Source organism: Paenibacillus sp. LHD-117, assembly GCF_030929555.1.
GTDB lineage: Bacteria > Bacillota > Bacilli > Paenibacillales > Paenibacillaceae > Pristimantibacillus.
The window spans coordinates 1-57,671 of record NZ_JAVFVT010000005.1 but is presented as its reverse complement, the minus strand read 5'-3'; the positions used below and the strand labels follow the sequence as shown (position 1 = coordinate 57,671).

The 57,671-nt window shown below is 56.6% G+C and carries 46 protein-coding genes (1 of these 46 running past the window's edge); 26 read left to right on the top strand and 20 right to left on the bottom strand.

Annotated features, from left to right (window positions below; all coding sequences use genetic code 11):
• Window positions 1-300: the end of an NAD(P)/FAD-dependent oxidoreductase gene (locus RB620_RS04940; protein WP_308092439.1), read on the top strand. The gene continues 609 nt to the left of window position 1, outside the view; only the last 300 of its 909 coding nucleotides appear in the window; its start codon lies off the left edge, out of view; the stop codon is at window positions 298-300.
• Between the two features lie 72 nt (window positions 301-372).
• Here the strand turns inward: RB620_RS04940 and RB620_RS04935 are convergent, their stop codons facing one another.
• Window positions 373-4,929 carry an endo-1,4-beta-xylanase gene (locus RB620_RS04935; protein WP_308092438.1) on the bottom strand — a complete coding sequence of 1,519 codons (4,557 nt, stop codon included), beginning with the start codon at window positions 4,927-4,929 and terminating at the stop codon, window positions 373-375.
• Between the two features lie 160 nt (window positions 4,930-5,089).
• Window positions 5,090-5,959, bottom strand: coding sequence for a helix-turn-helix domain-containing protein (locus RB620_RS04930; protein ID WP_308092436.1), 870 nt, complete (start codon window positions 5,957-5,959; stop codon window positions 5,090-5,092).
• 146 nt (window positions 5,960-6,105) lie between these two features.
• Between RB620_RS04930 and RB620_RS04925 the strand changes: the two genes are divergently transcribed.
• Complete coding sequence (locus tag RB620_RS04925) at window positions 6,106-8,700, top strand: GH116 family glycosyl-hydrolase (protein WP_308092435.1); 2,595 nt, start codon at window positions 6,106-6,108, stop codon at window positions 8,698-8,700.
• Between the two features lie 86 nt (window positions 8,701-8,786).
• On the opposite strand, the gene RB620_RS04920 is transcribed toward RB620_RS04925, so the two are convergent.
• Together RB620_RS04920 and RB620_RS04915 are read right to left on the bottom strand one after the other, a co-directional pair.
• Entirely contained in the window at window positions 8,787-9,782 is a 996-nt protein-coding gene (locus RB620_RS04920; RefSeq protein ID WP_308092434.1) for an N-acetylglucosamine kinase, read from the bottom strand.
• A gap of 16 nt (window positions 9,783-9,798) precedes the next feature.
• Window positions 9,799-11,088, bottom strand: a complete 1,290-nt coding sequence (locus tag RB620_RS04915; RefSeq protein ID WP_308092433.1) for a 6-phospho-beta-glucosidase — start codon at window positions 11,086-11,088, stop codon at window positions 9,799-9,801.
• A 510-nt stretch (window positions 11,089-11,598) separates the two neighbouring features.
• On the opposite strand from RB620_RS04915, the gene RB620_RS04910 reads away from it, so the two are divergent.
• The 10 genes from RB620_RS04910 (at window position 11,599) to RB620_RS04865 (ending at window position 23,464) form a co-directional block, all read left to right on the top strand.
• Window positions 11,599-12,462 carry a MurR/RpiR family transcriptional regulator gene (locus tag RB620_RS04910; protein WP_308092431.1) on the top strand — a complete coding sequence of 288 codons (864 nt, stop codon included), beginning with the start codon at window positions 11,599-11,601 and terminating at the stop codon, window positions 12,460-12,462.
• Between the two features lie 863 nt (window positions 12,463-13,325).
• A complete protein-coding gene (murQ, locus tag RB620_RS04905; protein WP_308092430.1) occupies window positions 13,326-14,240 on the top strand; it encodes an N-acetylmuramic acid 6-phosphate etherase in 915 nt (304 codons plus the stop codon).
• Window positions 14,241-14,395: 155 nt separating this feature from the next.
• The gene (locus RB620_RS04900) at window positions 14,396-15,847 is read left to right on the top strand and encodes an ABC transporter substrate-binding protein (RefSeq protein ID WP_308092428.1); all 1,452 of its coding nucleotides are present in this window, start codon (window positions 14,396-14,398) and stop codon (window positions 15,845-15,847) included.
• Between the two features lie 97 nt (window positions 15,848-15,944).
• Window positions 15,945-16,847 (top strand): carbohydrate ABC transporter permease, encoded by a 903-nt coding sequence (locus RB620_RS04895; RefSeq protein WP_308092427.1) that lies wholly within the window; start codon window positions 15,945-15,947, stop codon window positions 16,845-16,847.
• Window positions 16,848-16,865: 18 nt separating this feature from the next.
• Window positions 16,866-17,726 (top strand): carbohydrate ABC transporter permease, encoded by an 861-nt coding sequence (locus RB620_RS04890; RefSeq protein ID WP_308092426.1) that lies wholly within the window; start codon window positions 16,866-16,868, stop codon window positions 17,724-17,726.
• A 26-nt stretch (window positions 17,727-17,752) separates the two neighbouring features.
• Complete coding sequence (locus RB620_RS04885) at window positions 17,753-18,724, top strand: GNAT family N-acetyltransferase (RefSeq protein WP_308092425.1); 972 nt, start codon at window positions 17,753-17,755, stop codon at window positions 18,722-18,724.
• Complete coding sequence (locus tag RB620_RS04880) at window positions 18,721-19,428, top strand: PIG-L deacetylase family protein (protein WP_308092424.1); 708 nt, start codon at window positions 18,721-18,723, stop codon at window positions 19,426-19,428. Before RB620_RS04885 ends, RB620_RS04880 begins: the two co-directional genes overlap by 4 nt.
• A gap of 3 nt (window positions 19,429-19,431) precedes the next feature.
• Window positions 19,432-20,583 (top strand): exo-beta-N-acetylmuramidase NamZ family protein, encoded by a 1,152-nt coding sequence (locus RB620_RS04875; protein WP_308092423.1) that lies wholly within the window; start codon window positions 19,432-19,434, stop codon window positions 20,581-20,583.
• A 259-nt stretch (window positions 20,584-20,842) separates the two neighbouring features.
• Window positions 20,843-21,769, top strand: a complete 927-nt coding sequence (locus tag RB620_RS04870; protein ID WP_308092640.1) for an N-acetylglucosamine kinase — start codon at window positions 20,843-20,845, stop codon at window positions 21,767-21,769.
• Between the two features lie 507 nt (window positions 21,770-22,276).
• Window positions 22,277-23,464: an anhydro-N-acetylmuramic acid kinase gene (locus tag RB620_RS04865; protein ID WP_308092422.1), complete on the top strand. Its 1,188-nt coding sequence runs from the start codon at window positions 22,277-22,279 to the stop codon at window positions 23,462-23,464.
• Window positions 23,465-23,618: 154 nt separating this feature from the next.
• Here the strand turns inward: RB620_RS04865 and RB620_RS04860 are convergent, their stop codons facing one another.
• From RB620_RS04860 to RB620_RS04835, 6 genes are all read right to left on the bottom strand, one after another.
• Window positions 23,619-23,813 (bottom strand): hypothetical protein, encoded by a 195-nt coding sequence (locus tag RB620_RS04860; RefSeq protein WP_308092421.1) that lies wholly within the window; start codon window positions 23,811-23,813, stop codon window positions 23,619-23,621.
• A 319-nt stretch (window positions 23,814-24,132) separates the two neighbouring features.
• Window positions 24,133-25,221 carry an IS200/IS605 family element RNA-guided endonuclease TnpB gene (gene tnpB / locus RB620_RS04855; protein WP_308092638.1) on the bottom strand — a complete coding sequence of 363 codons (1,089 nt, stop codon included), beginning with the start codon at window positions 25,219-25,221 and terminating at the stop codon, window positions 24,133-24,135.
• Between the two features lie 96 nt (window positions 25,222-25,317).
• Window positions 25,318-25,695: a hypothetical protein gene (locus RB620_RS04850; protein WP_308092420.1), complete on the bottom strand. Its 378-nt coding sequence runs from the start codon at window positions 25,693-25,695 to the stop codon at window positions 25,318-25,320.
• A 1-nt stretch (window position 25,696) separates the two neighbouring features.
• Window positions 25,697-26,152, bottom strand: coding sequence for a hypothetical protein (locus RB620_RS04845; RefSeq protein WP_308092419.1), 456 nt, complete (start codon window positions 26,150-26,152; stop codon window positions 25,697-25,699).
• A gap of 185 nt (window positions 26,153-26,337) precedes the next feature.
• Window positions 26,338-27,192 (bottom strand): lipase family protein, encoded by an 855-nt coding sequence (locus tag RB620_RS04840; protein ID WP_308092417.1) that lies wholly within the window; start codon window positions 27,190-27,192, stop codon window positions 26,338-26,340.
• 180 nt (window positions 27,193-27,372) lie between these two features.
• The gene (locus RB620_RS04835; protein WP_308092416.1) at window positions 27,373-27,960 is read right to left on the bottom strand and encodes a beta-class carbonic anhydrase; all 588 of its coding nucleotides are present in this window, start codon (window positions 27,958-27,960) and stop codon (window positions 27,373-27,375) included.
• A gap of 291 nt (window positions 27,961-28,251) precedes the next feature.
• Between RB620_RS04835 and RB620_RS04830 the strand changes: the two genes are divergently transcribed.
• A complete protein-coding gene (locus RB620_RS04830) occupies window positions 28,252-28,680 on the top strand; it encodes an SRPBCC family protein (RefSeq protein ID WP_308092415.1) in 429 nt (142 codons plus the stop codon).
• 5 nt (window positions 28,681-28,685) lie between these two features.
• Window positions 28,686-29,042: an ArsR/SmtB family transcription factor gene (locus tag RB620_RS04825; RefSeq protein ID WP_308092414.1), complete on the top strand. Its 357-nt coding sequence runs from the start codon at window positions 28,686-28,688 to the stop codon at window positions 29,040-29,042.
• A gap of 480 nt (window positions 29,043-29,522) precedes the next feature.
• Here RB620_RS04825 and RB620_RS04820 read toward each other — a convergent pair whose 3' ends face one another.
• The 6 genes from RB620_RS04820 to RB620_RS04795 form a co-directional block, all read right to left on the bottom strand.
• A complete protein-coding gene (locus tag RB620_RS04820) occupies window positions 29,523-30,491 on the bottom strand; it encodes a 1,4-dihydroxy-6-naphtoate synthase (protein ID WP_308092413.1) in 969 nt (322 codons plus the stop codon).
• Window positions 30,492-30,558: 67 nt separating this feature from the next.
• The gene (locus tag RB620_RS04815; protein WP_308092412.1) at window positions 30,559-31,314 is read right to left on the bottom strand and encodes a futalosine hydrolase; all 756 of its coding nucleotides are present in this window, start codon (window positions 31,312-31,314) and stop codon (window positions 30,559-30,561) included.
• 5 nt (window positions 31,315-31,319) lie between these two features.
• A complete protein-coding gene (locus RB620_RS04810) occupies window positions 31,320-33,629 on the bottom strand; it encodes an ATP-binding protein (RefSeq protein ID WP_308092411.1) in 2,310 nt (769 codons plus the stop codon).
• 63 nt (window positions 33,630-33,692) lie between these two features.
• Window positions 33,693-34,193 carry a hypothetical protein gene (locus RB620_RS04805; protein ID WP_308092410.1) on the bottom strand — a complete coding sequence of 167 codons (501 nt, stop codon included), beginning with the start codon at window positions 34,191-34,193 and terminating at the stop codon, window positions 33,693-33,695.
• A 22-nt stretch (window positions 34,194-34,215) separates the two neighbouring features.
• On the bottom strand, window positions 34,216-34,725 hold the full coding sequence (locus RB620_RS04800; protein ID WP_308092409.1) for a hypothetical protein: 510 nt from the start codon (window positions 34,723-34,725) through the stop codon (window positions 34,216-34,218).
• A 72-nt stretch (window positions 34,726-34,797) separates the two neighbouring features.
• Window positions 34,798-36,939: a multicopper oxidase family protein gene (locus RB620_RS04795; protein WP_308092408.1), complete on the bottom strand. Its 2,142-nt coding sequence runs from the start codon at window positions 36,937-36,939 to the stop codon at window positions 34,798-34,800.
• A 227-nt stretch (window positions 36,940-37,166) separates the two neighbouring features.
• Between RB620_RS04795 and RB620_RS04790 the strand changes: the two genes are divergently transcribed.
• The 4 genes from RB620_RS04790 (at window position 37,167) to RB620_RS04775 (ending at window position 40,917) form a co-directional block, all read left to right on the top strand.
• On the top strand, window positions 37,167-37,400 hold the full coding sequence (locus RB620_RS04790) for a hypothetical protein (RefSeq protein WP_308092407.1): 234 nt from the start codon (window positions 37,167-37,169) through the stop codon (window positions 37,398-37,400).
• Between the two features lie 428 nt (window positions 37,401-37,828).
• On the top strand, window positions 37,829-38,362 hold the full coding sequence (locus tag RB620_RS04785; RefSeq protein WP_308092406.1) for a YceI family protein: 534 nt from the start codon (window positions 37,829-37,831) through the stop codon (window positions 38,360-38,362).
• A gap of 186 nt (window positions 38,363-38,548) precedes the next feature.
• On the top strand, window positions 38,549-40,636 hold the full coding sequence (locus RB620_RS04780; protein ID WP_308092405.1) for a GTP-binding protein: 2,088 nt from the start codon (window positions 38,549-38,551) through the stop codon (window positions 40,634-40,636).
• A gap of 20 nt (window positions 40,637-40,656) precedes the next feature.
• A complete protein-coding gene (locus RB620_RS04775) occupies window positions 40,657-40,917 on the top strand; it encodes a DUF2164 domain-containing protein (protein ID WP_308092404.1) in 261 nt (86 codons plus the stop codon).
• A gap of 473 nt (window positions 40,918-41,390) precedes the next feature.
• Here RB620_RS04775 and RB620_RS04770 read toward each other — a convergent pair whose 3' ends face one another.
• The 3 genes from RB620_RS04770 to RB620_RS04760 form a co-directional block, all read right to left on the bottom strand.
• Window positions 41,391-41,942 (bottom strand): NADPH-dependent FMN reductase, encoded by a 552-nt coding sequence (locus tag RB620_RS04770; protein WP_308092403.1) that lies wholly within the window; start codon window positions 41,940-41,942, stop codon window positions 41,391-41,393.
• Between the two features lie 139 nt (window positions 41,943-42,081).
• On the bottom strand, window positions 42,082-42,762 hold the full coding sequence (locus tag RB620_RS04765; RefSeq protein WP_308092402.1) for a response regulator transcription factor: 681 nt from the start codon (window positions 42,760-42,762) through the stop codon (window positions 42,082-42,084).
• Entirely contained in the window at window positions 42,759-44,456 is a 1,698-nt protein-coding gene (locus RB620_RS04760; RefSeq protein ID WP_308092401.1) for a sensor histidine kinase, read from the bottom strand. The genes RB620_RS04765 and RB620_RS04760 overlap by 4 nt, the downstream gene beginning before the upstream one ends.
• A 535-nt stretch (window positions 44,457-44,991) precedes the next feature.
• On the opposite strand from RB620_RS04760, the gene serS reads away from it, so the two are divergent.
• Window positions 44,992-46,278, top strand: a complete 1,287-nt coding sequence (gene serS / locus RB620_RS04755; RefSeq protein WP_308092399.1) for a serine--tRNA ligase — start codon at window positions 44,992-44,994, stop codon at window positions 46,276-46,278.
• A 175-nt stretch (window positions 46,279-46,453) separates the two neighbouring features.
• On the opposite strand, the gene RB620_RS04750 is transcribed toward serS, so the two are convergent.
• Window positions 46,454-48,772 (bottom strand): helix-turn-helix domain-containing protein, encoded by a 2,319-nt coding sequence (locus tag RB620_RS04750; protein WP_308092398.1) that lies wholly within the window; start codon window positions 48,770-48,772, stop codon window positions 46,454-46,456.
• A 147-nt stretch (window positions 48,773-48,919) separates the two neighbouring features.
• Here RB620_RS04750 and RB620_RS04745 point away from each other — a divergent pair, with 147 nt between their 5' ends.
• The 7 genes from RB620_RS04745 to RB620_RS04715 all read left to right on the top strand — a co-directional run.
• Window positions 48,920-50,443, top strand: a complete 1,524-nt coding sequence (locus tag RB620_RS04745; RefSeq protein ID WP_308092396.1) for an extracellular solute-binding protein — start codon at window positions 48,920-48,922, stop codon at window positions 50,441-50,443.
• A gap of 228 nt (window positions 50,444-50,671) precedes the next feature.
• Window positions 50,672-52,219: an extracellular solute-binding protein gene (locus RB620_RS04740; protein WP_308092395.1), complete on the top strand. Its 1,548-nt coding sequence runs from the start codon at window positions 50,672-50,674 to the stop codon at window positions 52,217-52,219.
• A 132-nt stretch (window positions 52,220-52,351) separates the two neighbouring features.
• On the top strand, window positions 52,352-53,308 hold the full coding sequence (locus RB620_RS04735; protein WP_308092394.1) for an ABC transporter permease: 957 nt from the start codon (window positions 52,352-52,354) through the stop codon (window positions 53,306-53,308).
• A 23-nt stretch (window positions 53,309-53,331) separates the two neighbouring features.
• Window positions 53,332-54,207, top strand: coding sequence for a carbohydrate ABC transporter permease (locus RB620_RS04730; protein WP_308092393.1), 876 nt, complete (start codon window positions 53,332-53,334; stop codon window positions 54,205-54,207).
• Between the two features lie 18 nt (window positions 54,208-54,225).
• Entirely contained in the window at window positions 54,226-55,341 is a 1,116-nt protein-coding gene (locus RB620_RS04725; RefSeq protein ID WP_308092392.1) for a hypothetical protein, read from the top strand.
• A 36-nt stretch (window positions 55,342-55,377) separates the two neighbouring features.
• Window positions 55,378-56,475: a glycoside hydrolase family 88/105 protein gene (locus RB620_RS04720; RefSeq protein WP_374121359.1), complete on the top strand. Its 1,098-nt coding sequence runs from the start codon at window positions 55,378-55,380 to the stop codon at window positions 56,473-56,475.
• Window positions 56,476-56,808: 333 nt separating this feature from the next.
• Window positions 56,809-57,671, top strand: an 863-nt coding sequence (locus RB620_RS04715) for an IS1182 family transposase (RefSeq protein WP_308092389.1), incomplete at its 3' end; no start/stop codon positions are given.

Genomic DNA, 57,671 nt, shown 5'->3' with positions numbered 1-57,671 from the left:
GGCGAGAACGGGCAGCTTCGCGCCGTCCGGTTCGAGAACGGAGCCGAATCGAGCCGCGTCGGCGGCTTCGTCTCCCCATATTGGCGGCAAGCGTCACCATTCGGGGAGCAATTGGGCTGCGCGATGAACCATCAGGGCGGCATCCAGACCGACGGCTTGGGCCGAACGAGCGTGCATGGCGTCTATGCGGCGGGCGACTCCTCCATCATCGCGCCCGCCCAGACGGCCATTGCCGCGGGAGAGGGAAGCCGGGCCGCGATCGGCATGAACTCGGATTTGATCCGTGAAGATTTTGCATAAGTAAAAAAATGAAAGGACCCGGCCATCGTTACGATGGTCCGGCTCCTTCGATATTAACCCCTAGTTAGCAGATTACAAGCTCCAGATGCGGTACAGTATGACGGCCGCTTCGGCGCGGGTAAGCGAATCGTTAGGCGCAAGCTTGCCGTTCTTGCCGTTCACGATGCCGGACTCCGATAAACTTGCAGCGCTGTCGACCGCGTATTCGGAAACGGTTGCCGCGTCTGAATAAGCGTCCAAAGATCCGCCGCCTTCAAGCGACATGCCGGCTGCAGCCAGCGCTCTTGCCGCGAGCACCATCATATCTTGCCGGGAGATCGCGTTATCCGGTCTGAAAGTACCGTCTCCGAAGCCGGAAACGATTCCGAGCTCTACCGCGATCGCCAGCTCGTCATAATAATAATCGGTTGCAAGGACGTCGCTGAACATCTCCTCGATCTCGACCGAGCCTTGCAGCTCCAGCGCTCTTACAAGAAGAGCGATGAAGTCTGCCCGCTTGATGGAGTCGGATGGCGAGAAGGTATCCTCGGAGATGCCTTTAATGATGCCGCGCGCAGCCATGGCCTCGATCGCTTGCATCGCCCATGGCACGTTCGACAAGTCCCCGAAGCTCTTGACGACGGAGGCTACCGCATACGTACTGAAATGTGTCGTTTGGAAGACCACCGTTCCGGTTGCAACATCGTACCGGCCGTTCGGAATCGCCGTCACGACTCCGTTGCTGTCGATGTACCAGACGACGATCGAATCCGGATTGGCGAGCTCATCCGCCGTCGGCGCATACGGAACCGAAATCGTGACGGGAGCGCTTGGGTTGTTCCATTCCATGGTTTCGTTTCCGACGATGACGCTTAAATCGAGAACCGGACGGTTGCCGATGCTCTCGAGCGTTGCCGCATCGAGGTTTTCCGTTGAAGCTTTCGCTACGCGAATGGTTATCGGAACCGCGTTCTCCGCCGTATCCGACAGCATGTCGCTCGGAATCGCGAGCGTTGCCAATTCGGTCTGCATCCTCAGCTCGAAGTTTTGTTCGCCGTTCAAACTTTGAGCCGGCAATTGAACTTCATAGGCGTTCGCGCCTCCTTGCTTCGGCACTTCGATGAAGATTTGTTTGTTGCCATCGGCCGCGGGAGAGGCCAGCTCCAGCGCTTTTTTCAAATTGTCATCGGACACTTGGCCGGTTACGCGATTCCCTTCGGTTTTCGTTACAGGCGTGATGACAATCCCGTCGACCGTCTCCTCCACTTTGCCTGCGGAAGGGATAAAGATGCCGCCGGTCGAATCGCTTGGATTCGCAGATTTGCCGATCAGCGTCAGCTCGCCGTAAACGGATGTGTCTTGATAGCCTTGGCCTGTCGTATCGTTCCATGACGCGACGCTTTGACGATCGCCGGCTTTGCCGTCATTGATCTGTACGTCGAAACCTAGCTTCGTATCGTTTGCCGGCGTTACCTTCGACAAAGGGATCTTCACTTCAACCGTGTAGTTGGTGCCGGATACCTTGGTGGCCGATACGAAGCCTGCCGCGATGCTCGCAGGGTTGAAGGAAGTCTCGTTGTCATAGTTCACGCGATATTGTCCGTCATCGGCTTGATAGGAGAAGCTTTTCTCGTTGTTCTGGTCCAGGAACACTTCGACGGAATCTTGTTTATACGCGTCCGTGCTTGATTTGTCCAGCTCGGCGTTGTTCACCTGGAACAGCACGTACAGGAAGCTGTCATCCCATAGCGCTTTCGCCGTTCCGCTTGCTCCCTGCCAAGCCATCTGGAATCGATTGATCGGAATTTCGGTTGTCTGGCTCCAAATGCCGTCTATCGTCCCGTCGATGACCGGCGTGCCGTATTTGGCGGTGGATTGATTAATGGTGATATCCGCAGGAGGATTTTCCTCGATAAACGTATCCGGATCAATGACGCCGTAGTAAGCCGGTTTCGCTTGCAGGTCCTTGTCGAACAGCAGCGGGCTCTGCGAGGCTCTCCAGCTCGTCGCGTCATTTAATCCCCAGAAGGTCACTCGCGCGATGTTAGCCGCGTATTTCTTGTAAATGTTCATGAGCTGCGAGTACAGATAACCTTGCGCCTTTGCTTCCTTTTCCGTTTGGACGGAATTGCTGCCAGCCGTAAGGTCGATCTCGGTTACGCTGACCTCTACATCAAGGTCGATGAACCGCTTCAATGACATTTCTACGTTTTCCGGCTTCGTGTTGAGATTATAGTGCGCCTGCATGCCGACGCCGTCGATGAGCAGTTTGCCGGGATGCGTTAGGGCATATTTGTCATTGAGCTCCTTCACCATATTTGCGATAGCGGTCGCTTTATTCTGGTTGTCGTCGTTGTAGTCGTTGTAGTACAGCTTAATGTTCCAGTTCGGATGCTCGTCAAGCACTTCTCTTGCGATCAGGAAGGACTGCTCGACGTAATCTTCTCCAAGGGCGGCTTTCCATGGGGAGTTACGCAGCGAGGCTTTCCAGTTCGCCGGATTGGAAGGATTGTCGTTCATCGCTTCGTTGACGACGTCCCATGAAATCACATCATCGCCGAAATGCTCCATTACCGTTTCGATATGGGTGCGCAAATTGGCGAGAGCCGTTTCTCGGCTCAATGGCGTGCCGTCTGCCGCCGTGCTCAGCCAGGTCGGCATCTGCTGATGCCAGACGAGCACGTGTCCGTGCAGCAGGAGGTTATGCTCTTTGATCTTGGCTACTAGCGCATCCTCGGCCGTAAAGTCGAACTCCCTGCTTGTGTTATAAACATAGTCCGGCTTCATGGCATTCTCCGCCGTCACGACGTTGTGGTGTTTCTTCAGCAGTTCCAGACGGGTACCGTCGAATTCCGCGTCGCCAACCGCAGTTCCGATCAGGAAATCGTCAGCGTAGACGTCCTTGATCGGCGTCAGGTTCTGGATCGGCTTAGGTGCCGCTACGGCTCCGAGATGGGTGATTTTGAAATCATCCATGTAGAAAGTTACAGGCGCGGCAGGCGTTTGCGCCGTTTCTACATAAGCATTCAATACCGATGGAGTAGTTGCCACGGTATACTCGCCCGACAGCTCTACCCATTGCCCATCCATTGCCGTCAAATTGGCGGATACGTTCGTGTAGGTGCTGTCTCCGCTCTGGACGCTGATGCGAAGCGAAGTCGCCGCCTGGCCGGGAGCCATCTTCACCCATGCCGACAAACGATACTTATGTCCTCGGTGCATTTTGCCCATGACATCAAGGATCGGACCGTTATATTGCGTCGAAACGGTTACTTTCAGGCTATTGGCACCGCTTGGAGTGTGGTTGTCGGCAACCGTTCCTTCAACGCTGCCGCCTCCGCTGTTGCTTCGGATTTTCCAAGCGCCAATGCCGTTCTCGAAGTCGGCGTTAATGCCCGACTGGTCCGCTGGCTTCGTAATCAGGATGTCCCCGATATAGAAGGGAACCGATTTGCCGGTTTCGTTCGATTGCACGCGCAGGGCCGTATCTTTGCTCGTGTCGACGGTTATATCCTTGGTCATCGTGAAGGCGGAACCGGCGATGAAGTCCGCACCAGCATGCCATTTGTAGCTGTTTACGGTTTGGAGAAACGTTTGCCCGCCGGATGGCACGACCGCGTCTGCATCGACGAAGCCTTTAACGGTTACCGTATAGGTTTCTCCATTCGCGAGGCCGACGTCGGCGAATTTGAAGTCGGCCGCGTCCCATGTATTCGAGCGGTTGCTGACATACAAAGCCGCTCCGTCATCGTTGCCGGCAAAAACTTTCCCGGTGACGGGAGTCAAAGATGCGCCGCCGGATTGGAAGGCAAGTCCTTTGCCGCCTGAAAAGGTTTCGTGATACACCGTAATCGTATCCGCTTGTTCCGTAGGAGCAGGTCCGCCAACCATTGTTGCGAATTGGCTTAAGGTCGTGTTTCTCTTCATGTAGTGACGCCCCATCGCATAATCGCCTTGGTTCGGATAACCGACCTTGAAGGCGTACTTGATGCCATTCTCTTCGGCGGCAGCCTCAGCATTAGCATTGTAGGCGCCGTAAGGGTAAGCAAGCAGTACGGGCTGCTTGCCTGTTATGCCATGCAGATACGTATTCGTCGCCGCAATCTCGCCAACTGCTTGCTCTTTGGTGATCTGGCTCGTCCAAACTTCGCCAGCCGCGGAGTCGTTGGTTCCGTTATGCGTCTTGGAATGATTCTGGAGGCTGACGCTGCTCTCGTCCGTAAGTGCTTCCAATTGCTCGGTCGACATGCTATAGCCGCCGCCGATCCAATCGCTGATGACGAATTGAACGGATTTCATGCCATATTGCTTCAAAACCGGAAGCGCATGGGTGATGAAATCGGGCGTGGCGTCGTCGAAGGTAAGCAGAATCGGCTTATCCGGAGCCTGCTCCGTTCCTTCAAGAATGTTTACGTACTGTTCCGCGGACAACGTGTCATAGCCATTGTCGTTCAAATATTTCATCTGCTTTTTAAAATCGTCTAAGCTGGTATGAGTCCAATCATCCGTCGCGTTGTCGACAACCCGATGATACAGGATAACTGGTATTTCCGGTGCAGACGCTTCCGCCGCCGGCGCGAGCCAGCCTGATGGCAGCAGCAAAGCAGCCGCGAGAAGAAGCGAGAGGATCGGCCGTAGCTTTCGATTCATTTGGATACATTCCCCCTTAAAAATGTAGTAAAGCGCTAATCAAAAATGAAAGCACTTACATTTTAAAACGCCTTGGCGCGGCGAACTACCCAAGAGATCATAGATGTTATTGAAAAAACTATACTTGTTTTTTGTCGAAAAGACATTCCGGGCTACGCCTTCAAAAAAGGCAGTCCCGGTTTCTCTTGTAATACCCCGGATTTACGCCGGTCGCGGATTTGAACGTCTTGGAGAAATGGTGGACATCCGAAAAGCCGCAGTATTCGCTCGCCTGTTGAAGGGAGAGTCCGTCTCTAAGCAATTCCTGGGCATATTCGATTCTAAGCTTCAACAAGTATTGGTAGGGAGTCATCTTGAAATGCTGCTTGAAGACGACGGAGAATCGGGAGGGCGAAAGCCCGGCTTTTTTTGCCATATCGCCGACGCTGATCGGTTCGGAGATATGAAACGCGAAATAGGCCGTGATCCAGTTCAAGAACGGTTGTTGGGAAAGCGAGTCTTGCTGGGGCTTCATATATTGTTTGAGCAGCGCGGCGATCCATTCGTGCGCAAGCTGATTGGCTTCCATAATCCCCGCGTAAGTTTGTTCTTGCCAGCAATCGATCATTTTGAACAATAGATCCCGCATCTTGTTCGGATGGACGAATTCCAGCTTGAACGGTATCCGTACGGCCTCGCAGTCATGGAGCCTGGGCTGCATATAGGAGGCGTAGGGGGTCATGTCCAATTGGCCGGGATAGGTGACGAAGCTGCGCTCACGGAGCGGATTATAGAAAAAATCGAGGTGAACGTACGGATTATTCGTATCCGTAATCCCTTTGATCGTATGGATGTCGCCGGGCTGAAGCAGGCAGAAGTCGCCTTCCTTCAGCGTATGGGTACGGCCATCCAGCCGTATTTCGAACACGCCTTCTTTGACGAAAAAAAGGATGTAGTCCAGCAAGCTGCGTTCGCCCAGAAAAAACGGGGGACGGATCGCGTAGCCCGCGATGCGAGTATAGGGGGCGATGACTTGTTTCTCAAGGATCATGGCATGTCCACTTCTTTCACGGTTGGATTTCAATCGTTTTTTACATAAAAAAAGCGGTTTATTGACAAAGGCGCGCGAGCGCCTATTCGTTATGATTAAGAAAATATCCGTTGTTAGTATACCATGAACGGAAAGAGGTTGAATGTGTGGAAAACGTATACAAAGGCGCAAAAACAAGAGAAATCAGCTTCCCTCTAGGAGGGATAGGAAGCGGGAGCATCGGCTTGGCGGGCAACGGCAGGCTTGTCGATTGGGAAATATTCAACCGTCCGAACAAAAGGAGCTTCAACGGTTTTAGCCACTTTGCCGTCAAAGCGGAACGGAATGGCAAGCTGCTTGATGCGCGGATTTTGAACGGAGACGTGCAGGCTCCATATATGGGGGAGCCTATCCGCGGCGCCAATCTGCATAGCGGGTATGGCTTTGGTCCGGAATCCCAGACGATGGCGGGCATGCCCCACTTCCGGGAGGTCGCGTTCAAGGGGGAATTTCCGGTAGCGGAGATGACGTTCGAAGAACCGGCGTTCCCGGGGCGCGTCGCTTTGACGGCATTCAACCCGTTCATTCCGTTGCAAGAGGACGATTCGAGTCTTCCGGCGGCATTCTTCGAATGGGAGATCGAGAATACGAACGACGAGCCAACAACCTATATGATCTGCCTCTCCGCGGGCAACCCGATTCCGACGAAGAAGGTCTATCACCGATACAGCGTCAGCGAAGGCGATCGCGGCCAAGCCATTCACATGATTCAGTTAGGCTCTGCCCAATTCGCCGACGATCACGTGTCCTTCGGCGATATGACCCTCGCGACAGACGCGGAGGAGGTCAGCTACCAGGAATTCTGGTATCGCGGCGGCTGGTGCGACAATCTGGAGATGTTCTGGCACGACTTCGCGCGGCCCGGCAGGCTGACCAACCGGCAATACCCCGAAGACAAGCCCCCCATGGCCAGGAAAGATACAGCATCGCTTGCCGCGCATGTCGAGCTCGGACCGGGCGAGAAGAAGAAGGTCCGATTCGCGATCAGCTGGCATTTCCCGAACGTGGAGAATCATTGGAACCCAAATCCGGCAGGCCCGAACGGCTGGCGGAATTATTACGCGACGTTGTTCGAGGATTCCGCGGCGGTCGCGAACTATGCGTTCGACCATTGGGACCGCCTTCTCGGGGATACGCTCAAATTCAAAGAGGCTTTGTTCTCGTCCACAGTGCCGGATGTCGTCAAGGACGCGGTGTCCGCAAACTTGTCGGTGCTGAAATCCCCGACGGTTTTGCGCCTAACCGACGGCACATTCTACGGCTTTGAAGGATGTATCGAGAATATCGGCTGCTGCGAAGGCTCTTGCACGCATGTTTGGAACTACGCCTACGCGCTCCCGTTCTTGTTTCCTCGCTTGGAACGCGGCATGCGGGACGCGGACTTCGCCTACAACAAACGCGCCGACGGCAGAATGTCTTTCCGTCTGATGCTTCCGCTCGGGCGAGAAAGAATGGATGCCCGCGCCTGCGCCGACGGCCAGTTCGGCGGGGTCGTCAAAGCGTACCGCGATTGGAAAATTTCCGGGGATACGGATTGGCTTCGATCGAACTGGCCGGCGATCAAACAGTCCATTACGTATGCTTGGGCCGAGAGCAACGAGGACAAATGGGATCCGGGCAAGACGGGCGTACTCACGGGCAGGCAGCATCACACTTTGGACATGGAGCTGTATGGCCCGAATTCCTGGTTAAGCGGATTTTATTTGGCCGCCCTGAAGGCGGGGAGCGAAATGGCGGCATTTTTGGGCGAGCAGTCGACCGCGGACGAATTCGAAACCATTTTCCGCAAGGGCAAGCAGTGGGTCGACGAGCATCTGTTTAATGGAGAGTACTACGTTCAACGCATCGCCTTATCTGATAAATTATTGCTCGATCCGTTCGGCGACGAAGCCGTGAATTCGTATTGGAACAAAGAGCGGGACGAAATCAAATACCAGATTGCGGAAGGCTGCGCGATCGATCAAGTGGTTGCCCAGTGGCACGCCAATCTTTGCGGGTTAGGCGAAATATTCGATAAGAACCAAACGCGCAGGGCGCTGGAATCGTTGTACCGGCATAATTTCAAAACCAGCATGCGGCATGAAGCCAATACGTGGCGGCTCTACTCGCTGAATGACGAGGGAGGACTCGTGATTTGCGCATGGCCGAAGGGGGTAAGCAAACCGGCTATACCGCTCACCTACAACACGGAGACCATGACGGGTTTCGAATACCAGGCGGCATCGCATATGATCCAAGAGGGTTTCGTCGAGGAAGGTCTTTCGATCGTTCAAGCCATTCGCGACCGTTACGACGGCGAGAAACGCAATCCGTGGAACGAGATCGAATGCGGCAGCAATTATGCCAGATCCATGGCCAGCTACTCCTTGCTGCAGGCTTTCAGCGGATTCGAATACGATATGGTCGAAGGAATGATCGGCTTCAAACCCTTGTATACGGAGAGCGGCAGCTTCAGCGTCATTTGGTCGCTCGACATGGGCTGGGGCACGTACGGGCAAACAGACGGGCGGATCGACATTCATGTGCTGGGAGGGAAGCTGGAGCTGAAGGCCGTTCGCCTGCCGAAGGAGCGAATCGAAACGATCGTCCGCATCGAATCCGGAGACTCTGCGGCGGCTTTCTTCGCCGAGGGAGACGAAATCCGGTTCGTCGAGCCGGTCACGCTAAATGCGGAGCGTCCGCTAGTGATCGTGTGTGCTTAGGCCATAAGCCGAAATATTGTTGATACGGTTAAAAAAGGGACTGCTCCGCGAAGGAGCAATCCCTTTTTGCCGTTGGATCCGTTCGATTAGCTTACCGCGTCGATTACTTTCGCGCGAAGCTCCGCGCCGACGGGACCGCCCAGCGCCAGCTCCAGCGCCCACAGAACGGCGCCAGCGGCCGGCGGCTCTTGCAGTAGGATGAAGCGGCACTCGCGGCCCGTCAGCTCCGCGACGAGGAGCTTATAGCGCTCGCGCATGACCGGCGATGCCGCCTTCGACCAGACGGAGCCGGCCATGACGATGTCGACGGGCTCGCCGTCGTCGAAGTCGAGATGGCTCATGCAGCCGACGGTGGAGTAGGCCAGCTGGCGAGCGGAGTGGTCGACGATGCCGGACGCGACCGGGTCGCCTTGCTCCGCGGCTTCTAGCAGCGTCGTGACGATCGCCGTATACGGCAGGCTGCGGGCGACCATTCCTTCCAGGGCGCGGTCCATGAACGTTTCCTTGCCAGCCGCCCCGATCAGTTCCATCACGCGGGGGGTCATGCTCGTCTCGGGCCCGAGGCGGTAGAAGCCGTCGTAGATCGCGCGCAGCACGCGGCGCGTCAAGTAGAAGCCACCGCCTTCATCGCCGGCGAGCTCGCTGCCGACGCCGCCGACCTGGAGGCGCCTCCCGCTAGGCGAGATGCCGCCGGTACAGACGCCGGAGCCGTTGATCGAGCAGATGCCGTAGCCTTTGGCGGAGCCGGCTTTGATGCCGAGGAAAGAGTCGTTGTCCATCGCGAAGCGGGCGAAGCCGATCCGCTCGATGACGGCGTTCAGCTGCTCTTTCTGCGAAGGAATATCCGCCCCCGCGAGTCCGAACGCTCCCGCCGCGACATCCTCCATCGTCAGGCCGTTCCGAGCCAGCAGCTCCGTAATCTGCTCGTTCATGACCTGATAAGCTTTGGCGTAGCCCTCCGGGAATTGCTCGTGGCTGCAGGTGCCGGAGCGGATATGGTCCTTCCGTCGGCCTTCAAGATCAAATAAATAATAGTCCGTTTTGCTATTGCCGCCGTCGACGCCAATGACGTAGTTGCCCATGGCAGGTTCCAGCTCCTTACGCGTTATTGAATTGAGGCAAGTAAGCCCGATGCGCTTCCTTCAGCTCGCGGAAACAGGCCAGCGCCTTGTCGTAATCGACGACGAGCGGATTCATCATGAGCGCCCGCATCGCCGCTTCCTCGCTGCCTTCGACGGCCGCCGCGACGGTCTCGCGCTCGTAGGCTTTCACCATCCGCATGTAGTCGACGATGTGGCGGTTAGCGAAGTCAGCGATGCGAATCGGCTTCGCGCCGTCCTTGCCGATGACGGCCGCGACCTCGACCGCGTCTCGCGCTTCCATGAAATCAAGCGCTCCGCCGTTCAGCAGATTGACGACATGGACCTCTTGCTTGTCGTTGTAGATCGCGTCGACCAGGCTGATCGCGACTTCGGAGTAATTGGCTCCGCCTCGGGAAGCCAGCAGCTCGGGCTTCTCGTGCAGCTCCGCGTTGGAATAAATGCCGAGCAGCTCCTCTTCGATGTCCATACATTTTTCGCCGCGGGATTGTTTGCTTTCCTTGAGCAGCTTTAATTTCTTGTCCTTAAAATAGTAATATTCCATATAGGAGGACGGGATCGCGCCGACCAGCTGGACGAGCTCCTTGCTGAAGCCGCTCGACGGGATGTTCTTCATCGTTTCGCTGTTCAGGCCCATCTCCAGCGCGTCCTTCAAGTAGTTCTTGCCGTCCTGCTCGATCGCCGTAATCCAGCTCAGATGGTTGAGGCCGACGTACGTCAGCTCGGCGTTCGGGAGCTCCATCGTCTCGTGAATGCTCTTGTACATATTGTAAGGAACGTTGCAGAGACCGAGCATCTTGACGTTCGTATGGTTCAGAATCGCTTCCGTAATGATGCCGGCCGGGTTGGAGAAGTTGATCAGCCAAGCGTCCGGGCACAGCTGCTCCATGCGCTTCGCGATGTCCAGCATGACGGGGATGGTGCGCATCGCCTTGAAGAAGCCGCCAATGCCGCAGGTCTCCTGGCCGATGAGATCGTATTTGAGCGGAATTTGTTCGTCCAACACGCGTGCCGGCAGCTTGCCCACGCGAATCTGTCCGAGCACGAAGTCCGCGCCGGTCAGCGCCTCGTCCAGCTCCATCGTCTTGACGACCTTGCAGTTCATATCCGCGGCTTGCACCATGCGTTCGCAAAGCCCGCCCACGATTCCGAGCTTGCGCTCGTCGATGTCCATCAGCGCCAGCTCGACCAGCGGGAGCGCGTTTTTGCGCTTAATGATGCCTTCCATCAGCTCGGGCGTATAGGTGCTGCCCGCACCGATAATGGCGATTTTGAGTCCTTTGTCCATGTCACTCATCCTTTGCGCGTTTATCAAGGCGAAACGGCTATCGCCGACCTTTGGCGAAGTAGCGCGTTGGAAAACACATGTCGATTTGAGGCCATTATAGCATAGGGTGAGTTTTTGCGACAATAATAGTTGCAATTTTAGTATCAAAATGATAATAATATTTTGAAATAATATTTTAGATTATTGGCGTTTCCATGAAGCGTTTGCTTGCTCGGCAAGAAGATGGCGGCGCCCCTCTGCACGGAACCGGACAATCGTCCGTGAAAAAGTCCACATCTCCGATGCAAACACTTGTAATTTGGCAGGAATCCGTATACTATTTAACCACATAAGAATGCGAAACTCCCGGCCCATACTAACCAGAAAACATTCTTTAAATATAAGAAAGTATAAGTTTCACCTATACTGGGCTTATATTTCTCGGAATGAAACGCGCTGCGCCGCCAAAAGAAGGCGCCAGCCGTTTCACCTTGGCGTCGATAAAACCTACGAAACGGCAGGTAACGTCATATGGCGATTAACGATAACGTATTGATCAAGATCCGGGACAGGAAGGACAGCCTGACGCCGGTCGAGCGGCTCGTAGCGGAGTATATTCTGGCGAACAAAGAGGAGATACCCCATCTGTCCATCAAGAGCCTCGCGCAAGGCAGCAAAACAAGCGACGCTTCCGTGCTGCGCTTCTGCAAGACGATGGGTTATAACGGCTATCGCAGCTTTATCGTAAGCATATCAGCCTCGCTCGGTTCCATGGACGAGGAGGCGGGCGAACAATATACCGATATTCAGCCGGGCGACGATCTCGGGACGATCATCGCGAACATTGGCCGGAACAATATGCGGTCCATCGAGGACACGATGAGCGTCCTGGACCGGGCGTCGGTCGCCCGCGCGATCAAGGCGCTTCAGACGAGCAAGCGGCTCATGTTCTTCGGCATCGGCGCTTCGGGCCTCGTCGCCCAGGACGCGGAGCAGAAGTTCACGCGCATCAACAAAATTTGCCATGCCTTCACCGACGGGCACAGCCAGTTGACGGCGGCATCCCTTCTGACAAAGGAGGACGTTGCGATCTTCATCTCCAATTCCGGCGATACGGTGGAGATTCTCGATTCGCTGGACATCGCGAAGAAGAACGGCGCGCATATCGTGGCCATTACGAAGTACAGCAAGAGCGAGCTGTCTGAGAAAGCGGACTCCCTCCTCAGCATCTCGACGCCGGAGATTTCGATCCGAAGCGGCGCCATGGGCTCGCGCATCGCGATGCTCACTATCATCGACATGTTGTTCGCCGGCGTGGCGAGCGCCGATTACCAGCAGGTGAAGAAGTACCTGTCGAAGAGCCGCAACATTATTTCGAACAAGCGCAGGAGGTAGGCGGGCTTGCGGCCGAATGACGGCAATAGTTTTATAGGTACAAAACAGGGCACTCCTACCGGCAGGTACGGAGTGCTTCTCTTTGCTGCGACTGCAATTACGGCCCAGCCCGGTTTGCGGCGGATCGCCGTGGCAGGGTAGGCCAAACCGTCTTTACATCGCCGCGCCGCCGTAATCCGTACAAGAGGAGCCTTCATTCGGTAGGCGCGTCGCCGTTGAGGCAATTTGAGCTTGCGTGGCCACCGGTTCGAGGCGTCTATCTAGTCAAAGACTGAGGAATTGATGCAACTGTACATCAATTTTCTCCAATAATGTCGCGAGATAGGGAAGTTGATGCGAATGTGCATCATTTTCTGCTCCGTAAGGGCGCGTAGGCGCTGATCAGCAGAAAAATGATGCATTTTAGCAGGAATTTCGTCTGTGAGTAACGGATGGCGAGTAAATAATGTACTTTTGCAGGAATTTCAGGTGACAGGTGACGACTAACTGTTCCTACCGTCAAGACTTAATCGCAATGATTTTTTACTCCAAAGCCCGAAAAGCTCAAACGAGTCTATCGTTTTGCAACCGTAATCACTGGAAATTTTAACGTGCGGACCATGAATACGCTTACCTGCGAAAACGCCGTAAACCCGCGCCGCTGCTGGTTCGACAGTGTTTGTGCAAACCGCACAAATTGTGATATAAAATGCCAATGATTTATTCCACACTAAAAATTTATTTCAAAATCTATTGACGTCCCTGAAATAAATTCTTAATATAGAGCTATGCTAAACATCATCAAGAACAACACGAACAGCATGAAGGAAATCGATCACATGGGACGTTTCATTCCCAAACATGATCACGTTAGGGGAATCACGATGAATGACTATCTTGCAAGCTTGACGACGGAGGGGATTAATCCCGAAACGGCGATGATCGATGAGATGTCCACGGAGCAGATGCTCGCGCTTATGAATCAGGAGGACGCGAAGGTGCCGGCAGCGGTCGGCGCGGAAATTCCCCAGATCGCGCGTGCTGTGGAAGCGCTTTATCGGGCATTGTCCACCGGCGGGAGAATGTTCTACATCGGAGCGGGAACATCGGGCAGGCTCGGCGTGCTCGACGCTTCGGAGTGCTTGCCGACGTTCGGCGTCGACCCGTCGCTCGTTCAAGGGTATATCGCCGGCGGAGATTCGGCGCTGCGGGTGCCCGTTGAAGGCTGCGAGGACGATGGCGAGGAAGGCAGAGCGCTTATCGATCGCATCGGCGTGACGAACAAGGATGCCGTCATCGGCATTTCCGCAAGCGGAAGCGCGGCATTCGTCATCGAAGCGCTTCGCAGAGCCGGAGAGGTCGGCGCGGTTACGATCGGCGTCGTGAACAACAAGGACACGAAGCTGGAAGAAGCGGCGAGCATTTGCATCGCACCGGTCGTCGGACCGGAGGTCATCGCCGGCTCCACGAGGCTGAAAGCCGGAACGGCGCAGAAGCTGGTGCTCAACATGTTGACGACGAGCACGATGGTGAAGCTCGGCAAAACGTACAACAATCTGATGGTCGACCTCAAAGCCAGCAACAAGAAGCTGTTCGACCGCTCCTTGCGCATCATCAAGACGGCAACTGGCGTGGACGAAGCGACGGCGGAGAAATACTTGCAGGAATCGTCTCTCGATTGCAAGCTCGCGATCATGATGATCAAGTCCGGGCTGAACGCCGGCGAGGCGAAGAGGGTGCTGACGGAATGCGGCGGCAACCTGAAGAAGGCTATACGCGTCTGCTCCAAAGTCATATAAGGTTGCTTGAAATAGAAGTAAGGTATAAGTTTATAGGGATACCTTACTCATATTTCTCGGAACGAGCCGCGCTGAGCCGCCGACTATGGCCGTCAGCCGGATCATTTTGGGCAGGATCGTATATATAGAATTTCATTAAAGGGAGGATCTTAGCAATGAAACAGAAAACAAGATTTGCTACAACCCTGCTTGCTCTCACGTTATCCGTAGGCGCGTTATCCGCTTGCTCCGGCAACGGCAACAACGCCCCGGGCAATTCGCCAAGCAACTCGCCGGGCACAAGCCCTAGCGCTTCCAGCGAAGCGCCGGCGGCGAAAGACACGATCACGGCCTTGCTTCCGCCGGTGTCGCCGAAGTACCAAGAAAACTTCAAGCAAATGGAAGCGGATTTCAACAAGCTTTATCCGAACCTGACTTTGAAAATCGAGCCTGCAAGCTGGGAAGACATGACCCAGAAGCTGGACACGCAAGTTAACGCGGGCAGCCCTCCGGATCTCGCCTTCACGAACTCCGAGAGCATCGCGAAGTATGCCGCCCTTGGCATGATGATGGACATCAAGGAACACTTGACGCCTGAGATGGTAGCGGACTTCGACGAAATTCCGTACGGCTACATGACGAAGGAAGGCGCGCAATACGGGCTTCCGGCTTACCTCGCCGTTCACTCCATCGGCGGCAACAAGCAGTTCCTGGAGGAAGCGGGCATCGATTACAAAAAAGTACAGCAATCCGGCTGGACTTACGACGAGTTCCGCGAAGCGATCAAAAAAGGCGTTGTGAAAGAAGGCGACGCAACCAAACGTTACGGCTTCGTATTCGCGACAGCGGGCGTAGCTTCCAAGGACTACTTGGGTATTCTAGTGAAAGGCGCGGGCATGCCGTATCCGTTCACTGAAGATAACAAATATGCGTATACCGACGAGAAATACCTGACGGTTCTGAAATCAATCCGCGAGTTGATCGACGACGGTTCCATGCCGAAGGAGCTGGGCTCCATTGACGCAGGCAAACGTTGGAACATGTTCCTGACCGGCCAGACGATGATTACGGGCAAAGGACTTGCCGTATTCGAGAACTCGGCTAACACGAATAATAAGAAGATCGAAGCAAACGACGGCAGCGCCGTAGCGGACAGCATCAAAGCGGAATATATCGTTCTTCCAATGCCATCGTTCGCAGGTCAGCCAGCTGTATCCCATGCGGTAGTCGACGGTTACGTCGCGTTCCGCGGCAAGAAAGAGCCGACTGCCGAGCATGCGGCGAACGTAGCGAAAGCAGCTTACTTCCTGGCGAGCGGCCAAGTAGCGGCAACAACGAACACGGACCTGTTCTTGTCCCACATCACGGACAGCGCACGCAAAGCGGCGGAAGGCGTTGATACGGGCCGTAACCCTGACAACATCGCTGCTGACGAAGCGCTCTTGAAACAAGCGCCTCCAGCGCGCGAGATTCCTACGGATCTGGCGGCGGATGCGATCAAACTCGAGAACGAAGTCATTATTCCGAAGCTGCAAGCCCTGCTAGCCGGAGAGATTACGCCGGAAGAAATGTTTGAAGCGGTGAAAAAAGCTGCGGTCGACACGTTCGGCGCGGATGGGGTCGTATAAGCGTTTGATTTGCGCTCGGATAGCCGCCCCGAAAAGCGGGGGGCTATCCGTTCTATGTTTTAGAAGAAGGATGCGGTAGTGAAAGGAGTCCTGCAAGATGGCACGAGGGACATCAACCATCAAGAATCGCTTGAATCGGGGAGACAGCGCATGGGCCTATGCCTTTATCGCGGTCGCTCTGATCGGATACGCGCTGTTCACGGCCTATCCCGTTATTAGCGCATTTATTATAAGTTTTCAAGAATACGCGCCTCTAGGTTCGACCTTCATTGGCTTTGACAATTACGCGGATATTTTCAAGAGCGAGCTGTTCGGGAAAGCGGTCTGGAATACGGCCTTTTATACGCTGCTTACGGTTCCGGTGGCGCTGATCTTGTCCTTCGCGGTCGCGATCATGATCATGCCGCTTAAGAAATGGGCGCAGACGACCTTCAAGGCGATCTATTATTTGCCTGCGGTCGCATCCGGCGTGGCATTGTCCGTGGTATGGCTTTGGATCTACGATCCGCTGCCGGGCGGCATTCTGAACCAACTGATCAGCCTCTTCGGCATCGAGAATCAGAATTGGTTAGGCTCGAGCTCGACGTCCATGTTCTCGCTTGTGTTCATGTCCTGGCTGTCCAGCCACGGCACGAGCATCATTATCTATGTGGCTGCGTTGCTTGGCATTGACGAGAGCTACTACGAGGCGGCGGACATCGACGGAGCATCCTTCTGGCAGAAAATGTGGCACATCGTCATTCCATGCCTGAAGCCGACTACGCTCTTCTTGCTCGTGACCGGCGTCATCGGTTCGTTCCAAGTATTCCAGAACGCTTACCTGATGACGGGCGGCGGTCCGGACCATTCCACGACGATGGTCGGCTTGCTTATTTTCGATACCGCGTTCAAATATTTCGAGTTCGGCAAAGCGGCGGCACAATCGCTCGTGCTTGCCTTGATGATCGGCATTATCGCGCTTATCCAGTTCAAATTCCTGGGCAAAGACGTGGAATACTAGGAGAAGGAGGGACCCGATATGGCCCTGTTTAACAACCATTTGGGAAATCGCACAGTCAGATACGCACGAAACACGATCATTGTGATCCTCCTTCTGCTATTTGCGCTCGCGACTTTGTTCCCGATTTACTTCATGATCATGTCTTCCTTCGGGGATCCCATCGAGGCGGGAGCGGTCAGCTATTCCATTTGGCCCGGCAAGTTCTCTCTGGAGTCTTATAAGTTCTTCTTCAACTTCAGCGAATATTCGTACCGGTGGCTCTGGAACTCGCTTGTCGTAGCTGCAGTGGTCATGGTATCGAACGTGATTTTTGCGACGATGGCGGGATATGCGTTCTCCAAAATCCAGTTTAGAGGGCGCAGCATCCTGTTCGCGGTTCTGCTCGCGGCGATGATGATCCCGTACCAAGTGACGCAGGTGCCGCTGTATATCCTGATCGTGAATATTTTCGAAATCCAGAACACGTACAGCGCCTTGATCTTGCCATCGCTCGTAACGGTGTACAACATCTTCCTGGCGAAGCAGTTCATGAGCTCCATTCCGAAAGAAATCTTGGAAAGCGCCAAGGTAGAGGGTGCCAGCCAGTTCAAGATTCTCGTTACGATCATCATGCCGCTTTCGAAGACCGTTATGGCCGTTATGGCGATCCTGACGTTCATGGAAACGTGGAACACGTTCTTCTGGCCGTTCCTCGTCACGAACACGATGGATATGCAGACGATTCAAGTCGGTCTGAAAAACTTCCGTTTCGCCAACACGACGTATTTCGCGCCGATGATGGCGGGAGCGACGATCTCGGCCGTGCCGATGTTCATTCTGTTCTTCAGCTTGCAGCGCTACTTCCTTGAAGGGGTAACGGTCGGCGCGGTCAAAGGCTGATCCTACGCAACAGGAGGAGGAACAACATGATCGCGACATGGAACGACCGCTATACGCTTGAAGTCATCGCGTTATGGAACGAAGCCGCCGTCAAGGACGGCTACAAGGAAATGACGGAGGAGTCGTTCGCGGGCATCGTGACGGGCAACGCGTATTTCGATCCGCTTAGCACGTTCGTCTGGCTTGAAGAAGGGCGCGTGGTCGGCTTTGCGTGCGGCTGCACCGGAGACGATCTCCCGCTCGGCGACGTTGCAGGGTATGTGACTTGCGTCGTGATGGCACAGGGGCATGAAGATGCGGAAAAGGCAGACGCGATGATCGCCGCGCTGGAGACTAGATTCGCGGAGCTCGGCAAGAAACAGGCGGATACGCTGTTCTTCAACCCGATGCATTTGCCTTGGTACATCCCGGACACGGCGGGGCATGAGCATAACAACGCCCCCGGCGTTCCGACGGGAAGCCTGCTGCACGAGGCGCTGACTCGCCGCGGTTACGTCGAACGCGCCATTCAGTGCGCGATGTACCTGCAGCTAGGTAGCTTCGAGGTGCCGGAGAGCATTCTGGCGAAGGAAGAGAAGGCAGCCGCTTCGGGTTACCGGGTGGAGATGCTGGATGCGGAACGGCATGTAGGCGTGGGCGAAATGCTGGACGCGCTAGGCAATCCGCTCTGGCGGAAGGAGATCGGCCGCAGCTTCGAAGACGGCACGCCCGTCGTTATCGCAGCGCGGCATGGACGGGCAGTCGGCTTCGCCGGACCGGTCGTTCGGCAGGCGAACGGACGGGGTTATTTTGCGGGAATCGGCGTTCATCCCGAACATGAGGGGCATGGACTCGGCTCCAGCCTCTTCTTCCGCTTGTGCGAAGCTTTCCAATCGATAGGAACGGATTATATGTCCCTCTATACAGGCAGCAACAACCCTGCCCTGCGCATCTATGAACGGGCCGGGTTCAGAACGGCGAAGACATTCGCCACGATGAGAAGGGAGCTTGGACCATGAGCGAAAGAGAACCGATTACGATACTAGGCATTGGCGCGCACGTAGGAGACGTTGAGCTGGTAGCCGGAGGCGTGCTTGCGAGCCATTACCTCAAAGGCGACAAAATCGCCACGCTAGCGCTGACCGCGGGGGAACGCGGCGTGCCGGCCGGGCAGGACGTGAACGAATATCGGGAGCAGAAAATTCGCGAAGCGCATACGTTTGCCGGTATGCTCGGCGGCGAAGCGCGCGTGTTCGAAATTCCCGACGGCGAAATTCCGGACGACCAAGAAATCCGCTTGCGCGTGTGCGACGTCATTCGCGAAGTAAAGCCGAACATCATCATCACGCATCACTGCAACAGCATGCACAAGGATCACGCGACGACGCACCGCATCGTTAACGATGCGCGTTACTTCGCGGCTTTGCGCGCGATGGAGCGCGAACAGCCGGCCCATTTTGCCGCCAAGCTTTATTACGGGGAGAACTGGGAGGATGCGGTCGGTTATGTTCCTTACGTCTATGTGGATTTCAACCAGGAAGCGTTCGACCTGTGGATCGAAGCGCTGTCGACGCATTGGTTCGTGACGGGCAGCAAGTCGTTTAACTACATGGACTACTACAAGTCGCTGGCCCGCGTTCGCGGCCTCGAAGCGCGCAAGGAATATGCGGAGACGTTCATGATTCCGCCGGAAACGATGCGTCTGCGGCAGTCGGAGCTGTAATCCATGCCGAGGAGAATAAGCGCGGGAATCGACAATATCGATCCGTACGCGGGATTGTTCGGCGGGAAACGGCTGGGGCTCATTACGGCTCCGACTGGACTCGGCGCGGATTTCCGTTCGACGATCGATATTTTGCACGACAAGTTTCATCTGGCGGCGCTGTTCTCTCCCGAACACGGCGTAAGGGGAGATCTGGCGGCCGGGGCGCTGGTGGATACGTACGTGGACGAGGCAACCGGCGTGCCGGTGTACAGCCTGTACCGGAAGGATTCCAAGCGGCTGACGCCGGAGATGCTGGATGCGGTGGACATGGTGGTCTACGATATTCAGGACGTCGGGACTCGCTATTATACGTTTATTTATACGATGTTGTACGCGATGGAAGACTGCGCGGCGGCCGGCAAGCCGTTCGTCGTACTGGATCGGCCGAATCCGCTGGACGGCGTGACGGTCGAGGGGAACGTGCTGAAGGAAGGATACACCTCCTTCGTAGGCAATTATCCGCTTGCGATGCGTTATGGGTTGACGGCTGGCGAAGTGGCGACGATGGCGAACGCGGAGACGGGTCTTGGCGCGGAGCTGTACGTCGTGCCATGCGACGGATGGGAGCGGGACATGCGATTCTCGGCCGGCAGCGGCGTATGGATTGCTCCGTCAATGGGGATTCCGCGGTTCGAGACCGCTTTGCTCTATCCCGGGACTTGTTTGTTCGAGGGAACAAACCTGTCTGAGGGTCGAGGGACAACCGCACCGTTCGAGATCATCGGCGCGCCGTTCGTGGACGCCGAACGTCTAGCTTCGGAGATGAACGCGAAGAAGCTGCCGGGCGCGCATTTCCGTCCGGTCTACTTCAAGCCGACGTTCTCCAAGCATGAGGGAGAGCTGTGCAGGGGCGTTTATGTCCATGTGCTGGATGAAGCGGCTTTGAGACCGGTCGAGCTTGGCGTGACGTTGTTGTTTGCGGTGAAGGAGCTGCTCCCGGAAAAGTTTGCGTTCCTGCCGCCCGTGCGCGAGAACGGACGTCCGTTCATCGACCTGTTGTGCGGCGATTCCGCGCTGCGGGAATTCGATGGTGATACGCGGGACCTGCTGGACGGATTCGCGGAAGAAAGCCGCGTTTTTGCGGAGCGCAAGAAGGCGTTCCACTTGTATTAGTCGAATGGATGTTGAAGTAAGAGCACCGCGCGGGAGGAACTGGCCGATGAGAAAGGTCTGCTCGCGCGCGGTGCTTCTTTGCTGCCCGATTCGAAATTGAAGAGACTACCGATGCGTTAGCCGTATTCCTGGTAAACCGGCAGATGGGCACAGCCGTGATGCAGGACGGTAGGGCATTGGCGGTGCGAGGTCTCGGCATCGAGGTATCGCGGCAGAGGGTCTGTTTCAAACTTACTTTTTAGGTCGGAGGTTGGCGAATATGCGTTATGTGGTCGGGCTGGACGGCGGCGGGACGAAGACGGCGGTAACGGTGGCGGATGAAAGCGGGGCCTTGGCGCATGCGTTCACTGCCGGTCCGCTCAATTTGAACGGGCAGGACGAAGCGAGCGTACGGAGCACCTTGTCCGGGATATGTGCGGAGATCGCACGCGTCTTGGACGGGGGACTGAATAGCTGCGCCGTCATGTGCGTCGGCGCTGCCGGAATTAGCAACCCCAACGTAAGCGGACGGCTGACGGACGGACTGAGGCAGGGCGGCTTCCGCGGAGAGCTGCTGCTCGTGGGCGACCACGAGACGGCATTATGGGGCGCGCATGAGGGGCCGCACGGGATGATCCTGATCGCAGGCACCGGCTCGATCGCCTTCGGAAGAAACGCAGATGGAGAGGTACACCGCGCGGGAGGCTTTGGCCACCTGATCGACGACGAAGGAAGCGGCTACAGCATCGGCCGCGATCTGCTCTCTGCCGTCGTCCGGGCTTCGGACGGGCGCGAGGCGCCGACGGTGTTGACGGAGCTCGTCTATGAGCGCCTTGGCGTCTCGACCGTGCAGGAGCTCGTCGGCTACGTCTACGCCAAGGACCGCAATAAGGCGGACATCGCGGCGCTGGCTCCGCTGCTGTCGGTCGCGTGCGAAGCCGGCGATGCGGCCGCTCTGCGCATCGCGGAGCGGAACGCCGCCGCGCTCGTCGACACGGCGTCCGCGGTTGCTGAGCGCCTCGGCCTCGCCCAGGGCGGCGAGCTTGCGCTGCTCGGCAGCGTGCTGCTGCAGAGCAGCCAAGTGCGCGCCGCGTTCGAGGCGGGCATGGCGGCGCGCCATCCGCGGCTGCGGTGCATCGACGCGAAGCGGGACGCGGCCTACGGCGCCGTGCTGCTGGCGCTCGCGGGGCTGCGCGGGGAGCGGTAGTAGGCCGGCTCGGAGCATTTTAGCGGCTTGGATGGACGAGGAGATGCTCGGATTCGCGCCCAAGGTACCGCAAGTGTGAGCTAAGACGCTGAGAACGACTTAGAAGCGGCAAAAGTGCTGCAGGGGCGAGCTAAGACGCTGAGAACGTCTTAGAAGCGGCAAAAGTACCGCAGGCGCGAGCTAAGACGCTGAGAACGACTTAGAAGCGGCAAAAGTGCTGCAGGGGCGAGCTAAGATGCTGAGAACGACTTAGAAGCAGCAAAAGTACGTTAAGCGTGAGCTAAGACGCTGAGAACGACTTAGAAGCGGCAAAAGTGCTGCAGGGGCGAGCTAAGACGCTAAGAACGACTTAGAAGCAGCAAAAGTACGTTAAGCGTGAGCTAAGACGCTGAGAACGTCTTAGAAGCGGCAAAAGTACCGCAAACGTAAGCTAAGACGCTACCAGTCAGGTAAGCTGTGGAAAAACTTACGGTTAAGTCGTTTCTTACTGAAGGGAGAGGGTCAAAAATGTTCCAATGGGTTCAGGAGAAGCCGTACGTGTATGCGGTTGGGTTAATGTCGGGCACGTCGCTCGACGGGGTAGACGCCGCCGTTGTGCGGATCGACGGGAGCGGGCTGGACGCGAAGGTTCGGCTAGTCCATTACTATACTCGTCCTTATGACGAGGCATTAAGGAAGAGGCTGAAAGAGCTGTGCGATCCCGCGACGTCAGACGTTTCGAAGATCGGCGGAATGAACGTGTACATCGCCGAACGGTTCGCCGAGGCGGCCATCGAGGCCGTGCATGAGGCGGGGCTGGCCATGAGCGACATTGCGTTCGTGAGCTCTCATGGCCAGACGGTCTGGCATATGCCGGAGGCGTCGCCATCCGATCCGTTCCTTGCGCGCTCCACGCTGCAGATCGGCGACCTATCGGTAATCGCGAAGCGGACCGGACGACTAACCGTCGGCGACTTCCGCCCGGCGGACATGGCCGTCGGCGGTCAAGGCGCGCCGCTCGTTCCTTACGGCGACCTGATCCTGTTCCGTCATCCTTCCAAGGGTCGGCTGCTCCAAAATATCGGCGGAATCGGTAATTGCACCGCTCTTCCGGCGGGCGCGAGCGCGGACGATTTATTTGCGTTTGATACCGGTCCGGGCAACATGGTCATCGATCAGGTCGTGCATACGCTTACCGACGGACGAATGGGCTACGATGCGGAAGGAGCATGGGCGGCTCAGGGCAAGCCCGACGAAACATTGCTCGCCGAGATGCTGGCCCATCCGTACTTCCGGATGGCACCGCCCAAGTCGACGGGCCGCGAGCTGTTCGGCGCTGCATACACCGCCGAATACATCGCGAAAGCGACGAAGCGCGGCCTCGAGGCGGCCGATATCGTGGCTACCGCTACCGCGTTCACGGCGCGCTCCATTGCGGATGCATGCCGCGACTTCGTTAGTCCTCGCTGCCGCATCGACGAAGTGATCGTCAGCGGCGGAGGCGCGCATAATCGCACCATGCTGACAATGCTCGCGGATTTGCTGCCCGAGCAGAAGATTCTCACCTCGGGAGAGCTGGGGCTCGCTGACGACGCCAAGGAGGCCGTTATTTTCGCGTTGCTCGGGAACGACTTCCTCCGCGGCATACCGAACAACATCCCTGCCGCGACGGGCGCATTGCGTCCCACGGTCATGGGTAAGCTGGCGATGCCGTAGCTTCCATTGAATGAAAGAGGGCTGTCCCCGGTCGAAACGAAACTTGATACGCAACCCTAAGGGATTCATCGACATACACCAAAGGTGTCACCCGATGTTATCTTCATAGGGTTGCGTCTCTGCCGTAGATAAATCCTAACGGACTGACATATTGTCAGCCCCCAGCCAGCAAAATCGAACCGCTGATCGTCCACATCATGAGGGCGAAGAAAATACCGGCAAGGACCGCGTAGCCGGATATTTGCTCGTCTTTCTTGAGGTTGTACAGCATTCCGGCGAAACAGAGAATAAACGCAAAGGCATAGATCGGCATCAAAATCATGCCGGAAATCGCAATGAATGCTTCCACTTCAATCCACTCCTCTTTGATCACGAATGGTCGGTACACCAGAAGACGGCAACTGTTCCATTTTAGTTAAATAAAACGGCAAGCGCAAAAACCACGATAACCGGCGCCGCCAGCAGACCGAATCGCACGAATCTTCTGTAAGGGCCGCCTTCCGTCACCTTAAGCAACGAATCCACCCCGAATTGAACACTCCCGCCACCTAAGAGGTGGGGGATTCTTGGGTTGTTGCTCCTCATGGAGCAAAGTTGTAGCGATATTTTCTAATGAAACATCGTACACCAAGCGATCCCTGTGGTTCCCACAGTTCCTATTTTCTTCGTTACAACGCCATGGCTTTTATGTTCTTCGCTGCATTCCCGTCTCGATCATGTACCGTTTGGCAGGATGAACACTTCCATACCCGAATGCTTAACTCTTTCACCTTTGCATGCTTCTTCCCACAGACGTGACAGGTTTGGCTCGTTGGGGCAAAAGCAGGTGTCTCCTTGATCGTTCGGCCATACCACTTGGCTTTATAATGCAGTTGTCGACTCATCTCCCCCCAGGAAGCATCTGCAATATGTTTGGCGAGATGTCGATTCTTCATCATGTTGGCAATGCGTAAGGACTCGATACAGATCGTTTGGTTTTCACGTATCCATCTCGTGGTCTGCTTATGCATCGCGTCTAATCGGCTATTTCGAATCCACTCATGGATTTGGGCTACTTTTCTTTTGGCTTTGGACCAGTTGCTTCCGTCTCGCTTTCTTCTCGCCAGAATGCGTTGCCATTTAGCTAGCATTCGCTCATACTGCAACGTATACCTCGGATTGTCCACGGCATGACCTTCCGAGGTCACAGCAAGCTGCTTGATGCCCACGTCAATGCCAAGAAAGCTGTCTGTTAAGGGAAGGGGCTGGATATCCACCTCACACACCAACGCTACAAACCATTTGCCGCTTGGGGCAAGTCGTACTGTAGCCGATAGGATCCGGCCTTCGAGCTCTCTTGACTTGGCAAAGGGCACCCATCCCAGCTTGGGAAGCTGCAAACGATCTCCCTTCATGGCAATGTTCCCGTTCGTATACCGAGTCGTGTAACTTTGTACGGGATGCTTGCGGCTCTTGAAGCGAGGTGGATCATTCTGCTTCTTGAAGAAGCGCTGAAATCCATCAGCCACGTTTCGCACAGCTGACTGCAGCGCAATGCTGTCCACTTCTTTCAGCCAAGGCCATTCACGCTTCATAGCAGGAAGATGTGATGCACAGGTGTTATAGGACAAACCCTTGCCTGTAGCCTGATAGGTCTGATTCCATTTCGTCAGGAGATGGTTAAACACAAAACGGCTGCAACCCAATGTTTTGCGCAACTGCACGATTTGTACATGATTCGGATAGATGCGATATTTGAACGCTTTATGCTGGAGCATCGTCTGATTCATCACCTCCCTACTCGAGTGATAGATGTTAACTTATCCCAATATTAGCACGTATGTTCGTATTTATCCAACAGCAAAATTTCAGATTCATCCCCTGCCAACACTCTCACTTCGTGAGCAAGGTGGTTTAGAGGCAGGAGTATTCTCGGTGTTTTTGATAAAGCGGCTGCCGAACGGATCCAGATCCAGCATCCACCCGAACAATGCCCCGAAACCCGCATGTCCCAGCCCCGACAAGATAGATCCGGCAACCCGATTCGGCACCCACCTCACGGTCGCGAATTCCAGAACAAGCGAGACGAGCGACCCGTAGATCAAGACGACGGGGAACGCGACGAACGACACGACGCCCAGGGTGGAGAGGAATTGGCCGGACAACCCTTCGTACATCGCTAAAGCGAAAAAAATCGCGTTCGCCCCGGCCGCAACAAAGGTACTGATCGCTTTGCGTATGAGCATATCCACGTTAAAAGCCCCTTTTCTGCTTCGGATTCGTCAGCCACACCGCCATGATCATGACGCCAACCACAAAAACGACTACGCCGATCCAAAAATAAACCGATGCCCAAATCGCCGCCTCTGGATAATCCCCGCTATAAACCGCGGCCCAATAACGACCTTCGGGCGTTCTCACGGCAATCGTCTCGCTCGCGCTCTCGCCGATGATGGCGTAATAAGGAGTCCCTTTCGGGAACGCATTCGAGAAGTTGCCGCGATAGGTTCCTTCCCGATCGGAATAGCGGGTAACCTTCCCAATCCTCTCCCCGATTCGATCTTCTGTTACTTCCGCCTCCGTCACCGTATACATCCCGCCTACGTAAACAACGAATTTGGATGCCCAATCAGCGAAGGCCGTCGGTATTCGAGCGGTCATTAGCAAGAGCACACACATCAATACGGAAATCAGCTTAAAATGGCGCATGCGGCAATCGCCTCCTAGCGAGTGGATGGCTTCACTTTTTTCTTTCTATCAATTTAAGCATAACGTTTTTCAAAAGGGAAAAGTTGTATTTCCGCAAAAAAACAAGCCCCGGATATCGCGTAGCAGCGTATCCAACTGGCTTGTTCATGAGAGTCGTCGAGCGCCATTCGCACCTCACAGGGATGTCATTGCGGGTTCAGGACGCGATACATCTCCGCCAAGGAGCCGCAGATTCGATCCTGAATGACCGCTGATTCGAAGTAACCGCCATGCGAGCCGAGCGGCGTCCAAGCCATCAATCCGGGATTGCAAACTTCGATATCCTCCGTCACGGCTCTGTTGTAGGGTTCGCTTAACGGTTTTATCGGGTAAGCGATCACGTCGTCTTTATCGTAAAAGTTCACCCATTCCCCGATCCCTTTTTGTTGAAACCTGGGAACGGGCACGGTAACGGGTTTGCCGAAATCGTCGTAGCGGAGGGTCCACAGCGCGATGGGGCTTCCCATGGTGTAGAGATGGGAGAGCGTTTCGCCTCGCTCGAGCGGCGTATTCCCGAACGCGATGATGGATTGAATGCGGGGAGGCAGCTTTCGGTTCTGCAAATCGTACAGGTAGTTGCTTGCGACGATCGTCCCGAGGCTATGTCCAATGAGACAAAGCGGAGCATCCGGGCCTGCCCGGCGCGCCAAACACTGAAGCTTTCGGGCGACGCGTTCGTGAATATCCGTGTAGATGTATTCGTGAGGCATCGGGTTATCGGCTTTGGGAATTGGCTGATAGGCGATCGCATCCCCCGCGAAGCTGATCATGAATCCCCGGGCGTCGATCCAATTGTCCCAACGCAGCTTGTAGGGTGCCAGCTTGGCTATGAGCTTATCCTCAATGCGATCGGTAATGTCCCCCCAGTAGATGCCTTCCGCTACAAGCTCGATTTCGGGGCAAACCAAGGATAGACGCCGCGCTAACGCCTCAGCCATCTCCTCGTAAAAGTCCGGTTTTTGTTTGCCAATGCCATGGATGAACCCGACCGCGATCTTCATGAAACATTCTCCCCTCGCCAAGCGCAAGCAAAAGCCGCCACAGTTCAAAATATGCTTGAAGCGGGCGAATGCTCCTGAACGATCAGGAAAACTTTGCATGGAGAAAAAACTTTCCGATGTGGTCAAAAAAGCCGGTCCGCCATCATTGTATGGCGGACCGGCTTTTTTGGGATTTTAGGATTATTGTTGCGGAAGGGTTGCTAGTTCTTCCCTGTAATCTTCGACGATGACATCAAGCTCGCCAGTCTCCGGATGGATGACGAAGCCGTGAACGGGAACGTCCTTCGGGAATAGCGGGTGATTGCGGATCATGCGGACGCTATCCATGACGCCCTCTTCGGGGCTGCCGAAACCTCGCAGGAACTTATCCATGCTGATGCCCGCATTCTCAAGCGTCTCAACGGCGAGCGGATCGATGCCGTGTTCGGCGAACTTGCCGAGCATGCTTTCGGCATCCAGATTCGTCATACCGCAGCCGTGGTGGCCGATGACGAGCACCTCGCGGGCGCCTAGCGCGTAGACGGCGACCAGGATGCTGCGCATGGCGCTTCCGAACGGCTGGGTCAGGATCGCGCCCGCGTTCTTAATGAACTTCGCGTCGCCGTTGCGCAGATTAAGCGCCTTGGGCAGTAGCTCGACAAGGCGGGTGTCCATGCAGGTCAGAATCGCGAGTTTTTTCTCAGGGAACTTATCGGTTAGATAGGCTTCGTATTGTTTCTCTTCGACGAATTGCTTATTAAATGCCAGAATCTGTGGCACCATAGACATGGAAAATCCTCCTCTATTCTAAGTCTAAGCAATGATCCGTATAGCTTGTATATTATTATTCATATCGAAAGCGCATTCGTCAAATCTTTTTCGCGGAAAATCGATTCTGCAATCGTTGGCTTCGATTCATTCGATTAGCTTCTCGATCGGATCTTCAGGGCAATTTTGACAGGTTGACATGAAACCCTAGGGTGTCATATAATCAAAAACATGAAACCTTAGGGTTTCCTATCGAGATCCAAAACAGTTGCATTACGGCAACCAAACATACCAACGGGAGGATGAAACAAGATGGATCAAAATCAATCGCAAACGAAGCTGCCGGACGTCGTGCAGGAAGTCGTCATTGGCGCTCCGGTGAACAAAGTATGGGAGGCCGTCTCCACGTCGGAGGGTATTGCCGCTTGGTTTATGCCGAACGACTTTCAGGCGGAGCTGGGCAACGTGTTTCACGTAGACGCGGGGCCGTTCGGCAAATCGCGCTGCGAGGTCGTGGAGCTCGACCCGCCGAAGCGCCTTGCTTTCAAGTGGGACAAGGACTGGACGGTCACGTTCCAGCTGGAGGAAGTGGAAGGCGGCACGAAGTTCACGCTGACGCACGGAGGCTGGGATGAGGATACCGCTACGGCTTTCGGGGAGAAACACGCAATCGTCCGCGAACGGATGGCAGGCGGCTGGGTCGGCATCGTCAAGAAGCTGGTCGAGTACGTACAAGGGTAACGTGTATGGGCGAACCTCTGCATAAAGCGGATGTATTCCAGGCGATCGCCGATCCGACGAGGCGCGAGCTGCTTCAATTGCTCAGCGGGCAGGAGATGCCAGTGGGCACCATCAGCGGTCACTTCCCGATTAGCCGAACGGCGGTGTCGAAGCATCTTCGGGTGCTGGTAAGCGTGGGGTTAGTGCAGGATCGCAAGGTGGGCCGCGAAACGCGTTATCGGCTTAATGCCGAGCCGCTGACCGAGCTCAAGCAGTGGCTGTCCTATTTCGAACGGTTCTGGGAAAACAAGCTGTCCGTCCTCAAGCATTACGTCGAGTCCGGGGACGCGGCTCCGGGTTCGGACAAGCCCCATGCCGAATAATCGGTCCTAGCCATCATAGGCAAGAAAAAACGATCGTCGTCCCGTGAGGAATTTTCCTTCGGGAAGACGGCCGTTTTTTGTTTGCGGAGGATGTCGAAATGAATTTGTCGAGAGACCAAGGAATGCCGCGAGGCTGGTTCATCATCGTTTCATAGGGAATCAATTGATGCAGAACGTACAGCAATTTCTCGGCGAAATTGGCGGATTCGGAGATAATTCTGTACTTCGTACATGAAATTCTAGAGATTTCTTAGGCGATTGCGAAAATCTCGTTTAACTGCTGCACGGAATGCAGGAATCGGGCGTTCGAGCACCGCTTATGTTGAAGAGGCTGTACGGAATGCAGCAATCGCCGGCTTCTACGAGTCATGCCGAGCCGTCTTCCACAGAGCACGCACGCACTGACGAGCTCCGTCGTCAGAGGCTGAGCGGACTCCCGGCAAGCGCGGCCTGAGAGCGCGCAATGTCGCACCGCGCTGTCTACCTCCGCAGCAGCCCAAGGTCGAACGCTGGTACAAGCCCTTGCTCCGCCGCCCTGCCTAGCAACGATTCGATGGCCGCGTATCCGGCATCGCCAAGATCGCGGCTGAAGTCGTTGACGTAGAGCTCGATATGCGATTGCACCACCTGTGGCGACAGCTCTTGCGCATGCTCCATCACATATGCGCTTGAGGCGTCGGGATGGCTCCATGCGTAATCCAGCGAGGAGCGAATCCAGCCGCTGATCGCGTCGCCGTCCAGCTCCCTGCGCGCGATAATGGCGCCGAGCGGGATCGGCAATCCCGTATCGGCTTCCCACCAGCTGCCGAGATCGGTCAGCATGTGAAGACCGTAGTCGCCATAGGTGAAGCGCGCCTCGTGAATGACGAGGCCGGCATCCATGAGCCCGTCGCGGACGGCGGGCATAATCTCGTGGAACGGCATGACGATGATTTCGCCGACGCCGCCCGGGACCTGCTGCTCCGCCCATAAGCGGAACAGCAGGTATGCGGTGGAACGCTCGCTCGGCACGGCGACGCGTTTGCCCGCCAGCAGGGCACCGACAAATTTGGCGGTCATTTTGTCCGCGTAATCAGACTTTGGCTCGCTGTAAGCTGCGGGCGGACCGTCCGCCTCGTTTCCGGAACGCTCGCCTGCTTGGGTCAAGTCGGATTCGGGACCGGAGCTGCCGCTGGGGAATGATTCGGGCTCCTTCGTCAGCACAAGCGGACCGCAGCCTCTGCCGAGCGCTCCGCCGCAGGGGAGGAGCCGGTAATGCTCCAGCACCCAAGGCAGCGCGGCGTACGAAATCTTCATCACTTCCGGTCCTTCGCGGCGCGCGGCCAGATGGTTCGTAATGTCGATATCCGCGTAGGTCACTTGCAGCTCCGGCGCGCCGGGCACGAGACCGTGCGCCCAAGCATGGAAGATAAACGTATCGTTCGGACATGGGGAGTAAGCAATATTCATGATGGTATGGACCCCTTTCGGAAAATAAGTCAGGCCCCTGCGCGATCTGCTGCAGGGGCTATATTCGTTAATGATGATCGCTCTCGGCCGGGTCGGCCTTGCCGGACCATGCGCCGGCGATGGCGCGCGAAGCTTCCTCCAGCGCCTTTAACGCGTCGCCGATCCGCCAAGCGGACCGGTCTCGAGGGCCCACGACGTTGGAGATGGCCCGAAGCTCGGCGCACGCGACGCCGAACTGGGTGGCGGCAATCGCCACGCCGTAGCCTTCCATGCCTTCGGCAGCGGCACCCGGCACGAGGCGTTCGCGCAGCCGCGCCGTTTCGCCCCGTCCCGTAGCGAGCGAGACCGTCAGGATCGGACCTCGCGCGAAAACCAATCCCGCGGTCTCCAGCGCGCGGGCCATGCGATCCGTCCATTCGTCGCTGACAGGCGCTCTGGACGTGCCGAAGCCGAGCTCGTCGAGCGTAAGCTGCCCCTCGGCCGTCTCCGCGCCGAGATCGGCGGCGACAATGGCATCCGCCAGGACCAACGATCCGATCGGCGCAATGCCCGGGAAGCCGCCGCCTATGCCGGCGCTCATAACGAGGTCGTACTCGGCGCGAGCAAGCGCTGCTGCCGTGCTCGCGGCCGCATAGGCGGGTCCGACGCCGGCGGCGATCACCTCGAAGCGCGGATTGGCGGTGCTGCCCGCGTTCGCGAGACCGCGCAGCACGGCTTCCCGCTCAGCCTCGACAGCGGTTACGATCAGCACGGATACTCGATCGGGAAGCCGATGCGGCGCCGATTCGGTTGGTTCGATTTTATTATAATCTGCGTCATTCATGTACGTTATGCCCCTTTGCCGCTAGCGAAAGCGTCGGTATCGCGCCCGCCGACGGCTGCCGGCAGGCGAATCTCAACGCATGTGCCCTGTCCGAGCGTGCTGCGGAAGCCGATTGCTCCCTTGTGATTGTCGATGATCTGATGGCAAATCATAAGGCCGAGTCCGTTGCCGTGATTCTTCTTCGTGAAGAACGGCTCGCCGAGGCGCGGCAAGTCTTCTTCCGCGATTCCGCAGCCTTGGTCGACGATCTGGATCAAAACCTCCTGATTGTCCGCTTGCGAGATGCGGACGCTGAGTTCGCCTCCGTCCGGCATCGCTTCGATGCCGTTCTTCACCAGATTGATCAGCACTTGCTTGAGCTGGCTGCCCACGCCGACGACATCCGGCAGCTCCCGGCTTGCCTCGAAGGCGAGACGGACCTGGTTAAGCCTCGCCTCCGAATCCATGACCGTGACGATATCGGTCATGATCGTTTCCAAATTGACGGCTTCGTAACGGTTGGCCTGCGGTTTGGCCAGAACGAGAAATTCGCTGACGATCAAGTTGATATGGTCGAGCTCGGACAACATGAGGTCCAGATGAGCCGTCGACAGCGAACCGGTTTGTTTTTGAAGCTGAACGAAACCTCTTAGCGTAGTGAGCGGGTTTCTCACCTCGTGCGCGACGCCTGCGGCAAGCTGCCCGATGACGGAGAGCTTCTCGGATCGCCGCAGCATTTCTTCCGCCTGCTTGCGGGACGTAATATTCCGGGAGATCGTGGCGATGGCGACAATCGAATCGTCTTCGTCCCGGATGGCGGATACCGTCTTGCTTACGTCGATCAGCTGGCCGGTCTTCGTGCAGTGCAGCGTCTCGAAGTCCGTCACGGATCCGCCCTGCAGCACTTTTGCCATAAGTATCTCGTGTTCCGGCCATTTCTCTTCGGGAACGCTCGGCGTATGTTGTCCGAGCACCTCGCTTCGTTTCCAGCCGTATATCTTTTCGAAAGCGTTGTTGACCTGCGTAATGTTTCCGTTCAGATCGACGACGTGGATCGCGTCCGACGTATTGTTCACGAACGACTCCAAGTATTGTTTGGTACTCTGGAGCTCGGTTGCCGTATCCTTTAGCTGGGTCGTGTATTTCCAAAGGTTGGTGGCCATCGAATTGACTCTTGCAGCGAGCAGACCCAGCTCGTCCTTGTTGCGAATCGAGATGGAGTCTCTGAAGTTGCCCGCGGAGATCGCGTTTACCTTCGCCATGATCTGATGCAAGGAACGCAGCATATATCCCGAGATGAAGTAGCTGGCCGCCATCGTAAACAACACAAGGCCAAGCGAGATGATCGCATGGACGACGAGCTGCTGGCGGAGCGGCTCCATCAGCTGTTTCTCGTCGAAGGCCACTCCGATGACGTAAGGCTTGTTTCCTTTGATCGGAATGAAGCTGCGGACCGTCTGCTTGCCGTTGCTGGCGAATTTGTCGGTGACCATCTCGCCGCTCTTCAGCGCATTCTGGATATGGACCGAATCCTCGCTCGAATTCGTGTATTGATATTGGCCGAACATGATGTCCCGAACGTCAAGGTTATAGACTGGCATGCCCTTCTTCATCTTGATGATCGGCTTCTGGCCGAAAAATACCGGATCGATGCCCGTGATCTCGAGCAAACCGGTCTGATGTTTCATTAATTCGGCGATCAGCGTATTGGTTCCGTTTACAAGATCGAACTGCATGTTCTGCTGCGCGTTGATAATGGTGTTGATCATATAGTTGGTGGAGCCGTCGTAATAATAACCCCACTTGTTGATCTCGTTCGGATCGGATACCGCATAGTTGATAGGCCCCGAGTAGAAATGCTCGAGCGCGGTGCCTTGCTTGACGTTCACGGGCTTCAGGTCGAGCAGTTGATTGAAGGCCGTATTCCAGTAGTCCCACGTCGACGAATTAAGGTTCAGCTCGTCGGGGTTGGAAGAACGCACGGAGACGACTTCGCCGTCGATCCGCTGCCACAACGTGATGTCATGGAGGCCCAGCTCCTTGCTCAAGGCGACAAGCTCCTCGTTGGTGACATTGGCCACGTTGGGATCGAGGCTTTCCCGCGCCATCATAGCGGCAAGGCGAAGCTTTTCTCCCAATTCAAGGTCGATGGCCGACCGAACCTTCTCATGCGTGTCGACCGTCACGACAAGCTGCTCCGCGATGCCCTTTATCTGCCTTTCGAGCGCGGCTTCCTGCGTCAATCTGTTCGTATAGTAGGAAAAGCCGACGTTAAGGATAAGAATGATGGCGACGATGCCGGAGATGGAGAGCGATAACTTGGCTTTTATGGACACGGAAGTACCTCCCGGAATCTAAGTTGTACCCTGTACAATTAGACATCGGGAGGGCAAAATCCTTTAGCCGCGTCGAAACTCCTCGTCTGCCAAATATTCCAATGCTTCCTTATAAGATTCGAAAGCCATGTCGAGCTGGTCTTCGGCGTACAAATACCACATTTCTTCGTCGAACAGAAGCGTATACGGTTCCCCTCCGGGACTTAGCCATTGTTCGGTGACCGGCAGTCGTTTGCGCTCCGGACGAGCCGCATCGGTTAGGGAATCATCCTCGTCTTCGGAGCCGTCCCCAGATAGCGAGGCGATGGAGCGGGCCACGAGTTTGCGCAGCTCGTCCTCGGAGTAGTCCCTAATATTGGCCATGCCTTTGGCGTCCACGGGAACATCGCCTAGCAGCGCGGCATACACGAAGCCGTTGCCGTTCGGATGGAGATGGTATGCGACGGTTTTTTTCTCATGGACGCTCTCTTCGAAGTGAAAGTTGACGCGCCCAAGCGAAACGTCCTTCCGCTGAAGCACAGGAAAGGACGCGATAATATCGATTTTCTGTTGGAATGTAAGCATGTTGCCTCCTAGGGTGGCGTGCTTAGTCGGCTTTCCTCCGCAGCGTCAGGATCGCCGCTCCGCCCAAGATGAGCAGGATGGCGAAGTAAGGCTGGCCTTTCAGCAGCTCATTGAATAGGGCGCCGAACGAGAAGACCGCGAAGAAGAGCAGGGACAGCACGGTTAATATATTGATCGGGATCAGCAGCCACCTGTTGCGGTTGCCGAACCAGTAGAACTCAAGCAAGCCGATGGCCGGCGCAAGGATGAAGCCGGGCCACATGTATTCCCAGTTGCCGAACAGCATCGCGATTTGGCACACCATGCCAACGGTAATGAGCACGCCGCCGGGGATGAGCAGGCCGCTGCCCTTGCGTCCCGTTACGCCGAAGTACAGCCAGTGGAAGAATAAGCCCAGCGGCATAACGAACAGAGACGGCCAGAAGTAGGCGAATATTTTGCCGGGACCGAACGTTTCTCCTTGGTTCATGAGGAGGACGACGCCGAGAAGGAGCAGGAGCGAGCCTCCGATGGTTTTGACATTGACGTTCATGATTAAACACTCCGTTCTATTAGTATATACAACTGATTCGATGGATTCCAATCGCTGCGCGGCGCGCGGCGGTCATTCGGGATGGTTGGCGACGTCGCTTCCGATCTCGAACGGGGAAGTGACGCCGTCGTACATGAGATGCATCGTCATGCCCGCGGCCGCATGGGTGAGGTTATGGCAGTGATCCATCCATAATCCCGGATTATTCGCTAGGAAAGCAACCTCGTACACCTCTCCGGGCGCAACGTCCAGCGTATCCGACCACCAAGGGCTTCCGCTCACGGTTTCTCCGTTGCGGCTTAGGACGAGCATGTGGTGCCCGTGCAGATGCATCGGATGTTCGACGGCGCTTCGGTTAATTATCGTCGTTTTCACGACTTCGTTTTCCTTCACGACGAACATGGGCGTATTCGGAAATACGTTTCCATTAATTGTATCATATAATCCCGTTGCTCCGTTATAAAAAGCGAGCTTGTTATCGAGCACCATCGTAAACTCCCGGTCGAAGTCGCTGTCCGGACCGAACGGCGTTTCGGCGGGCTTGCCATAATGAGTTGGGTCGAAGCTTGTTCCCGCGCTCGCGACTTTCGGCACATCGTAGGCGGTTCCGCTGTCGGGCGACATGATAATGCCCAGCTTTCTGCTGCGGTCCACGCTCAGGTAAACGGGATTGTTCGGCATGACGAATTCCACGTCGTAACGAGCGCCCGTAATGACATCGATGCTGACGCCGCTAATTTCCTCCGGTTCGTTCAGCGCGACGCCGTCGATGGCGGTTACTTTGAACGAGGTGCCGGTCAAGTCATGAGCCTTCCGCGTCCAGTTGTCGGTATTGAGCAACCGAAGCTTGACGGGCGTCCCCGGCTTGATCGTCTTGCGCTGGAGCGTATCGTTGCTCCCGATGGCGTGCCCCGCGCCGTCCCACACATGCGTCGCCACCGTAATGTCCTCGGCAAGCTCGGCTGCAGTACCCGGCGGGTCGACGATCAATATGCCGAACAGTCCCTTCTCGACGGCTTCCTTGGAATGTTGGTGGGAATGGTACCAGAACGTGCCGACTTGCTCCGCGAGGAAGCGGTACGTATGCGTCTGACCCGGCATGACTGCGTCCTGCGTGGCGCCGGCGACCCCGTCTTCCGCGTTCGGTACATCAAGTCCGTGCCAGTGGATGGTGACGCCGTCTGCTATATCTTCGTTTACGAGCCGAACTTCGATCAATTCGCCGAGCTTCATGCGAAGCTCGGGTCCGGGAATCTGACCGTTGTAAGTCCAAGCCTCCACGGTCTTGCCCGAGCTGAGCTTGACTTCGGCTTGTTTGGCGGTCAGCGTGAAGACGCGGTCGGCCTTGCCTTCTTGCGGACCGGTCAGCGAAGCGACCGAAGTGCGAGGCCGGCCTAAACCCTCTTCGCCGAAGACGTCTTCTACGAGATGATGCCGATGGAACAGCTGGCTGGCGAGCGACTGCCCGGCTCCCGAAGAGGCTTGCTTGAAGCCGAAGTCGGCCATGCCCGTCATCATTGACATCCGCTCCGGCAGCCGGCTGTTGTCCGCGGCGATGATGATTGGAAAGCTAATGACCGCCGCCGATAGGAGGAGGGAGCCGCTAAGGCGAAGTCTGCGCCGCCATGGGCGGTAGATCGTGGAAGACGGAGACGCCGCCGCCGCTTGGTTGCGGTTCGATTGCAGCATCCAGAGCAGGCCGCCGAAGAAAACAAGGATCGTAATCGGCAGCAGGACATCGAACCAAGCGAACGGGATCGGAGGCGACAGCAGGAAGTAGAAGCCGCCCGCAGCCGCGAGAGCCGTCAGCTTGAACGGCATAACGAGTCCGGTCTCGGTCGCTTGGCGCCGACGGGCAACGTCCAGCTCATGCGCTGACTTTGCCTGCGTGCGCTGCGCCAGCCTGGCGATTCGCGGCAGCGCGGCGATCGGGATGGATAGCGCGGTCAGCAGGACAAGCGGTGTTCGGAGCAGCAGCCGATCCATCCAGAATGCTGGATGGAAGGACGCGGCCAGCGCGGCGTCCGCGGCCGACGAGACCAGCGCGAGAAGGAGCATGCTCCAGCTCCAGAAGACAAGCTTGCGGGTTTTGCGGTGAAGTTCATGTTCGTTCTTGCTGAATATTAATTTGGATGCTTTGTTCGCGGCAATAAGGCTCATGATTAACAGAATCGCGAGCGCGCCTTGCCCCGTATTGACGAATAAACTGTACATCTTTAATGCCCCCCGGTTTCGAACCTTCAATCCCTATAAACATCGTATATCCCGGGGACTCCAATCGAAACCGCCGAGAGGCTTAACCTTTTCCTAGACCTCAGTCGAGGTGCGCGCGCAAGGGTCGAATCCGGGCGAAAACTTCTTATTTTCCGACATTTTACACCCCTTGTCTCTTTCTATGAAAGCGCTACAATTAAGATATTACTTAGTAGGAGGTGATACACATGAGCCAAGATCAAGACGTGGTTCAAGAGAATGAAGAAATCGTGGAGCTGATCGAGGAAGAGGCGGTTGCCGAAGAATCGGTAGAAGCCATCGAAGCCGAGGAAGCCGCAGCAGAAGAAGCTGAGGCCGAAGCCGAGGCCGTAACGGAAGCCGAGCTGGAGGAAGAGCTTGAAGAAGCCGCCGCATCTTCGGATGAGGAAGCAGAAGAAGCTCCCGCAGCGGAAGAAGAGTAAGGTTTGCGCTTGTCAGACTCCGCATGTCTAGCGGCAAGCGGCAGTCCATAGGAATCATACAAGTACTTCGTTTCAGAAGTTTATGCTCATAAATAAGTGCAGACGTCCGCCGCCGACCACTGGAGGCGAAGCTGGCGTTTCACACCTGAATGCTTAGAGCGGATAGGGTTGCGGCCCTATCCGTTCTTTGCGTTTTGAGTGAGCCGCTTCGGCGCCGGTTCCATCGGCCGCGCCCTGAGCGGCTTTTGCCATGCTTGGGGGATTGCCCGGACAGGGCAGCGAAAAAAGATGTTGACATTGAGATATCTTTAGATTAAGATAAATCCAACAGCACAATATAAGTTAGTTAATTATTATAGGTTAGTAAACAACAAGTTGTAGCATACTTGCATGGCGAAATTTAATAAAAAAACATGGAGGTTTTACAAATGGCAAAAACAGTATGGGCAGTAGACGCATCCCACAGCGCGGTTGATTTTTCGGTTAGACACATGATGATCGCGAAGGTCAAAGGCACGTTCCACGCATTCGAATCGAACATCGTGGCGGACGAAAACGATCTGACAACCGCAGAAATTTCCTTCAAGATCGATCTGAGCAGCGTCGACACGCGCAACGGCGACCGCGACGCGCATCTGAAATCCGGCGATTTCTTCGACATCGAGAAATTCCCTACGCTTGATTTCCAAGCGACTTCCATCACGAAATCCGGCGAAGGCGAATACGAGGTAACGGGCGACGTAACCCTGCACGGCGTGACGCGTTCCGAGACGTTCGAAGTAACGTTTGAAGGCTCCGGCAAGGATCCTTGGGGCAACACGAAAGCGGGCTTCAGCGCGAGCGGCTCGATCAAACGCAGCGACTACGGCCTCACGTACAATGCGGCTCTCGAAACCGGCGGCGTCCTGATCGGCGACGAAGTGAAAATTTCCCTCGAAATCGAAGCTTTGCAACAAGGTTAATTCGAAGGCGACAGCAGAACGGTTTGTCGGAGCAACTTCCGGCAGGCCGTTTTTTTTTTTTTTTGTTGGCGTTTGTTGAAAGCCGCCCCTAGACGCGGTCACTCTTCTTTGATAGGCTTCGATTGAGGTTTGCATATTCCCGAGGACTCGCTGCATGGATGCGGCATGGAAGAGGAGAATCTATAGATGGATACGATGAAGGCGGAGGCGTTGCGGAATATCGGCATCTTCGCGCACGTGGACGCGGGGAAGACGACGACTACGGAAGGCATGTTGTATAGAAGCGGCCGGATTCGGCAGCTCGGCAGCGTGGACGAGGGCACGTCGCAGACCGATTTCCTGGAGGTGGAGCGGGCAAGGGGCATCTCGGTACGGGCGGCGTCCGCAAGATTCGAGCGGAACGGGGCGACGATCAATCTCATCGATACGCCAGGTCATGTCGACTTCCTGTCGGAGGTCGAACGGTCGCTCAGGGCCATCGACGGCGCGGTGCTCATCTTGTCGGCGGTGGAAGGCGTGCAGGCGCAGACGGAGGTAATTTGGCACGCGCTTCGCGAGCGGGGGATTCCTACCTTGCTGTACGTGAACAAAATGGATCGAATAGGTGCATCCGCCGAGCGAACGCTGGACGGCATTCGCCGTTTGCTTACGCCGCTAGCGGCTCCGGTGCAGGCTCCGCAGGGCGCTGAGGAGACGTTCGGAGGCGCCGTTCCATTGGTTCCGCTCGGGATGTCCCCTGCAATGCCCACGTCCTTGGACGCGGGCGGCGGCGAGGAAGCGGCGACGTCGACCGGCACGGGGATCGCTCAGCCGCGGTCAAGTTTGCGGTCCGAACAAGAAGATACGTTCCGCCAGCATCTCGTGGAAGCGGTTGCGGATGCGGATGAAGAGCTGCTGCTTCGTTATTTGGATCGAGGAAGCTTCACGGAGATGGAGCTCGCGGAAGCCGTGCCTCGCCTCGCGAAGGAAGCGCGGTTATATCCGGTGCTGTTCGGAGCATCCGGTAGAGGCATTGGCATTGAGCCGTTAATGGATGCCATGATCGGCCTGCTTCCGGCACCGAAGGGGAATGAGGATGCTCCGTTGTCTGGCGTCGTGTTCCGCGTGGAGCGCGACCCCGCCATGGGCAGAATCGCTTACGTGAGGCTGTATGGCGGCCGTATTCGGAACCGGGAATCCGTCCTGAACAGGACGAGGGGGCTGGAGGAGAAGGTCACCCAAATCAGGCGCATCGACGGCCGGCGGTCGGAAGACATCGGCGAGCTGCATGCGGGGGACGTCGCGGCCGTATTCGGCTGGAGTGAAGCGCGCATCGGGGACATCATCGGGAGCGGGGACGGGGTGCCGGGCGAGACTAGGCTTGCGGTGCCTTTGCTTACTGTGCAGGTACAGTGGAAGGACGAAGCAAAGTATCCGGCGATCGCAGCGGCGCTGCGGGAGCTGGCGGAGGAGGACCCGCTCCTTGATCTGCAGTGGCTGCAGGAGCAGCGCGAGCTGCATTTGAAGGTGATGGGGCCGATTCAGATCGAAGTGCTGACGCAGGTAATGAGCAGCCGGTTCGGGCTGGATATCGGCTTCGGCGCGCCTTCGGTTATTTACAAAGAGACTCCTGCAGGAGCCGGCGAAGGGTTCATCGCGTATACGATGCCGAAGCCGTGTTGGGCGATTCTGAGATTCCGGATCGAACCCGGAGAGCGGGGCAGCGGACTGCGCTACGAGTCATTGGAGCGGAACGAGCGTCTGCTCGAGAGCTATCAGAACGAAGTGGCCCGCCGCGTGCCGGAGGCGCTGCAGCAGGGGCTGCTCGGCTGGGAAGTGACCGACTTGCGCGTCACGCTCGTGGAGGGCGAGCATCATGTGTGGCATACGCATCCGCTCGACTTCGCGGTAGCGACGCCGATGGGCATCATGGACGGCCTGAACCGGATCGGCGTGAAGCTGCTAGAGCCGCTGCTGTCGTTCCGGATCTCCGTCCCGGAGGAGCATGGCGGCCGAATCATGAATGAGCTCATCGCTATGCGCGGCGAGTTCGACACGCCGCAGCTGCGCGGCGAGAGGATGGAGCTGTCGGGTACGCTGCCCGTGGCGACGTCGCTCGACTTTCCCGCGCGATTCGGGTCGATGACGAAGGGACGGGGCATTCTTTCGACCGCGTTCGCAGCGTACCGGGAATGTCCCGCCGACGTTCGGGCGGAGCGCCCTCGCAGAGGCGTTAACCCGCTTGACCAGTCGAAGTATATTTTGTACGTACGCAAGGCGTTGGCGCAATCCTAGGGATGAAGGATGGGAGAGACATGACGATCATGAAAATGCCGAGGGAAACGAAGCTGCAGCTCGTGTCCGAGCTGCGGAGCTACTTGGAGAAGGAGCTGGACCTAGAAATCGGCGAGCTGGCGGGAGAGCAATTCTTGGACCACCTGCTGAAGTTGCTGACGCCTCCGATCTACAACCAGGCCATCGATGACGCCCGCAAGGTCATCGAGCAGCGGATGGCGGCGACGGACGAGGATCTCTACGCGCTGCAGAAGTCTGCTCCGCTCTCGGGGAGAAGGTAGGAAGGTAAGGGCGCGAGAAGTTTCGAATGGATTCATCGCGATTTTTCAGACGACATTATAAAAAAACCGTCAGGCGCTTGCCGCCTGACGGTTTTTTGCTTGACGCGCGCTGGCTGGCGCAGCTTCACCGAAGGTCAATGCCAGCGGCGGCGATTCGGCGAATGTCACGCGTTCTCTGGAGGCCAGCACTTGTAGATTGCTCCAAAACGAACCTGAAGAACCGAATCCGGTACGATCGAAGTCGAAATATCGTATACATTCTAGCCTTAGGCGCTAGATTCGCTGAATCTATTCGAAAAATCGACTTGAATTCATGATTATTGGGGAATTTGGAACAATGTGTTCGAAAAACCGTCTATAATCGGTAATCCGTCCGCTCGATGAAACGAAGCATCAAAACATCGTTGCGTTTTTTCAAGATCGCTATACCGGAAATAACGTACGAAAGCGCCGAACCCTGCCTTACGCCGGCATTAATTCGCCCGTACCCTCGAGGCCAGCTCCAGGAACGAAAGCGTGACGCGTTTGACGCGGTCCAGGATATCGCTGCCCGCCCCTTCGTGGTCGGTATGCGGCTCCATAAACCAGTTGCGCTGCGCCCCGCCAATGGACACCCACTCCGGCAAGTTGATGCCGTGCAAGTTGCGCACGATCGCCTGCAGCTGCTGCAGCGAGCTGGTGCCGACCGCTCCCCCTGCCGAGCTCATGGACAACACGACCTTGCCGCGGAAGTAGTCCTGTCCCAAGTGATCCAGCGCGTTCTTGAGCACGCCAGAGATGCTGCTGTGGTACTCCGGGGTCGCCAGCACGATGGCGTCTGCCGCCCGCATCACTTTCTGCAGCTCGGAGATCGATTCCGTGCTGCCGTATTCGCCATCCGGCGAGTAGAACGGAAGAGGTCTCTCGTACAGGTTGAACACCGATGACTGATGGCCTTGGGCCGTAATTAGCGACGATACGTACTCCGAAAGCCTCGTGCTCGTCGCGCCTTTATGATTGCTGCCTGCGATAATGATTACGTTCATGTGTATCCATCCCTTCAATCGACGAATCGTCCTTTGATCTGGTTTTATCGTATCATCTGCTGCCCTTGGATCGCGTCGTCGGAAGGGATGAACTTTCGGAGAATCCGGCCTCATCCTTAGAATGAACCGGTGTACGACTTTAGTCTGAGGCCGGCGCCGCCCGGTCCAGCCCGTGCTTGACGGCGTAAAGGGCGGCCTGCGTCCGATCCGCGACATCCAGCTTGGCCAAAATATGGCTGACATGCGTCTTGACCGTCTTCTCGGTGATAACAAGCTCATCGGCGATGCCGCGGTTACTCCTTCCTGCCGCAATCAGACGCAGCACGTCCAGCTCGCGCGGGGTAAGCGACTCATGCGGCGCAGTCTCCCCGGATGTTCGCATCCCCTCGCCTTGATAATGCGATACGTATTGATTCATCAGCTGTCCGGCGATGTCCGGATGCAGCTCCACCTTGCCTTCGTGGACGCGCCTGATGGCGGCGGCCAGCTCCTCGGGCTCGATATCCTTCAGCAAATAACCCTTCGCGCCGGCCCGGATAGCGGGCAAGGCATGGTTCTCGTCCGACGAAGAGGATAAAATAATGACCTTCACTGCCGGATGACGCTCGGCCAATAAGGCGGTCGCTTCGATGCCGCCGATTCCCGGCATCATAATATCCATCAGGACGATATCGGGCGCAAGCTCGGCCGTCCGGGCGATGGCTTCTTCCCCGGAAGACGCTTCGCCGACGAACCGGATGTCCTTTTGCGAGGCAAGGAATAGCTGAAGGCCTTTCCGGACCATTTTGTGATCGTCCGCAAGCAGGATGCGTATACTCATCGTTCCCCTCCTAACGGCGTACCGGTCGGCATCGGGATGACCGCTTCGATCAGCGTGCCGCTGCCGGCAGGGCTGGACAACTTAAGCCGTCCGCCCAGCGATTCGGCGCGCTCCTGCATGATCGCGAGTCCGAATGAAGGCCGATGCCCGGCGGTACCGGAGCGTTCCTGATTTAACCCTCTGCCATCGTCCTGAATTACGAAGTTAAGCTCGCCTCCGTGAACGGAGAAAGCAATGTCCACTTGATCCGTGGCCGCATGTTTGGCGACGTTGTTGAGCGCTTCTTGCCCGATGCGCCACAACGTTTCGTTGACGTGCGAAGGGAGGCAGGCGTAGCCGCTTCCGCGATGGACCTTCACCTGAAGGCCGAGCCGCTTGCCGTAATCGATCAGCGCGGCGGTCAGCCCGCCGTCAAGGTTGGCAGGACGGAGATGCTGAATGAGCGATCTCATCTCCTTAAGCGCTTCCTTGGACATCGCGTGCATATCTGCGATGGCGGCGCCGGCTGCTGCCGTGTCGCTCTCCAGCAGGCAAGCTTCGGCTCCCTTGGCGGTCATGCTGATTGAGAATAGCAGTTGGGACACGGAATCGTGCAGGTCTCTGGCGAGCCGGTTGCGCTCTTCGGTCCGGACCAGCTCTCGCCGGTTCTCCTCGAGCTGCGCATGCTCCAGCGCGACGGCGATGTGGGAGGCGATCGCCTCGAGCACTTCGCCCTCCACTTTGGCAAGAAACTGCGGTTTGTTGCGGCCGACGAGCAGCACCTGGTTGGTCGTCCGAGCGTTCGAAGCCAAGGAGACGGCGAGCAGCGACTTGATTCGTTCGTTCCGCTCCTGCAGCGGATGCCATTGCTGTACGATCGATTCAGCCGCCGCGGCTGTGATCTCCCGATATTGCTCGCCGCCCGTCAGCGCGATTAATGGCCCGTGCAGCGACGTCTTCAGCTTCGCGGCGGCAGGCTCCGGAACGGATATTCCCGACGCGATCAGCGACTGAGCATGGTACTGGTCGCCTACCTTCTCGAGCAGGGCGACTCCTGGCCAATCGAAGATACGCGAGATAAGCATCGCCGCGTTCTCCGCCAGCTCGATGCGGGATATGCCGGTGCTGACCGATTGGCTCAGGCGGCGGCTGAACTCGCCGAGGCGGGTGAACAGATCAGCCCGCCGCTGCTCGACCTTGTGCAGGCGCATCCGCTCCACGCCGACGCCGATCTGGAGCGCGACGGAGGCGAGCAGGGCGAGCTCCTCCTGTTCAAAATGATTTTTGCCGAGCGAGCCCACGTTAAGAATGCCGAATTTACGGTCGCCGATCATGAGCGGGACGGTGGCATGGTGCGTAAATCCGCAAGTATCGCCGCTGCCGGTTCTCTTCGCGGTGTCGAGCCTCCGGCAGGACATAATGTTGACGGCGCTATTCAGGCGGCCGTCGCGGTATTGGTCGACGCACCAGCAGGAGCCGGCGTGCATCAGCTTCATCTCTTGATTGAGAAGGCCCGGCGGCAAATTGCGGTGCGCGGCTAGCACGTTCTCCTGATTGTCTTCGATCAGGAAGATCCACCCGTAGGTGAGGCCGGTCAGCTCCAGCAGCTTCCCGAGCACCTCGTCAAGCATGGTGAAGACGTCGGTGGATTGATTGAGCGTTTCCGCAATGATTTTCAGCGTCGTTAGTTCTTGGATGTGAGAGAACCGTTCCATTCGGCGGTCTACCTCCTCGGTCGCAATGTACCTGTTAGAAACCATCATATCGCGAATGTTCCGCTTACGAAAGGGAGATAGGCGAGGGCGGAGCGGAACGCGGTACTTGCAAACGGATTGCGGCATACGCTATAATACGTGAAAATCGAATTCGACATTATGCCTATGAAGAGCATCCAACTCGGAGGCGTTCTCGTCAAGAAAGTACCGGCCTATGTTTTCGTGCATGTCCCGCGAGGTGGATGATACGCGCGCGGAGCCTGGCTGGAGCTTCTCCTAAGTTAACCGGAATCCGCCCGTTATCGCGGAACAAAGTGGATCTTTGCAGCTACGTCTGCCAGGTCAATTTGGGTGGCACCGCGAGTATAAGCGCTCCTCGTCCCAGTGGGATGAGGGCGCTTTTTGTATTTTTTTAAATATAAGAAAGTATAAGTTTTCACTATACTGGCTTATATTTCTCGGAATGAAACGCGCCACGCCGCCAAAGGTCGGCGACAGCCGTTTCACCAAGCCAAAAACAAAGGAGCGGTGCCAAATGTTGGACATGAAATGGATTAGGGAACATGCGGAAGAGGTGCAGTTGACGGCGGATCGGAAGGGGATCGCGTTATCGGTCGCCGAGTTGCTGGCGGAGGACGATCGGAGGAGGAGCACGCAAGGCGAGACGGATCGGCTGCGGGAGACGCGCAACAAGCTCTCGGAGGAAATCGGCCGGTGGATGCGGAACGGTCGGCGCGAGGAGGCCGAGCGGGGCAGGGCTGAAGTGCGGGAGCTGAACGGGAGAATCGCGGTGCTGGAACGGGAGCTCGGGGAGGCGGAGCAGGCGATGCGTCTGTTGGGCGAGCGAGTGCCGAACATTGTCTCGCCGGATACGCCGGTCGGCGGCTCGGATGCGGACAACGTGGAGCTGAAGCGGGTCGGAGAGCCGCCGTTGTTTGATTTTGAATGGCGGGACCATATGGCGCTCGCGGAGCTGCATAAGCTGGTCGACGTGCCGAGGGGCGTAAAGACGGCCGGAAGCCGCTTTTATTATTTGACCGGGGCGGGCGTTCTGCTGCACCGCGCGGTCCAGCAGCTGGCGCTGGATTTGTTGATCGAAAAAGGATTTGCGCCGATGGATGTGCCCCTGATGGCTCGGCCGGATGCGATGAAGGGGACCGGCTTCTTCCCGCTCGGCGAGGATCAGACATACCGGATCGCGGATGAGGAGCGTTATTTGGTCGGAACGTCGGAGGTGCCGCTCGTCACGTATTACGCCGGCGAAATCGTGGATGTCGCCGAACCGATCAAGCTGGCCGCGGCTTCGATGTGTTTCCGCAGCGAAGTGGGTTCGGCGGGGCGGGACGTGCACGGACTATACCGCGTGCATCAATTCGCCAAAGTGGAGCAGGTCGTCATCTGCCGCGCGGACGCGGAACATTCGGATGCCATGCTGCAGGAGATTACCGGGCATGCCGAGGCCGTGCTTCGGAAGCTGGAGCTGCCGTACCGCCAGATGGCGGTCTGCACGGGCGACATGTCGCAAAAGACGTATAAGCAATACGATCTGGAGACCTGGATGCCGAGCCGGGGCGCTTATGGGGAGACGCATTCGTCGTCGAATCTGCACGACTTTCAAGCGCGAAGGTCGAACATCCGCTACCGCGACGAGAACGGCGCGCTGCGTTACTGCCACACGCTCAACAATACGGCCGTGGCGAGCCCGCGTATCTTAATTCCACTGCTGGAGAACCATCAGCAGGCGGACGGCTCGATCCGCATCCCGGAGGCGCTGCGCCCTTACATGTACGGCATGGCGGAGCTGGCCGCTCCGTCGACCTAAAGAAATAAGGCTGAGTGGGGGCTCGATGGGGGCTGTAGGTTCGCGAAACGTACCTGCAACGTGGACCGGCGCCCGATGGCTGCTGCAGGTCCGCGAAACGTACCTGCAGACTGAAATGGGCGCTCGAATGGAGCTGTAGGTTCGCGAAACGTACCTGTCCGCGCTCCCGCCGCGCCTAACCGCTGCGCTTTCGCTCGCGGTATTGGCCCGGGGTGATGCCTTCCTGCTTGCGGAAGGAGCGGATGAAGTTTTGCGGGTTGTTGTAGCGCAGCTTGGCCGCGATGTCCTTGATCGGCATCTCGCCGTCCGCGAGCCAGCGCTTCGCCATGTTGAACCGGTACATCGTCAAATATTCGCTGAACGAATGCCCCGTCTCCTTGCGGAAGACGCTGCTCAGGTAGTTCGCGTTGTAATGCAGCCTCGACGCACATTCCTCGAGCGTCAAGTCCGAATCGTAGTGGTGCTGGACGAGGTCGATGATTTTCTCCGAAATATTGTGGTACTGCGCCTCGCGCCTGTCCCTGAAAATTTTCACCATCGGATGCGCGACGCCGGTCCAGAACCAATCCTCGATTTCCGCATGCGTATGCAGCCCGAGCAGCTCCTCCAGCAGCGAGCCTTTCATCGGATGGATTTGGCCGAGGCCGACACCGGATTCCTGCATGACGACGAGCAAGCTGTTGAGGAGGCGGGCCAGCGGAATTTGATACTCCTGCGGACTGAGCTCCTCCGCGAAGACGGTCTGCAGGAACTGCTTCAGCAGCTCCTTGGCCGCTTCCTTCTCGGCCAGCTTGATGGCGTCGAGCAGCTCGTTCTCGATGTAGGACGGATAGCTAAGATTGAGGGTATGCGTGCCTTCTTGGTTCAAATGCTCATATTGGATAATGATGCCCGTACCGAGCTTCATCCGCTGCTTGAGCGCCTCGTTGCCTTCGCGGCAAGCGACTGCGAGATGGTCGAAGGCGACGAACGGCAAGCTGATTCCGATGCTGACCTGCAGGTTCAAATAACCCGCCACTTGGGATTGCACCAGCTCCGTAACGGCGCGCATTTTATCGTAAAACAGCGCCTCGTCCTCCGCCTCGCTGCCGATGACGGCGACGATCGAGCCGTCCATCGTGACTGGAGCAAGCCGTTCGCGCGACGGCACCAGCTCTTCGATGATGTTATGAATGGCGAACAGCAGCAGCTCCAGGTCGCCTTTGGAATAACGGCTGTCCTCCTGGAAGTCGATCTGCAGCGCCATAACGGCCATTGTGCGCCAACCCTCAAGCTGCTCCGCGTAACCGAACTGGCGAAGACGCTCCGGAATCGCGCCGCCGCGGACATTGCCCTGCAGCGCCCTCATCAGGAAAAACGCTCTCGCCTGCTGCACATGCTGCTGCACTTCCTTCTCGAGTTGGGATTTCGACTGGAACAAATGATGCACGCGCTCGCTGATGACCTGGAACTCGTTGCGGTTCCGCCGCTTGCCCGCGTCCGTCATGAGCTCTCCGACCTGGGCGAGCAGAGTCTGGATCGGCGAATACATGCGGCGGGAGCCGATCCAGGCGAGCAGCATCGACAGGAGCAGCATGAACAGGCAGATGTAGAGCGTGTACTGTCCGATCTTGACGGATTCCTTCGTCATGGCGGCGATCGAGGAGACCGACAGGTAATGCCATCCGTTCAGCTCGGAGCGATAATACGTAACGGATTGTTTGCCTTGCTCCGCAGAGACAACGAACTCGCCGGACGCCTCAGTCAACCGCTCGGCGGGCATGCCCGCCGCTTCCGCGGGCTGCCCGATGAGGGAGGGATCGCGATGCAGCAGAATCCGGTTCTGCTCGTCCAGGATGATCATTTCCGCTATCGGCGCATCGGAGGCTTCCGTCTCCAACAGCTCTTGCAGGCCGCAAGCGGGGATATTGGCGATCGCAAGCCCGTATTTCTCGAGGCCGGCGGTCGGCAGCTTCTTCACGAGGCTGATGATATAGGGGCAGGCGACCGTTCCGCGGGCGTTCTCCTCGGAATAAAACCACTCCGTAGGCGTCAGCACCCAAGAGACGCCTTCCGGTATGTCGCGAAGTGAAGCGAGCTGTTCCCTGAAGGGATATCGGTCGAACGCGTATAAGCCGGAATTTTTGACCATCCAGTTATGGCGCTCGTTGATCAGAATGACGTCCTCCAGCTTCGTGTCGAAAGATTGCATATACCGGATTTCGTTCTGGATGTCGTTATAGGTCATAAAATCATCCGCCGCGAGCGGCTGGTTCATCGCTTTTTTGAGGACGGTGGAATGAATCACCTGATTTAGCGTATGGTTGACAGTCGTCAGCTTCTGCTCTACATTGGAGTTAATTTGCATGAGGAGCTGGCGGTTGCCGTTTACGACATTCTCCTGGATCTCGCTGGACGACGTCATGTACGCGAATGCCCCAATGAAGATAACAGGGAGGGTGCCGAGCAGAAATCCGAATATGGTCATTTTACTTAAGAAGGACAAAGACCGCATACGCTTCCCCACCTTATCTCTCTAGATCGTACGTTGTTATCACTATTTTAGTAAACGCATACATTCGGGACAATAATCATCTTCTCGGGCGATGATCATTAGCTTTGATTATGTCGGCTAAAGGCCGTCTACACAAGGGGGATTTATATGCCACGGCCAAAAAGACCAATAACCGCCGCGCTTCGCAAGCTCGCGCTGACGCTGCTGCCCGTACTCGTCTTATGCGTTTCTTGCGTGCAGGACGACAGCAAACCGGGCAGCGGCGACGCGGGGGACAAGCCCGAGATTTCGATCATGGCGCCGCTGCATTTCCCTCATCCTCCGAGCGACGAGACGATGAGCGTGCTGGAGGAGCTGACGGGGACGGAGCTCGAGATCAATTGGGTGCCGGACGGAATCTACACCGACAAGATGAATACCGCACTCACGACGAATTCGCTGAAGAAAGTCACCTTCGCGAAACATACCGATTACATGTTCATGAAAAACGCGATCCGTTCCGGCGCCTTCTGGGAGATCGGCCCGTATTTGGACCGTTTCCCTAATCTTCGGCATTTGGACGAAGGCATTCTGAGCCAGACCGCCGTGGACGGCAAGCTCTACGGGCTTTATACGGAGCGCCCGTCCTCGCGGCAAGGCATCATTATCCGCGAAGATTGGCTGGACGCGCTCGGGCTGGAGAAGCCGGATACGCTGGAGGAGTTGTACGAGGTCATTCGCCTGTTCACGCAGAACGATCCCGACCGCAACGGCCAAGCGGACACGTTCGGGCTGGCGGACCGCAACGATCTGGTCTTCGGCGCGTTCAAGACGCTCAGCTCGTATTTCGGAGCGCCGAACAATTGGGGCGTCGAGGGCGAGGGAGGAGCCATCGTGCCCGAATTCGAGTCGCCCGCTTATTTGGACGCGATGAATTTTATGAAACAGCTTTACGACGAGGGATTGATTAATCGGGATTTTGCGGTGACGAGCAAGGAGATGCAGCGGGATTTCATCATTCGCGGCGAGGCGGGCGTCTATATCGGGAGCATGCAGGACGTCCAGAGGCTGTCCGATGAGGCAAAGCAGTTCAACCCGGAAGCCCGGTTCGCGCTGGTGAACCGCATCGAAGGACCGGCAGGCTACCGGGTATGGTCCATCCCGAATTACTTCGGATTGTACTTGTTCTCGAAAAAAGCGATCCGCACGGAGGAGGAGCTGCTGGACATATTGGCCTTCTACGACCGGACGATGGACAAGGACGTCGCGAACGTGCTTCGGTACGGCATCGAGGACAAACATTATAAGCTGAAGGACGGTAAGGTGCTGCTGCCGGAGGAGACGACCCAGCTGCGCACGACGGAAGCGGGCGCGCTATACGTGCTGATGATCGCGGACCTTAGCAATCCCAACGTCCTGGACGTCAGCGAGCAAGAAACGCTGCAGGAGGAAGCGGAACGGTATACGGAGGACAACGAAAAATTTATCGTGCCGGATCCGACGAACGGCCTGGAATCCAAGACGTACGACGAGAAGGGCGTGGAGCTGTACAAAATCATTTCCGACGCGACCTACAATTATATGTTAGGAAAGCTGGACGCGGACGGCTTTTATGCCCAGGTCGAGCAATGGAAGCGCCAAGGCGGCGCTCAAATCGTGCAGGAATACAGGGATGCGTATAATACGAGATAACGAATATGATCGGTCGATGAACCGCCCTCTCCGGGGCGGTTTTTTATTTTTGACCTAAGGCGAAGCGCTTAAGTGTCATCCCCCTCCCCGATAATCATTACCTCAGACGAACGAACAGAGCGGCCCGATGTGAGCAAATGATTGTTTCGGTACTGTTTTCGCGGATGCTACGCTCTAATCGTTCCACCCCGCACCACAGCATCCAACAAAAAACGGAGGTCAAGGCGCATGAACAAAAAAGCCATTGCAATCAGCAGCATCCTTACGCTCAGCCTGCTTGTCACCGCATGTTCGGGCGGCAACGGCAATAACACGAACACCCCAGACCCTACGCAGACGAATGAAGGAACGACGCATGCGACGGATAAACCCGCCGAACCGGAGAAGCCGGCCGAAATTACGATCATGCTTCCGCTCAACATCTCGGAGACGCCGCCGGACACGATCAAGAACGAGCTGGAGAAGCTCACGAACACGAAACTGACGTATCAATTTTTTCCTGCGGACACGTATGAAGAGAAGCTGAACGCTTCCTTCGCGACGGGCTCCCTGCCGCAAGTGACCTACCTGAAAAACCAAGCGACGTTCATCCAAATGAAAGGCGCGATCCGCGACGGCCAGTTCTGGGAGATCGGTCCGTACCTCGCCGAATTCCCGAACTTGAACAAGCTGAAGCCGGAAATACTGAACAACACGAAGGTCGACGGCAAGCTTTATTCCCTCTACATCGGACGCCCGCTGGCGCGCCAAGGCATTATCTACCGCAAAGACTGGGCAGACGCGCTCGGACTCGCTGCTCCGACGACCGTAGACGAGCTGTACAACATGATCGAGAAATTCACGAACGGCGATCCGGACAAAAACGGCCAAAACGACACGATCGGCCTCACGGACCGGAACGACCTCGTTTATGGCGCGTTCAAGACGCTGGCCGCCTACTTCGGCACGCCGAACAACTGGGGCGAGAAGGACGGCGGACTGCAGCCGGAGTTCGCGTTCGACCAATACGTGGCGACGATGGACTTCATGAAGAAAATCCGCGACAACAAGCTGATGAACGTCGACTTCGCGGCGACGAGCAAAACCGACCAGATCAACCTGTTCACGAGCGGCAAAGCCGGCGTTTACATCGGCTCCATGCAGGACGTGAACTCGTTAAATAAGGATCTCGTGAAGAACGTGCCGGGAGCGGTCATCGAGGTGCAGAACGTGGTGGCGGGACCGAACGGAGAGAAAGCGTCGTGGGCGATTCCGGGCTACAACAACGTCGTGCTATTCCCGAAAGGCGCGATCAAGGACGAGGCCGAACTCAAAAAAGTACTCGCGTTCTTCGACAAAATGATGACGCCGGAAGTCGCGAACCTCATGTACTGGGGTATCGAAGGTACGCACTATAACGTGCAAGACGGCAAAGCGAAAGCTTCCGACGACGCGGAGCTGACAGAACGCGAAGTGAAAGGCTACAAGGACAGCGTCATCGGCGAGCCGGAGACGAACGGCATGCTGGATGGCTTCCACGATCTGGCGGTGCGCGTCCATGCGGAGCAGCTCATTCCGGAAAGCGAAAAAATCGCGATCCACGATCCGACGGCGCCGCTCGATTCCGCAACGTTTACGGAGAAGGGCACGCAGCTGCAAGAGCTGATCGTCGACGCCACTTACAAATACATGTACGGCGACATCGACAAAGCGGGCTTCGACAAAGCGGTGGAAGATTGGAAGAGCCGCGGCGGAGCGCAGATCATCGAGGAGTTCACGGCGGCGTTCAAGAAGTAGTGTGCTTTTAGCAGGTTGAAGGGTGATCTAGCGGGAGATGAAGGGCGAAGCGGACTGCACGTTTGCCGAGCCGCGGCATCTCCTCTGCCCCTTGCCGCCGGCCACCCACTCCCCAGGAAAGGAAGAACCAGCATGCAGCACGCAGCAACGGAGATCAAACCAGCGGCGGCGAAGCCCCGCGGCAGCAGCGAACTGAAGAGACGGCTTTGGCGGAACAAGTGGCTGTACGTCATGATTTTGCCGGGCATCCTGTATTTTATCGCGTTCAAGTACATTCCCATGTTCGGTCTGACCATCGCGTTCCAGGATTATAAGCCGCATTGGGGGTTTGCGGGCAGTGAATGGGTGGGCCTCAAGCATTTCGAAAGGCTGTTCACCGAACCGGATTTTCTGATGATTCTAAGCAATACGCTTCTCTTATTCGGCATGAACCTGCTCTTTTATTTTCCGATCCCGATTATTCTGGCATTGATGCTGAACGAAGTGAGAATCACGTTTTTCAAACGTTTTTTCCAGACGCTCGTCTACTTGCCCCATTTCATGTCGTGGGTCATCATCGTGTCCATCGGCTTCGTCATGCTGACCATGGACGGCGGCATCATCAATGAAATGCTGGCTTACCTCGGCTTCGAAAAAATCAATTTCCTGCTCAGCACCGAATGGTTCCGGCCAACCTATATCATCCAAGTGATATGGCGCGAGGCGGGCTGGGGAACGATCATATATTTGGCCGCGATCGCGTCGGTCGACCCGCAGCTGTACGAGGCCGCGCGCATGGACGGCGCAGGCCGGTTCAGGCAAGTGTGGCATATTACGCTGCCGGCGATCCGGAGCGTCATCATCATTTTGCTGATTTTGAAAATCGGGGACGTCCTCGAGCTGGGCTTCGAACATGTCTACCTGCTTCTCAATTCCATGAACCGCGACGTTGCGGAAATCATCGACACCTACGTGTATACGGCGGCGCTTCAGCAAGGCCAATTCAGCTACAGCACGGCCATCGGCTTCTTCAAATCGTTCGTGGGCCTCGTCCTCGTCATGACGGCGAACAAGCTCGCGAAACGGATGGGCGAAGAGGGCGTTTACTAGTATTTTTTGAGGAGGCAAACCCCATGGTGGAAGACAGAACGGTCGGCGGGCGCGTGTTCGCCGCCGTCAATTATGCGCTGCTTTCGATCATCGCGCTCGTAACGGTGCTTCCGTTCCTGCACGTCGTCGCAGGCTCCTTCACGACCAGCGCCGAGATGGCGGTTAAGAAGTTTATTCTTTTCCCGACCGTATGGAGCTTCGACGCGTACACGTTTATTTTCTCGACCAACACGATCTTCCGGGCCATGAGCGTTTCCGTCGGCATCACAGTGTTCGGCACGCTGTTCAGCATGCTCATTACGGCGCTGATGGCCTACGGGCTGGCGAGGCGCGACCTTGACGGACGCAGGGGCATCATGTTCCTCGTCGTGTTCACGATGCTGTTTAGCGGAGGACTCATCCCGACTTTCTTGGTCGTTCGCGAGCTTGGCATGATCGACAGCTATTTGGCGCTCGTCATCCCTTCTTCGATCAGCGCGTTTAACTTGATCATTCTGAAAAACTTCTTCCAGAACATCCCCGAAGGGCTGGAGGAATCGGCGAAAATCGACGGCTGCAGCGACTTCGGCATCCTGTTCCGGATCGTGCTCCCGCTCTCCATGCCGGCCATCGCGACATTGTCGCTGTTCTATGCCGTCACGTATTGGAACACGTATCTGAGCGCGATTCTGTACCTGAACGATAGCTTAAAGTGGCCGATCCAGGTGCTGCTGCGCCAAATCGTCGTCCTCGCAAGCGGCATGGATTACAGCGCCGACCTCGACTCCGCTGTTCCGCCGCCGGATCAGACGATCAAGATGGCGGTCATCGTCGTGGCGACGCTGCCGATTTTGCTCATCTATCCGTTTTTGCAGAAACATTTTGCAAAGGGCGCGATGTTGGGTTCGATCAAAGGTTAACGGACGGGAGGGGTGGCGATGCTGGCGAAACGGTTAGCGGAGATGGACGGGATGTTCGGGGGGCTGCTGCCGTGGCTGGCAGGACAATACGACCCTGTGTCGGGTGGCTTCTACTACGCGAGGAGCTCCAGGGAGCAAGCAGGCAGACGTCCGGATATCGAATCCACGGCGCAGGCGCTGAACATGCTGGAGCGGCTGGGGCTGATTGAGACGATGCCTGACGCGATGCGCCGCCGGATGATTGCCTTCTTCCAGGCGAAACAAGATTCGTCGACGGGTTACTTTTATGATGAAGATCCCGCGATGCGGGAAGACGAAGTGATGGTATCCCGCGCGATCGGCTACAGCGCGAACGCGCTTCGCAAGCTGGGCGGGACGCCGCTCTACGGGCTGCCTCGGGAGAGCGCGCCGGCCTACATGGCATCGGTGGAATCGTATCGGCAATGGCTGGCTAGCGTCGAACTGTCGAACAGCTGGCGCGGCTGCGACCGGCTGTCCTGCTCTCACGTCTATGTGGGGGAGCTGGCGGAACCTGACCGGAGCCGGTATGCGGCGGCGGCGTTCGATTTTTTCGAAGAGGCGCAGGATCGGGTTACCGGCTTGTGGGGCGAAGGTTCGTTGTACGTCCGGATCTCCGGCACGTTCAAGCTGCATCTGTTCTACGGCGGCTTCGGGCGGCCGATGCCTCGGGAGAAGGAAATGTACGGCAGCATTTTGAAAGCACTGGCGGACGAGGTTGCCGGGGATATGTGTTATATCCGCAATCCCGTGCATTTGCTGTCTTATGTGCGGCCCGCCATGACCAATGAGGAGCTGGCCTTCGTGCTCCGCAGGACGCTTCATAACATGGGCAAGCTGCTGCGCGCCGACGGCGGGTTCTCGCGGGAGCTGTCGCATTCGCCTTCGGCGCCCAACGTAGCGCAGGTCAAGGACGGGGAAACGTATCCCGGCATGCCTTATCCCGTGCATCTGAGCGAAGGCCGGGTGGAAGGCGATATGAATGCGGCCACGCAGGCGCTGCTCATTCGGACGTTGTGCCGGCAGCTAGCCGGCGCGGAAGCCGATTGGCTGGAGGGCGTGACGCGGGAGCAATTGGATTCGTTTTACGAGGATGCTGTCGAACGAGAGAGATAGAATGGACACCAACAAACCGAGAAGGGAATGGAGATTATGGCTGAACAGACGGTGACAACGCCGATCGGGTGGGCAAGAGCCGCCTGCGATTCGTTAATGGACCGGTTCGCTCCGGAGGAGCTGCCGCCGGCGGGACGCTGGCATTACCATCAGGGCGTATTCCTGTGCGGCATGGAAATGGTCTGGGAGCGGACGCGCGAGCAGCGTTACGATGATTACGTGAAGCGCTACGTCGACAAGCTGGTGGACGGGCAGGGCAACTTCGCGTTCGCGCGAGACGAGCTGGACGCGATCCAGCCGGGACTGCTGCTGTTCCGGCTGGACGAGCGGAGCGGCGGCGATCGGAGGTATCGCATCGCGGCGGATAAACTGCGGGCGCTGTTCCATACGCTGCACCGCACATCCGAGGGCGGCTTCTGGCATAAGGACAAATATGCGTATAACATGTGGCTGGACGGCCTCTACATGGGAGGCGTATTCGCGCTGAAGTACGCGAACGCTTACGGGGATGCGAGCCTGCGGGAGCTGGCGCTGCAGCAGGAAGCGCTCATGCGGAAGCATATGCTGGACGGGGAGAACGGGCTGCTCTACCATGCTTGGGACGAGAGCTGCGAAATGCCGTGGGCCGATCCCGCTACGGGCAGGTCGCCGGAGTTCTGGGGGCGCTCGCTCGGCTGGTACGGCCTTGCCGTCTCGCAGTTCCTGGATGAGCTGCCGGAGACGGATCCGGGCTGGCAGGAGCTCGCCGATCAGCTCGCGAGTTTGGTCGAAGCGTTGATTCGCTATCAGGACGAGGCAAGCGGATTATGGTACCAAGTCGTGGACAAAGGGCATCTCGCGGATAATTGGCTCGAGACGTCCTGCTCCAGCTTGTTCGTCTATACGATCGCCAAAGCCTGCAAGCGAGGGCTGATCGGGGAAAATGGCCTGGAAGCGGCGCGCCGCGGATACGAGGGGCTGATTGCCGTCATGGAGTCGGATGAACGAGGCCGTTTCGTCATGCCGGACATCTGCATCGGCACCTCGGCGGGCGATTACGAGAATTACGTCACGCGCCCGACGAGCAGCAACGATCTCCACGGCGTCGGCGCCTTCGTCATGGCTTGCGTGGAGATGGAGGATTTGATGGCTTAGGTAGCCAGATTCAAGCAGCCCAGCCCCGATAGCAGGAGCTGGGCTGCTTGTCGGTTTGGGCGGCCCAACAGCAAGGCAGCTTGACGGCGTTACGAGCCTGAGGCTAGCAAGCTTAAAGTTTAACAAGCATCGCGCACAACTAACCGAAGCCGGCTTGCCAAATCTCCGCTCCAAGTGGGGACGGCAGCCGGCTTTTTTTGATGTCGGGATTAACCTTTAGCGGGAATTGATGCGTATATCAGGCTGTTGAGAAATTCAAAAACTTCAATAAATCACCGCGTTAATATGGTATAATGAGGGTAGAAACCATTCCATAGAAAGCGCGGTGTTTTTATGCTTCGCACGAATGATCCTAATCCGCAATTAGACTATGAATTAGTCTGTATTGAGCATATGGTGGAACCCAATCACTTTCTCCGACATGTAGAGAAGTACATCGACTTTGACTTCATTTTGGACAAGGTTCGTCATCTATATAGCGAGTCCAATGGCCGCCCGTCCTTAGATCCCATCGTGTTTTTTAAAATGCTGCTCATTGGCTATTTGTACAACGTTCGTTCTGAACGTGAGCTGGAACGCGTTGTCAACGACACCGTCTCGTTTAGATGGTTCCTTCGGTTAGGCCTGACAGGCAGAGCACCAGATCACTCGACTTTTAGTTGGAATCGAAAGCATCGATTCCATGACACGACTATTTTTCAAGATATTTTCGACCAAATCGTGAAGCAAGCCATCGAGTATCGTATGGTGGGTGGCCGTTTATTGGTCACGGATTCCACGCATATTAAGGCCAACGCAAACAATGGACGCTATGAAAAACGCGAGGTCACATACACGCCGCAAGAATATCTCCAAGAGCTCGAAAACGCGGTAAACGAGGATCGCGAGCAATTTGGAAAAAAGCCCTTTCCTCCAGAAGAGGAGGTGGAAACCAAAACGATAAAAGTTAGTTTAACGGATCCAGACAGTGGCTATTTAAACCGCGATGGAAAACCAGAAGGGTTTCATTACCTCGATCATCGGACCGTCGATCACAAATACAACATCATTACAGACTGCCACGTGACAGCGGGGAACGTTAATGACTCTGTTGTTTACATCGAACGTCTAGAGCACCAACTAAGCAAATTTAACTTCCGATCTACTATTGAAGCGGTCGCCCTTGATTCAGGCTACTGGACCCCTTATGTTTGCCA

What these genes read in the sequence shown, in the direction of transcription:
- RB620_RS04935 (WP_308092438.1), bottom strand. Translation starts at nt 4,929, where the DNA reads ATGAATCGAAAGCTACGGCCGATCCTCTCGCTTCTTCTCGCGGCTGCT.
- RB620_RS04930 (WP_308092436.1), bottom strand. Translation starts at nt 5,959, where the DNA reads ATGATCCTTGAGAAACAAGTCATCGCCCCCTATACTCGCATCGCGGGC.
- RB620_RS04920 (WP_308092434.1), bottom strand. Translation starts at nt 9,782, where the DNA reads ATGGGCAACTACGTCATTGGCGTCGACGGCGGCAATAGCAAAACGGAC.
- RB620_RS04915 (WP_308092433.1), bottom strand. Translation starts at nt 11,088, where the DNA reads ATGGACAAAGGACTCAAAATCGCCATTATCGGTGCGGGCAGCACCTAT.
- RB620_RS04910 (WP_308092431.1), top strand. Translation starts at nt 11,599, where the DNA reads ATGGCGATTAACGATAACGTATTGATCAAGATCCGGGACAGGAAGGAC.
- murQ (WP_308092430.1), top strand. Translation starts at nt 13,326, where the DNA reads ATGAATGACTATCTTGCAAGCTTGACGACGGAGGGGATTAATCCCGAA.
- RB620_RS04900 (WP_308092428.1), top strand. Translation starts at nt 14,396, where the DNA reads ATGAAACAGAAAACAAGATTTGCTACAACCCTGCTTGCTCTCACGTTA.
- RB620_RS04895 (WP_308092427.1), top strand. Translation starts at nt 15,945, where the DNA reads ATGGCACGAGGGACATCAACCATCAAGAATCGCTTGAATCGGGGAGAC.
- RB620_RS04890 (WP_308092426.1), top strand. Translation starts at nt 16,866, where the DNA reads ATGGCCCTGTTTAACAACCATTTGGGAAATCGCACAGTCAGATACGCA.
- RB620_RS04885 (WP_308092425.1), top strand. Translation starts at nt 17,753, where the DNA reads ATGATCGCGACATGGAACGACCGCTATACGCTTGAAGTCATCGCGTTA.
- RB620_RS04880 (WP_308092424.1), top strand. Translation starts at nt 18,721, where the DNA reads ATGAGCGAAAGAGAACCGATTACGATACTAGGCATTGGCGCGCACGTA.
- RB620_RS04875 (WP_308092423.1), top strand. Translation starts at nt 19,432, where the DNA reads ATGCCGAGGAGAATAAGCGCGGGAATCGACAATATCGATCCGTACGCG.
- RB620_RS04870 (WP_308092640.1), top strand. Translation starts at nt 20,843, where the DNA reads ATGCGTTATGTGGTCGGGCTGGACGGCGGCGGGACGAAGACGGCGGTA.
- RB620_RS04865 (WP_308092422.1), top strand. Translation starts at nt 22,277, where the DNA reads ATGTTCCAATGGGTTCAGGAGAAGCCGTACGTGTATGCGGTTGGGTTA.
- tnpB (WP_308092638.1), bottom strand. Translation starts at nt 25,221, where the DNA reads ATGCTCCAGCATAAAGCGTTCAAATATCGCATCTATCCGAATCATGTA.
- RB620_RS04845 (WP_308092419.1), bottom strand. Translation starts at nt 26,152, where the DNA reads ATGCGCCATTTTAAGCTGATTTCCGTATTGATGTGTGTGCTCTTGCTA.
- RB620_RS04840 (WP_308092417.1), bottom strand. Translation starts at nt 27,192, where the DNA reads ATGAAGATCGCGGTCGGGTTCATCCATGGCATTGGCAAACAAAAACCG.
- RB620_RS04835 (WP_308092416.1), bottom strand. Translation starts at nt 27,960, where the DNA reads ATGTCTATGGTGCCACAGATTCTGGCATTTAATAAGCAATTCGTCGAA.
- RB620_RS04830 (WP_308092415.1), top strand. Translation starts at nt 28,252, where the DNA reads ATGGATCAAAATCAATCGCAAACGAAGCTGCCGGACGTCGTGCAGGAA.
- RB620_RS04825 (WP_308092414.1), top strand. Translation starts at nt 28,686, where the DNA reads ATGGGCGAACCTCTGCATAAAGCGGATGTATTCCAGGCGATCGCCGAT.
- RB620_RS04820 (WP_308092413.1), bottom strand. Translation starts at nt 30,491, where the DNA reads ATGAATATTGCTTACTCCCCATGTCCGAACGATACGTTTATCTTCCAT.
- RB620_RS04815 (WP_308092412.1), bottom strand. Translation starts at nt 31,314, where the DNA reads ATGAATGACGCAGATTATAATAAAATCGAACCAACCGAATCGGCGCCG.
- RB620_RS04805 (WP_308092410.1), bottom strand. Translation starts at nt 34,193, where the DNA reads ATGCTTACATTCCAACAGAAAATCGATATTATCGCGTCCTTTCCTGTG.
- RB620_RS04800 (WP_308092409.1), bottom strand. Translation starts at nt 34,725, where the DNA reads ATGAACGTCAATGTCAAAACCATCGGAGGCTCGCTCCTGCTCCTTCTC.
- RB620_RS04795 (WP_308092408.1), bottom strand. Translation starts at nt 36,939, where the DNA reads ATGTACAGTTTATTCGTCAATACGGGGCAAGGCGCGCTCGCGATTCTG.
- RB620_RS04790 (WP_308092407.1), top strand. Translation starts at nt 37,167, where the DNA reads ATGAGCCAAGATCAAGACGTGGTTCAAGAGAATGAAGAAATCGTGGAG.
- RB620_RS04785 (WP_308092406.1), top strand. Translation starts at nt 37,829, where the DNA reads ATGGCAAAAACAGTATGGGCAGTAGACGCATCCCACAGCGCGGTTGAT.
- RB620_RS04780 (WP_308092405.1), top strand. Translation starts at nt 38,549, where the DNA reads ATGGATACGATGAAGGCGGAGGCGTTGCGGAATATCGGCATCTTCGCG.
- RB620_RS04775 (WP_308092404.1), top strand. Translation starts at nt 40,657, where the DNA reads ATGACGATCATGAAAATGCCGAGGGAAACGAAGCTGCAGCTCGTGTCC.
- RB620_RS04770 (WP_308092403.1), bottom strand. Translation starts at nt 41,942, where the DNA reads ATGAACGTAATCATTATCGCAGGCAGCAATCATAAAGGCGCGACGAGC.
- RB620_RS04765 (WP_308092402.1), bottom strand. Translation starts at nt 42,762, where the DNA reads ATGAGTATACGCATCCTGCTTGCGGACGATCACAAAATGGTCCGGAAA.
- RB620_RS04760 (WP_308092401.1), bottom strand. Translation starts at nt 44,456, where the DNA reads ATGGAACGGTTCTCTCACATCCAAGAACTAACGACGCTGAAAATCATT.
- serS (WP_308092399.1), top strand. Translation starts at nt 44,992, where the DNA reads ATGTTGGACATGAAATGGATTAGGGAACATGCGGAAGAGGTGCAGTTG.
- RB620_RS04750 (WP_308092398.1), bottom strand. Translation starts at nt 48,772, where the DNA reads ATGCGGTCTTTGTCCTTCTTAAGTAAAATGACCATATTCGGATTTCTG.
- RB620_RS04745 (WP_308092396.1), top strand. Translation starts at nt 48,920, where the DNA reads ATGCCACGGCCAAAAAGACCAATAACCGCCGCGCTTCGCAAGCTCGCG.
- RB620_RS04740 (WP_308092395.1), top strand. Translation starts at nt 50,672, where the DNA reads ATGAACAAAAAAGCCATTGCAATCAGCAGCATCCTTACGCTCAGCCTG.
- RB620_RS04735 (WP_308092394.1), top strand. Translation starts at nt 52,352, where the DNA reads ATGCAGCACGCAGCAACGGAGATCAAACCAGCGGCGGCGAAGCCCCGC.
- RB620_RS04730 (WP_308092393.1), top strand. Translation starts at nt 53,332, where the DNA reads ATGGTGGAAGACAGAACGGTCGGCGGGCGCGTGTTCGCCGCCGTCAAT.
- RB620_RS04725 (WP_308092392.1), top strand. Translation starts at nt 54,226, where the DNA reads ATGCTGGCGAAACGGTTAGCGGAGATGGACGGGATGTTCGGGGGGCTG.
- RB620_RS04720 (WP_374121359.1), top strand. Translation starts at nt 55,378, where the DNA reads ATGGCTGAACAGACGGTGACAACGCCGATCGGGTGGGCAAGAGCCGCC.